This is a genomic window from Bradyrhizobium sp. B039 (genome assembly GCF_038965675.1).
Lineage (GTDB): Bacteria > Pseudomonadota > Alphaproteobacteria > Rhizobiales > Xanthobacteraceae > Bradyrhizobium > Bradyrhizobium diazoefficiens.
This window is the reverse complement of the sequence record NZ_CP152416.1, coordinates 3177428-3235098: the sequence shown is the minus strand read 5'-3', so window position 1 is coordinate 3235098 and position 57671 is coordinate 3177428. Positions and strand designations below refer to the sequence as shown.

Here is a 57671-nt window from a genome sequence, read left to right as displayed (position 1 = left end):
GTGATGACTGCGCCGGATCCGATCTCGGCGAGCACGCCCGAGTTTTCGTGGGCCTCTGCATCCGCGCCGGCGCCGGCGACGATACCGCCCGAGAGCGCCGTTGCCGTCGTCGTCAAGGTGCCAGCGCCCGAGGCCCCGACACCCAATGTCGAAGTGTTGACGGTAGCGTCGTCCAGGACCCGCGCTGTGACGGAGCTGTTTCGGCTTGCCGTTGCGACCGAAGCGCCGGCGGCCACGGCGCCGGCACTTGCGCCGCCGGTGAAGACGACCTGGCTCGTTGAATCCTGCGCCAGGACGGCGACGCCGTTGCCCCCCGTGCCGGTGATCTGGCCGCCAAGCAAGGCCACCACGGTGTTGCTGACATTGCCGACCGCCACCGAGGCCTGAGCGCCGAAGTAAAGCGCCGCACCGCCGGCGATCGCCTCGGTATCGATGGTCTTGCCGGCATAAGGTCCGTCGGTCGCATCCTTGACGACCGCCAGGACGTTGACGGCGGGCGCCGCGACGGCCAAAGGCGTATCCGCGGCCACCAGCACGCCGGCGCCGTTGCGTCCGTAGTCGCTGAGGTTGGCGACCACGGTGCTGTTGACGCTGGTGTAGCCGATGCCGGCGCCAATGCCGAGATTCTTGGCAAAGCCCGCGCCGAGCAGATACATCTTGGCCGCGTTGGCGCTGGTGGCCGAGACGTTGACTTGCGTGCCCGTGACGTTGCCGCCCGCGATCTGGGCGATGACCGCGTCATTGCCGCCGCTCAGGATATTGCTGACGTCGTAGGTCGAGCTGACATTGGCACTGTTCGGATTGCCGGCCGTGCCGCTCGCGACGGCACCACTGCCATGCGTGTTGCTGGTGCCGCTGTTGACGGACGCGATGGTGCCGTTGCCACCTTGGTTGAGCTGGCCGGTCTGCTGGCCCTGCGTGTCGGCGTCCGCGGTGTTGGTGCCGATGATGATGACGCCGACGGTCGCGCCGATGCCGGCGCTGCCGCCGATGCCGGCGGTGACCGCGTAGGACAGCACCTCCTTGGTGCTGAGCGCGTTGACGTTGATCGCGCCTGACGAGTTCAGATTGCTGTTCCAGCTCTCGGCAACGGTCCGGCTCTTGAACACGATGACGTTGGCCGCAGCGCCGACGCCGACCCCTCCTCCGCTGGCGCCGACCGCGAGCGCGCCCGCGATCTCCTTGATCGCGACGTCCTCGTTGGCGTTAACCGTGACCGCGCCGGCCGCACCGCCCGTCACCCCCTGCAGCGTGGTGTCGTAGACGCCGGCGATGGTGGTGTTGTTGGCGACCTCGATGTTCGCCATGCCGGCGATCGCGGCGGTGCCCGTCGAGAGCGCGCCACCGATTGCATAGGCCTCGAAGCGGTTCTTGGTCTTGGCTTCGACGTCGAGCGCACCGCTCAAATTGAGCGCGGTGGTGTGCGCGGCGCCATTGCCCTGATAGCGGAACTCATCGCCGACATAGGCCAGCGTCCGGTTCGAGGAGACCTGGACCAGGAACGCCGCGCCGATCGCGGCCTGGCTGCCATAGGCACCAGAGCCGTTCGCGGAGAAGATGCCGGTGTTGTTGTTGGCGTTGACCGTCAGCGACGAAGCGGTCAGCGCGCCGCCGTCGACATAGGCTTCCGTGGTCGCCTGGAAGACGTTCAGGCCGACCGAGCCGCTGTTGAAGCCGATCGCAATCGAGGACGCATCCTGCTCCGCATTGGCCTTCACGGTCACGGCGCCCAACGTCGCGCTCGACGACTGGACGCCGCCGACCGTGGCATTGGTGATATAGGCGAAGGTCTCGCGCGACATCGTCGTCGAGACAATCGTCGCGCCACCGCCGCCGCTGCTGCCGTAGGCGATGCCTGCGCCGAATGCGCCGGAATAGGAGAAGCTCGATGCGGCCACCTCGATCTGCGGCTTGAGCGTCGACGAGGTCAGGCGCGTGTCGATGGACGCGCTGTCGATATAGGCTCGTGTCGCCCCGCTCATCACGTTAGTGATCGGGTTGATCATGATCGAGATGCCGCCACTCGCGGCGACCGACGCGACGTTGGTCACGACAGCCTGGTGCGAGCTCGCGACCACGGCGAGGCCGCGCAGGACGTCCTGGTTCTCGGTGAGGTCGGGCGTGGTGTCGGTCGGCGCGTGGGCCGTGCCGAGATCGAAGGCATGGACGAGGGTGCCGTTGTTGACCGACAGCGTATCGGTGGTGCTGGTTCCCAGCGCGTCGACCTTGGTGTTCACCCCGCGGATATAGGCGGCCGTGGTTCCGGTGATCTGGTTGGTCACCAGCGAACCAGCGCCGCCAGCCGCGCCCTTGCTGATCGACAGGGCGCCGGCGAACACGGCCGCCTTGTCGTTGTTGCCCGCGACCACGCCGACATTGTTGGTGGCCGTGACATCGGCCCCGTTGATGCCGTTGGTGCCGGCGGCAGTGATGTTGGCGGTGACGTTGGTCCCCATCAGATTGGTGGCGACCGAACCGGCGAGGCCAACCTGCGAGGACATCGCAACGCCAACGGCAACGGTCGAAATGGCGGCATTCGAATTCGCACCGACGGCGACACTGCCGGATGCGGTCAGCTTGGAGCCGGTGACGCCGACGCTGACGTTGTTGGCGATGCTGCTGTAGACGAGCGCCAGACCCGCGGCGCTTCCTTGCGTCGACGCCCCCGCGATGGCGGCGGTTCCGGTGATGCTGGAATTGTCGGTCGCGTTGACGGAAATGTTCTTGGCCGTGACGCTCGATTGCGTCGTGCTGGACAAATTGTTGCCGATGGCCGCCGAGACGGTGTTGCCGATCGAGCTGATCGTCGTGCCGCCGACGCCCGCGAACTGTCCGGTCGCAAGGCCGAAGCCGATCGTGACAGCCTGGATCTTGGAGGAATCGATCGCGCTCACGCTGACATTGCCGTTGCTGCCGGCCGTCATCAGGACGTTGGCGATATAGGCCGAGTGCGTCGTCGCAACGGTGTTGTAGACGATCGAGGCGCCGACATTGTTCTTGCCGGCCTGGACGAGGCCGGCAACGGAGACGATGCTGGCGCCCGGACCGTTACCCGTGCCCCCGTTGAGCGCTGCCGCGCCGAAGTCGATGCAGTTCTGCCCGCCCGTGCCGCCGGCGACCGTGCAGGTGTCCTCGGCGAGATGATTATTGTTCGACTTCTTGACGAGGTTTCCGAGAGCCGTATCCAGCGCCGACACTGCGCCGCTGTCCGCCAGCACCGTTACGCGGCCAACGTCGATGTTCACCGTGGCGCCGCTGCTGATATAGGCCGTCGTGGTCGGCGAGATCTCGCTGACGACGATCGCGCCGGCAAGCCCGTTGGACCCTGCCCCGCCCGAGGCCGCACCGGCCGCGATCACGCTGGCGCTGTCGGCCATCACCAGCAGGGTGTCGTAGTTCGAGATCGAGGTGCTGCGGATATGCGCGTCGGTCGCGTTCCCACCCGTGGGATCGGCGATCGACGCGTAGGTCAGCCCGATGCCGACGCCGGCCTGGCCACCGGCTATATAGAGCGACCCGCCGCCGATCGCGATGTTCGTGGTCTGGTAGGCGTCGACCTCGAGCGCGCGATTGACGCCGGTCGCTTGCCCCGTGATCGTCGAGCTCTCGATATAGGCGTTGGCGCTGTCCGTGATGATGCCGACGGAGGCCGACAGCGACGCCGCATTGGATTTCGATCCCGCCACGCCGATGGCGACGACGGTCTCCGAGCCGCCGTTGAGCGCCTGCACCGTCACCGAACTCTGGTTGTTCACGGTGGTGCCGTAGATATAGGCGAGTGTCGCGTTGTTCGACATCGCCGCCGCGATCGCACCGCCGATCGCAGCCCCCGTGGCGGACCCGCCGGCCAGATTGAGCGCCGCCGAGCCCGAACCGTTGTTGAGCATGGTGTCGTTGAGCGCCTGAACGATCGTGTTGGTCAGCACGGCGCCGCTCGTGGTGTACTTGTTGACCGTCGTATTCCTGATGTAGGCGCTGGTGCCGAGCGAGACGTCGCTCACCGACGAGCTGCCGGCGAGATCGAGACTGAAGCCGCTGGTGCTCGATCCCGAGGTCGAACCGATCTTGCTTGCGGCCGTCGCGACGCCACCGGCCCCGCCGGTCGAGGCCGCGCCCGCGGCGTCCGCCTTGTCGGAGAAGCTGGACGACGCCGGATCGGAGACCGATGCCGCGACGGCGGCCGCGGTGATGCGCCCCGAGGTTGTCGCGCTGAGTGTCAGATTGTCGACATTGACCGCCCCGCTTCCGCCGCTGGTGCCAGCGAACGGATCGTTGGCGCTGAACACGCCGGGCCGGATGTCGGAATGGTTGTCGCCGATATAGGCGGAGGTGTCGGTATTTGCGCCGAGATAGGCGACCGACAAGCCGACCGCCGAACCGCCGCTCCCGTTATAGCTCATCGCGCCGGACAGCGTCACGACCGACAGATCCTGCTGCGCCAGGATGCCGACCGTCGGTGCATAGACGGTGGCCTGGCTCGATATCGACGCGTGCGTCGTGTTGTTCAGGAAACCGAGCGAAGTGATGCCATTCAGCGCCAGCGTGCCGGCAGCCTTGCCGGACGACGGTGCGACAGCGACGAACCGGTCTGAAGTGATCGCGTTGACGGCGATGTCGTCCGCCGCACGCAGCGTCGCGCGATCCGAAACGCCGGCGATGGTATTGGTGTTGAACTGGACGAGATTGAGCGCGCCGCCGACGGAGGAGCCGCCCGAGGTGTTGCCGAACAGGAAGCCGAGCGTGCCGACATTGCCGGCGGCGTCGATCGACGCCGTGGTCGTGGTGGCCGCGATTTGGATGCTGGCGTTGTAGGTATGGACGTCGCCATTGTCCATCCCGACCGACCAGCCGGTGCCACTGCCGCAGGCCGCGGTCGCGCAGGTCGCCGTCAGGCTCGCGCTTCCGGCCACCCACGCCGTCGTGTTGTTGTTCACAACGAAATGATTCAGCGAACCGGCGATGCCGATCGTGTCGCCGGCGTCCGCGGTGGCATTGGCGTAGCTGGTCAGGATGTTGCCGCCGACGCCGAGATTGCCGTTGAGGTGGCTCAGCACCGCGCCCAAACCATCCCACTTCAGCCAGGAATTGGTGATCGGCAGTTCGGTGGTGGCATCGACGGCGATGTTCGCTGCGTTGATCAGTGTGCCATTGCCGACATAGGCGTTCGAATTATGCGTGAAATTGCCCCAGGCGACGGCCGCGCTGATCGCGGTGCTCTCGCCGGACACCGGATCCTTCGTGATCGCGCTGGACGTCGCATTGCTGCGAACGCCGCGATCGATGACATTGCTGGCAACGGCAACGTTGCCGCTGGCATAGATGCTCGGCGCGCCGCCGCTCGGATTTTGCGCGATCGCAGCGGTCGCGCTCTGGCTGCTGTTGGCCAGCGACAGCGCGCCTGCGACCTTGAAATCGAAGCTCAACGGCATCAGCGAGCCCATATGGTCCCTGATGATCGACGTCGGCGAGGTGACGGCGCGCAGTCCTCGTTCGATCGCCGCGATCAGCGCCGGCAGGCCGGCGATGGACGAGGCCATCGTGGAATTGCTCGTCGTGTCCGACGTCGCTTCAACGAGAACGGAGCCGTTCATCCGGTTGGCGGTATCGGTTCCGAGCGATGCGCCGAGCGTCGCGGTCACGGACGTCGTGATGTCGCTGATGGCGAACGCCCCGCCGACGGCGCCGCTCGCCCCTAGTCCGGGTGCCGCAACCGACGTTGCGCTGGTCGAGAACGAATTGTTGTTGATCGCGCGCACCTTCAGCGTGCTGCCGCTCGTGTTCACCAGGCCCGCCGCAATATGCGCGCCGGTCGCGACGTTGGCGGTCGTCGACACTGATCCCTTGGAATAGGCCACCGTCGGGACGATCTGCGCGCTCGTCGATGCCGCGAGGGCAGAGACGGCGATGGTCGCATCGTTGAGCGCCTTGATCTCGAGGTTGCCGCCGGCGTTGACCGTCGCGCCCGAGGCCACGTTGGTCGTGGCAGTGCCGTCGATCTTGCCGACGACCACGCCCGCCGCGACCGGCGTGAGGCTGCCGAGCAAGGTGGAGGCGACCGCCGGATCCGAGGCGGTCTCCGTGGCATGCGCGGAAATGGTGACATCGCCGCGGCCGTTGATGTCGGCATGGCTGTTGATGTTGATGGTCGCCGTGGCGCTTGCCGCGACATAGCCGCCATTGAGCCCGAGCAGCGAGGCGGCCAGCGTCGAGCCGACAAGCGCGAAATCACCGGCCACAGAACCGTTCAGGAAACTTGACACGGCGGTCGAGGTTGCGGTGATCGAGATGATGCCGCCGGTGATCTTGCCGTCGACCGTGATCGCCGTCGCGGCGGTGGCCTGGCCGGACAGCTTGATGTCGCTCGCCGTCGCCCTCAGCGTCACGTTACCATCGGCGTAGGTGGTCCCGCCGAAATTGACCGACTGGGCCAGGATCTGCGCGCCATTCATGATCTCGATGTTGGGCGCGTCGATGATGACGTTGTTGGCGTTGCCGGTCGAATGGCCGGAGCCATCGAGACGGCGGGTATCGATCATCGCATGCGCGGCGAGCGTGATGGAATGATCCGCCTGGATGAGGTAGTCGGCACCCGCGCTGAGCCCGGCGAGCGCATTAGCGATGGAGCTGTTCGACAGCGTCACGCCGGAGTCGCCCTGGGCGGCATCGCCCACGACCACGTCGGTGGGGTCGATCAGCAGCGTGCCGGCCTTGCCGTTGTCCGCACTGAGATCGACCTTGATGCCTTTCCCGATGTCGATGATCCCGTTCGCGCTGAAGTCGACGAGACCGGCATTGCCCGTCTTCGCGCTGGCATCGAACCTGGCGCCGCCCGCGACGGTCAGGTTCTGCGCCGCCTTCAGGCGGATCTCTCCGGCATTGCCGTTTGCGCTTGCGATGTTGAGATTGGCGTTCTTGCCGACATCGATGTTGTTGCCGGCCTGAACGGTAATGTTGCTCGGCGTTGCGGTCTTGCTCTGCGCGGTCAGACGCCCGTTGACCCTGGCATTGTTGACGGCGCCGATATGGATCGAGCCGTTGCTGACGGTGATCGCGCTGGCGCTGCGCAGGCCCTTGGAGTTGACGGAGGCCGCGAATTTCGCGGCGTGATCGAGATTGGCGATATCGCGCTGGGTGGCGCCGCCGACATAGACGTTCTGCCCGGTCAGCCGCACGCCGTCCTGGGCATTGACCCGGCCGTAGATGCGGATGTTGCCGTCGGGCGAGACCGGGAACGAGCCGGCCATCAGGTTGCCGACCGCCGACTGGTTGATCGCCCCGCCCGCGCCGATCAGGCTGTCGGTGAACTCGCGCGTCGGCGTCGAGACGTTGAGGCTGCCGACATTCACCGTGCCGGAACGGCCGACCACGAACCCCTTGGGATCGGCGAAATAGACGTTACCGCCGATCGCACCGTTCATGTAGGAGTTCAGCGTGCCATTGACGTAGACCGGCGCGTCGCGAACGATGTTGACGAGGTTTTGCGTGCCGGTCGGCAGTTGCAGGTTGACGGTGTTGCCCTGCCCGACGCTGAACTGCGAGAACGAGTTGAAGGCGTTGTTGCCGGAGACCGTCGACGTCGTGATGTTGGTGACGCCGCCGGAGGTCTGCAAGGACGTCCCGGTGCGTCCGTCCGGAACGATGACGTTCGCCGTCTGCGCCTGAACGCGGACGCTGAACACCGGCAGGAAGACCATCTGCATCGCGCAGAGCAGCGACATCGAGCGGAAGCGCGCAAGCCCCCGCAGCGTCGTCAGCTCATCGTTGTTTCGCGTCGCAGATGGTCCGCGCATTTCATATCCTCTTCATCGGCATTGGCGCCGATCCACGACCGGGTGGGAGAATGTCGTCGAAGGCGTCCGGCATCAGAACTGGCCGGGCGGCAGCTTGAAGATGTCGGGGCTCTTGGCGTCGGCCACGTAGAACAGCAGCAGGCTGGTCGGGGTCAGCACACGCTGGTTGTTCTCCTTGTTCTCGAACGTGCCTTGGAGCAGCAGGATCACCGAGCGGTCCTTGGCGTCGCTGCCGCGGAACATCACGATGCCGCCGGCAACCGGCATGTTGACCGCGATGGAATCAGGCTTGAAGCCTTCGCCCATGAAATGGGCGCGCAGGATGTTGGCGTTGGAGAACAGCTTTTCCGGCGTTATCGCCGCGTCGGTCCCCTTCGACCAGACGGCGCCCACCTGGATCAGCGACTTGGACTTGTAGCCGAACACGTAGGAGAGCTCGGCGGTACCGCCGTTCGGCAGCAGCTCGGGAACCGACATGAGGATGCTATGCGTCAGCTCGGACGCGTTGTCCTGCGCCTTGATGGCGTCGGGCTTGGCGTTGAAGTCCTTGATCATCGCCGCGCGCACGTCGGCTTCGCCCATGCCGAACTTGGCGGAGCGGAAGCCGTCGATTGACTTTGCCTTGTCGTCCGCGCCGGCGCTCGGCGCCTCGGTCGTGGCCGCCGCCGGGGCGCCGGCCGCCGGAGCAGCCCCAGCCGCAGCAGCCTTCGGGGCTTGCGCCGCCTTCTGCTTTGGAACGGCGCCCTGAGCCGCCACCGGACCTGTAGCCACAAAGGTGAGAAGGCCGACGAGGGCCGGAACGAGATAGATTTTGCGCATCGAGAACCTTCGAAACAACTTGAAAGAACGCTTCAAAAATCGGCAGTCACGAAATCGGCTTCTCCGAACCGCCGTCGCAACCGAGACGGAAAATGTTGCAATGCCATAAGGCGCTACAAAACATCACGGAGCAGACAAGGCTCGAAACAGCGACTCCTCAGCGGCGTAGGAATACGGTATCGGGTTGCCAAACGCTGCGAATGAACATTCACAAGCGCATTTTTTCATCAATTGTGGATGCCGGCGGTTCGCGCTAAGCATCCGCCTTGGGGCAATCATCATGCAAAGAATTTCATGACCGAACGGCCTTCCGCTTTCGCGGTCGATCGCCGCGGGTTCATTCGCCTTGCGGGGACAAGCGCTGCGGGATGGCTCGCGCTCGGCGCAACATCTGATCGCATGCGGATCGTCGCCTCGCTGACGGGATTACCGCTCGACGACGAATTGACCAGAAGGAGCATGACCGACAGCCCGACCTCCCGCCTCGGCGGCCTCATCGTGGGTTTGAGGCAGCGAGGCTGGGTCGAAGGCGTCAACTTCCGCCTCGAACTCCGTTCGACTTTCGGCAGCTCCGATAGACTGAAGACCGCGGTCCAGGAATTGCTGGAGCTGAAGCCGGACGTGATCCTGACCGGCTCGACGATCGAAACCGCGGCAGTCCTGGCAGCCACCAAAACCATCCCGATCGTCTTCGCGACGGCCAACGATCCCGTCGGCAATGGCTTCGTCGAGAGCCTCGCGCATCCCGGCGGCAACGTCACCGGCTTCACCAACAGCTCCGCCGAGATGGGCGGCAAATGGCTTCAGCTCATCCGGGAGGCCGTGCCTGACGTTGCGCGCGTCGGTGTGCTGTTCAACCCGGCGACCACGCCGCGCGGCGGGCGCTTCTTCCTCGACTCCATCGAGCAAGAGGCCGCAGCATGCGGCGTCTCCGTGGTCCCCGCCCCCGTCAACGCGCCAACGGAAATTGACGAGGTCATCAGGCGCCTCTCCGAGCCGCCCAAAGCGGCGATGGTTGCGCTGGTCGACAGCTTCCTCGTGATCCACCGGCAGGCGGTCGTGGCGACAGCGGCCAAATATCGCGTCCCCACGATCTATCCGTTCCATTATTTCATGGATGCGGGCGGGCTGATGAGCTACGGGCCGACGCTCGAAGTGCGCTCGGCCGACTATGTCGATCTGATCCTGCGCGGCACCAAGGCTGGCGATCTCCCGGTGCAATCGCCACGCAAATACGAGCTGCTGATCAACCGCACGGTCGCCCGTACGCTGGATTTGACCATACCGTTCACGCTGCTGGCACGCGCCGACGAGATCCGCGAGTGAACGAGCAGGTCGACCAGGGACATTTGCGGACGCCTCCCGGCCGGCTGTTCCGCAAATATCTCTACTCGATCGTCGCCCTCGCCTTTGCCGCGCTCGCCATCAACACCGGCTTCGACGTCTGGTTCTCCTATCGCGAGCAGAAGCAGCTCCTCGCGGCAACCCAGCGCGAGCAGGCAGCGTCTGCGGCGATTCAGATCGGCCAGTTCATCGGCCAGATCGAAAACCAGATCAGATGGCTTTCCCGCCTGCCCCCGGAGCTGTCGACGAACGAGGACGAGCGCTTGAACGCGATCCGCCTCCTGCGCCTCTCGCCTGCGATCGCGGAGATTGCTGAGCTCGACGCGCAGGGCCGCGAGCAGGTGCGCGTGTCGCGCCGTGTCGCGGACAGGGTCGGCAGCAAGATCGACCTGTCCGCTTCGCCCGCCTTCCGCGGCGCCAACGAAAGCCGGACCTATTACGGGCCGGTCTACTTCATCGGCGACACCGAGCCGTTCATGACCCTCGCCGCGCGCGGGGTCGGCCGCGGTCCCAATGTGATCGTCGCCGAGGTCAATCTGCGCTTCATCTGGGACCTCGTCGCGGGGATCAGGGTCGGCAACACCGGCAAGGCCTATGTGGTCGACCGCATGGGGCTGTTGATCGCACATCCCGATTTGTGGCCGGCGCTACGCCGCAGCGATCTTTCGGGACATGCCGACGTTCGAGCCGCACTCGATGGCGTCGGGCCGCCGTCAGGCGGCCTGGTCAAGGAAGATCTGTCCGGTCAACGCGTGCTGTCGACCTATGCGACGGTGCCCTCGCTCGGCTGGTTGGTATTCGTCGAGCTTCCGCTCACCGAAGCCTATGCGCCGATCTACGCGTCGATCGGCCGCTCGACGTTTCTCCTGGTCGCTCTGCTCGCCTGCGCGGTGCTGGTCTCGCTCTTTCTCAGCCGGCGCATGACCGTGCCGATCCAGATCCTGACACAGGGTGCGCGCCGGATCGGCAGCGGCGATCTCGGCCTGCGGCTCGCGATCAAGACCGGCGACGAGCTGGAGGCGCTCGGCGACCAGTTCAACCGGATGGCCGCGCACTTGCGCGAATCCTACGCGACGCTCGAGCGCAAGGTCATCGAGCGGACCTCCGAGCTCGAGAAGGCGCGCGACCACGCCCTCGCCGAGCATGACGCGGCCGAACGTGCGCGCAGCATTGCCGTGCAGGCCAACGAGACCAAGTCGCGCTTCCTCGCCGTCGTCAGCCACGAGCTGCGCACGCCGCTGAACGGCGTCATGGGCGTGCTGCAACTGCTGGACGACGGCAGCCTCGGCGAAGCGCAGCGACGCCATCTCGCCACAGCCGCCGCATCGGGCGAGACGCTAATCGCGCTGGTCGATGCCATCCTGGAATATGCGCGTCTGGAGGCCAGCGCCGAAACGCTGGAGAGGCGCGACTTCCGTCTCGATCAGCTCATCGAGGCCGCCGCCGATCTGATGCGCCCACAGGCCTTCGGCAAGGGACTGACCTTCGATCTCGCCAGCGACGTGACGGTCAACACGTCCGTGCACGGCGATCCTGTCAGGCTCAATCGCATCCTGCTCAATTTGATCGGCAATGCCATCAAATTCACTCCGCGCGGCGGGATCGGCCTGAAGGCGTCAGCGGAGCAGCACGAGGATCACATCCTGCTGAGCATTACGGTTCGCGATACCGGCATCGGCATCGCGCCGGACATGCACGAGCGGATCTTCGAGGATTTCGTGCAGGCGGACGATAGCATCGCACGGCGGTTCGGCGGCACCGGCCTTGGCCTTGCGATCGCGCGGCGGCTGACGCGCCTGATGCGCGGCGAGCTGACGGTGGAGAGCACGCCGGGCGCAGGCAGCACGTTCGCGCTTGAAGTACCGCTCGGCCTTGCCGCGAGCGGCATCGCGCAAGGTGCGCTTCCGCCGCCGTCGCGGCGGCTTCGCGTGCTGCTGGTCGACGACGATCCGGTCAATTGCCAGGTCGGCGAAGCCATCCTGAACCGACTCGGCCATCATCCCACCATCGCCAGAAACGGCGCGTCGGCCGTCGCACTCGCCCGCGATCAGGCGTTCGACATCATCCTGATGGATCTGCACATGCCCGACATGGACGGCGTGGAGGCGGCCTCGCAGATCGGCAAGCTCGGTCTGCCGAGCATGCCGCGCATCATCGCCGTGACCGCCGACGTGTCGCGCAGCGCACGCGAGCGGCTCGCCAGTGCAGGGATCTCCAAGGTTGTCGGCAAGCCGATCCTGATCAATGCCCTGCGCGAGGCGATCGAGGACGATCCGCCGGACCAGCCGGCAGAAGTGCGGCTCGCCGCAGGCGCGTTGATCGACCGGCATTTCCTCGACGACCAGAAAGAACTGCTGGGAGCCACGCAGATCGCCAAGCTCCACCAGCTTTTGCGGCAAACGAGCCAACAACTGATCGAGGACATCGCCGAGGCTGCGGCGATCGGCGATCACCTGCAGCTGGCGCGATCCGCACACCAGCTTGGCAGCGCGGCGAGCGCGCTCGGCCTCGTTCGCCTGTTCGAACGCTGCCGCGAGGTTGAGCTGGCGGTAGCCACGATGTCCGCATCCGAATGCCACGGTGCCGCCCGCGAACTTGCCGCCCTTCAGAAAGCTTCGATGAGCGCGCTGGACGAATTGCTTCTGCCCGTCGAACAGCGTTCGGTCAGCTAGCCGCGGCGCGGCTGCGTACGCCCGCCTCATCCTCCCGTCCAAACCGCTCGACCAGAAAATCAATGAACAGCCGTACCTTCACCGACAAATGCCGCGTCGGCGGATAGACCGCATAGAGCGCGAGCGGCGGCGCCGAATAATCATCCAGCACCGTCAGCAACTCGCCCTTCCGCAAAGCGTCGGCGGCGATGAACTCCGGGAGCAGCGCGAGCCCCCTGCCCTTGATCGCGACGTCGCGCAGCACTTCGGCGTTGTTGACGCAGAGCGACCAGGTCGGCTGGATCCAGTGATCGCCATCCGCGCCGGTAAGCTTCCACTGATTGCCGGTGAGCAGGAAGCCGTAGGTCAGCGACGCATGCTCGCGCAGATCCTGCGGATGCTTTGGCGTGCCGTGCCGCGCGAGATAATCGGGCGAGGCGCAGATCATGCGCGCCACCGGCGTGATCTTGCGCGCGATCAGGCTGGAGGATTCCAGTTCGGCGATCCGCAGCGTCACGTCAAAGCCGTCCTGGACCGGATCGAGCAGATCGTCGCTCAGCACGATCTGGAGCTGAAGCTCGCCATAGCGCGCCATGAAATCGGCGAGCACCGGCCCGAGCCGCATGGTGCCGAACGACATCGGCGCGTTGACGCGCAGCAGCCCGCGCGGCGCGGACTGGGCTTGCGCCACCGCCTGGTCCGCGGCCTCGATCTCCGAGAGGATCACGACTGCGCGCTCGAAATAACGCTGGCCGTTCTCGGTCGGGCTCGCGTGGCGGGTGGTCCGGTTCAGGAGCTGGACGCCGAGGCTCTCCTCGAGGTCGGCGATGTATTTGCTGATCGCCGACCGCGACAGCCGTAGCTGACGGCCCGCCTCGGCAAAACTGCCGCTTTCGACCACCTTCACGAAGGCCCGGAGGCTAGCGACCTTATCCAAGCTGCCGCTCCAGCGATTGTTTCCAAATCGTAGACATAGACGTCATATTTGCATGGATTGTCTCCAATCCAAAGCGGAACGATATTTCCGGCCAGAGCAAGACTGCTCCCCGAATTTGGAGGACGACAATGTCTGGACTGCACCACGTCACCGCGATCGCCGGCGATCCCATCAGGAATTTCGGCTTTTACACCAGGGATCTCGGCCTGCGCTTCGTCAAGAAGACGGTCAATTTCGATGATCCCGGCACCTATCACTTCTATTATGGCGACGAGACCGGCCGCCCCGGCACCATCCTGACCTTCTTCCCCTGGGCCGGCGTGCCGGCTGGGCGCCGCGGCGTCGGCGAAACCCATCAGACCGCCTTCCGCGTGCCTCAGCGTTCGCTCGGCTACTGGACGCAGCGCTTCACCGAGAAGGGCATCGCCTATGAAGCCCTGGAGAAGCGCTTCGGCGAGTCCGTGCTGCCGTTCACCGACCCCGATGGCATGGCGCTCGCGCTCGTCGGCGTTCCCGGTGCCGAGAACGAGCCCGGCTGGAGCAATGGCGACGTGCCGGCCGAGCATGCGATCCGCGGCTTCCACGGCGTGACCTTGCTGCTCGACAGCGCGGCGAAGACGGCCGCCGTCCTCACCGACGTATTCGGCTTCAAGGAGACGGGACGCGAGGGCTCGGTGATCCGCTTCAAGGCGCCGGGCGATGCCGAGGGCAGCGTCGTCGACATCTACGAGGCCAAGGGCTTCTTGCGCGGCCATCAGGGCGGCGGCTCGGTGCACCACATCGCCTTCCGTGCGGCCGATGACGCCGAGCAGGGAGCGATGGCGCAAAAGCTCGTCAGCAATCACGGCCTGCACCCGACCGAGCAGAGGGACCGCAACTACTTCCGCTCGATCTACTTCCGCGAGCCCGGCGGCGTGCTGTTCGAGATCGCGACCGATATTCCCGGCTTCGCCGTCGACGAACCCGTTGCGACGCTGGGACGCGACCTGAAGCTGCCGGCCTTCCTCGAAGCGCATCGCAAGCAGATCGAGGGTGTGTTGCCGAGCCTGGAAGAGAGCGTGTCATGACCGAGAGTGCATTCATCCATCGTTTCGAGCCCGCGCGCGACGCGGGCTCGGCCCCGCTCCTGCTGCTGCACGGCACCGGTGGCGACGAGAACGACCTGCTCGGGCTCGGCAAGATGATCTCGCCCGGTGCCGCCCTGCTCTCGCCGCGCGGCCGCGTGCTCGAGCACGGCATGCCGCGCTTCTTCCGCCGCCTTGCCGAGGGCGTGTTCGACGAGGACGATGTGCGCCGGCGTGCGCGCGAGCTCGGCGATTTCGTTGGCGAGGCGCGGCAGCGCTACGGCATCGCCGCGCCGGTTGCTGTCGGCTTCTCCAACGGCGCCAACATCGCAGCCGCGCTGTTGCTGCTGCAGCCGGGCGTGCTGGCAGGCGCGATCCTGCTGCGCGCCATGGTGCCACTGTCAGATCCGCCCAAGGCCGAGCTCGGCGGCAAGCCCGTCCTGCTCCTGTCCGGACAGGCTGATCCGATCGTGCCGGCGAGCAACTCGGCCCGGCTCGCTACGCTGCTGTCGGAAGCGGGTGCGCGTGTCGATCACAGGGTCCTGCCAGCGGGCCATCAATTGTCGCAAGCCGACGTGACGCTCGCCCGCGACTGGATCGGCAACGTCGCCGTGGAGGCGGCCTGATCCCAAAGCGGCGTACCGCCTGACCGCGGTGCGCCGCTTCGTTATATCCGAGCGACCTTCCGCCGCATCTGCGCAATCGGGCACCACCCTGCCGGAAATTTCCGCTTGCTCGTTTACGCGCCAGGCTTAGAATTTGGGACAAGGTTCCGAAATATGGAACTACCTTGGACCGACCTGCATGAGCGCCCTCACCAACGCGATCGAGATCCTGCGCTGCTTTTCCAGCGCGCGGCCGGATCTGTCGTTCGCGGACGTGATGGCGCTGACGGGCAAACCGAAGAGCTCGACCTCGCGGCTGCTGCGCTCCTTGCGCGACTGCGGTCTGCTCGAGCAGGACCCGCACACCCGCCGCTACCGCCCCGGCCTCCTCACCTTCGAGCTCGGCCGGCTGCACCGCGCCCATGACGATCTCATCAGCATGGCCGAGCGCGAGCTGCGCGAGGTCTGCGCGCGCACCGGCCACACCGGCTACATCGCCGTGCTCGACGGCTACGAGCAGGTCGTGCTCCGGATCGTTCCGGGCTCGAATCCCCTGCGTGTCGTCAATCCGCCCGGCCAGCGCACGCCGGCGCTCGCCACCTCGAACGGCCGCGCCATGCTCGCCCGCCTCGCCGACGAGGACGTCCGCGCGCGGGTGCCTGCGACCTATCCAAAGCTGCCGCGCAACTCGCCGCAGAACTTCAAGCAGCTGATGGCCCGCCTCGACGAGATCCGCCGCACCGGCGTGTCCGAGGCAGCCGATGAATCGATCGAGGGCGTCGGCTCCCAAGGCTTTGCGCTGAAAAGCGGCGAGACCGGCGAGATGATCGGGATCGCGGTGTCCTATTCGGTGCAGGCGACCACTGCCGCCGAGCGCGCCAATGTCCGCCGCGAGCTGGCGGCGATGGCCGCAAAATTGCGGCGCATGACCGGCGATCCGCTCGACCAGGATACAGCGCGCGTTCAGACGGGGACGCGATGAGCAGCGCCACCCCCCAGCGCCCCAACGGCCTTGCGCTCTTCATTCTGCCGAGCGCGCTGCTGTTCGCCCTCTTCTTCTTCCTGCCGATCGGGCTGATGGCGCTGATGAGCGTGCTCACCGGCAATCCGGTGGTGGCGCCGAAGGTCGCCTTCACCACGCGCCACTACGCCCGCATGATCGACGATCCCTTTTATCTCGAGGTGATCTGGACCACGATCCGGATCGGGCTCGTGACCACGCTGGTCGCGCTCGCGATCGGCTATCCGCTGGCGCACTGGATGGCGCGCATCAAGAGCCGCACCGGGCACGCGCTGCTGCTGATGGCGGTGCTGGCGCCGATGCTGACCGGCATCGTGGTGCGCACCTTCGCCTGGATGACGCTGCTCTCCGACAAGGGCGTCGTCAACCAGACCCTGATGTCGCTCGGCGTGATCAGCCAGCCGCTCAAGCTGATGTACACCGAGACCGGAATCGTGGTCGGTCTCGTCCACATCTACGTTCCGTTCATGGTGCTGACGCTGACCGGCGTGATCGGCCGCATCGACGAGCGGCTGGAGCAGGCCGCGGAAAACCTCGGCGCGAGCCCCTTGCGTGCGTTCCTCGAGGTGACGCTGCCGCTCAGCCTGCCCGGCATCCTCGCCGGCTCGCTGCTGGTGTTTGCGCTGGCGATCAGCGCCTATGTCACGCCGATCCTGCTCGGCGGCTTCCAGATCATGACGCTGCCGATCCTGATCTACCAGCAGATCTCGGCGAACTTCAACGTCGGCTTCGCCGCCGCGCTCGGCATCATCCTGCTGATGATCTCGCTCGGGCTCGTCGTCGCCTATAACCGCGCGCTCGGCCTCGTCTCCGGCCAGCGCGAATTGCAGTGAGGCCGACGATGCAAACCACCGCCTCGCACAGCCCATCGCTCGCGGCGGCCCGGCAGGCAGCTCCCGCGCGGACGACGGGAAGCGTCAGGCATTACGGCCGCTATCTCTATCTCGCCGTCAACATCGCCATCCTGATCTTCCTGCTGGCGCCGATCGCGATCGTCGTCGTGTTCGCCCTGAACCCGACGCCGTTCATCCAGTTTCCGCCGGTCGGCGTGTCCTTGCGCTGGTTCGAGAAGTTCTTCGCCTCGCGCGACTTCATGCATGCGCTCGGTTTCAGCCTCGAAGTCGCCGTCCTCACCACCATATCGGCAACGATCCTCGGCGCATCCGCGGCGCTCGCGCTCGCGCGCGGCAATCTGCCGGGCACGCGGCTGATCGTGGCGACGATGCTCTCGCCCTTGATGCTGCCGGCGATCCTGACGGGCCTTGCGCTGTTCCAGACCTATGTGCTGCTCGATGTGGGACGTCCGACCTGGGGCCTCGTTGCCGGCCACACGCTGGTGACGCTGCCTTACGTGGTGCGCACGACGCTTGCCGTGCTGCATAATTTCGACCTGCGCCTCGAGGAAGCCGCGCGCAATCTCGGCGCAAGTCCCTTGCGCACCTTCTTCGAGGTGACGCTGCCGCTGATCAAGCCGGGCGTGCTGGCGGGCGCGATCTTCGCCTTCATCGTTTCCTTCGACCAGTTTCCGGTGTCGCTGTTCCTGGTCTCACCGGGCAACGAGACCCTGCCGGTCACGCTGTTCAACTATCTCAAGTTCGATCTGGACGGCACCATCGGCGCCGCCTCGGTGGTCTCCATCGTCCTCGCCTTTGTCGTCGTCATCGGGCTCGATCGCACGGTCGGCCTGCGCTCCTACGTCAAATTGTAACCGCTCATTGCACCGAAGGAATCGAGACATGATGAAAGCTCTGGGATCCTCACGGCTCAGCCGCCGCCGCTTTCTGACCGCGAGCGCCTCGCTCGGCATCGGCACGATCGCCGCACCCTATGTCGCGCGCGCCGACGATCCGACGCTGCGCATCACCGGCTGGGGCGGCAAGTGGGGCGAGATCATGAAGGCCGAGATCGGCCCCGCCTTCGAGAGCGAGTTCAAGTGCAAGCTCCAGACCGACTCCGCCTTCCCCTATCTGCCGAAGCTCCAGGCAAGCTCGCGCTCGGCGCCGATCTACGACGTGCTGCACACCAATTCCAATGAGCAGTGGGCGGCGGCCGAGATGGGCCTGGTCGAGCCGAAGATCGATCCCAAGCTCGTCCCGAACCTTGCCGACGTCTACCCCTACGCGATCAGCGACAAGATCGTCGGCGTCTCGATCTTCACCAGCGCCATCGGCCTTGGACTTCGCACCGACAAGGGCTACGGCAACATCACCTCGTGGAAGGAGCTGTGGGACGCGAAATACAACGGCGTCCGCGGCGGCTACGTCATTCCCGTCAACAGCCTCGGCCAAGCCTTCCTGATGATGTGCGGTACCCTGTTCGGCAAGGGCCAGACCGATCTCGACGCGGCCTATGCCGCGCTGGAGAAACTGAAGCCGATCAAGATCGTCGATTTCACCGGCGCGATGGAGAAGATGCTGCTGTCCGGCGAAGTCGGCCTCTGCGTCATCCACGATTCCGGCATCTACCGCTATGACGGCCAGAACCAGCCGACCGATTTCGTCGCGCCGAGCGAAGGCGTCTTGTCGCTCGAGCAGGTCCTGACCATCACGCCCGGCAGCAAGATGAAGGAGCTTGCCAACGCCTACGTGAACTACATGCTGCGCCCGGAGGTGCAGAAGCGCCTTGCGGAGACCGTGTGGTATTCGCCGGCCAACAGGAAGGTGAAGCTCGACGCCAAGTACGACGCCAAGCTGCTCACCACGCCCGAGAAGGTCTCGAAGCTGATCCAGGTCGACTGGAAGTGGTACAACGAGCGCAAGGACGAGATCGACCAGCGCGTCAACCGGATCTTCCGCGCATGAGCGCGTCGATCGAGATCGCCAGCGTCAGCAAGGTCTATGAAGGCGGCGTGCGCGCGGTGGACGCGGTCGCGATGGACATCAGGCAGGGCGAGTTCTTCTCCCTGCTCGGCCCGTCCGGCTGCGGCAAGACCACGACGCTGCGCATGATTGCCGGCTTCGAGACGCCGAGCGCCGGCGCGATCCGCGTCGACGGCGCCGACATCACCCATGTGCCCGCGCACAAGCGCGACATGGGCATGGTGTTCCAGAACTACGCACTGTTCCCGCATCGGACCGTCGCAGAGAACGTCGCCTTCGGCCTGCGCATGCGCGGGCTCGACAAGGCGACCATCGCAGCCAAGGTGAAGGCGGCGCTGGCCATGGTCGAGCTGTCCGGCCTCGAGGACCGCCGCCCTGCTCAGCTCTCCGGCGGCCAGCAGCAGCGCGTCGCGCTTGCCCGCGCCATCGTGATCGCACCGCGCGTCCTGCTCTGCGACGAGCCGCTCGGCGCGCTCGACAAGAAGCTGCGCCAGCAGATGCAGTTCGAGCTCAAGCAGCTCCAGAAGAAGCTCGGCCTGACCCTGGTCTTCGTCACCCACGACCAGGAGGAAGCGCTGGCGATGTCCGACCGCATCGCCGTGATGAACGGCGGCCGTGTCGAGCAGGTCGGCACGCCGACCGAGATCTACAACCAGCCGACGACGCGCTTCGTCGCCGACTTCATCGGCGACACCAACATCTTTCGCGGCGAGCGCACGATGACGAGCGCGGGCGGCCCGGCGCTCGACGTCGGCAGAGGCTTGATCCTGGCGCTGCCGTCCTCCGAAGCGCAGGGCACCGGCGTTCTCTCGGTCGCTCTGCGCCCCGAAAAGATTCGCCTCATCCCGCGCGCTGACGCCGCTACCGCAGCCGGCAGCTCCGCCCACGGCATCATCGAGAACACCAACTTCCTCGGCGGCGCGGTGCTCTACCGGATCACGCTCGAGGGCGGCCATCGTGTCCTCGTGCAACAGCCCAATGCAGGCACGAGCCGCCTGTTCGTCCCCGGCAACGGTGTCACGCTCGACTGGACGCCGGCCGATCTCGTCGTCTTGAAGGACTAGACATGAACATGCCATTGAAGCACCAGCGCATCGGGGTGGTCGTGATCGGCCAGAGCCCGCGTCCTACCGTCGCCTCCGAGATCGCTGCCGTGCTGTCGCCGGGCATCGAGATCGAGCTGCGCGGCGCGCTCGACGGCATGAGCCGCGCGGAGATCGACGCCATTCCGCCGATGGACGGCTACGACACGCTGTTCACGCTGCTGCCGAACGGCGACGGCGTCACCATCAGCAAGAAGGAAGTCGAGCGCCGCGCGAGCCAGCAGATCACCCGCTTCAAACACGAGGGCGTCGGCGTCACGCTGATGGCCTGCACCGGCAAATTCCCCAACCTTGCCGCCGACGGGCTCGTCATCCTGCCCTCGGCCATCCTGCACAATCTCGTCGAGGCCGTGCTGCCGAAAGGCCGGCTCGGCGTGTTCTCGCCGCTGCCCGAGCAGACCGTACTGATCGACAAGAAATGGCAGCGCGACGGCGTCGAGGTCGTCGGCATCACGCTGCGTCCCGGTTCGAGCGACGCCGTCGTCGACGAAGCCGCACGCACGATGGCGGACCTCGAGCCCGATCTCGTGGTGATGGATTGCATCAGCTACACCAGCGCCAACAAGGCGCGCGTGCGCACGGCCTATCCGGGTCCCGTGATCCTCGGCATTGCCGCCGCGGCCCGCATCGTCGAGGAGCTGGTGTCGTGAGCAAGGTGGAATTGAAGACGATCAGCCTCGAGGAGATCGAGGCGCTCGCGGTCGGCGCCTGGATTCTCGGCACCGGCGGCGGCGGCAGTCCCTATCTCGGCCTGCTCAATCTGCGCCGGCTCTACGCCGAAGGGCACTGCGTGCAATTGATGTCGCCGCTCGACCTCGACGACGCGGACTGGGTCGCGGTGGTCTCCAACATGGGCGCGCCACTGGTCGGACAGGAGCGCCTCGCCGACAGCCGCAACATCGCGCGCGCCGTGCGGATGCAGGAGGAAATCAACGGCATCAAGTTCCGCGCCGTGATGTCGGTCGAGATCGGCGGCGGCAACGGCGTGCAGGCGCTGATGGCGGCCGCGCATCTCGGCATCCCCGTGGTCGACGCCGACTGCATGGGCCGCGCCTTCCCCGAAGCGCAGATGACCTCGGTCGCGATCGGGGACCTGCGTCCCTATCCCTGCACCCTCTACGATCCCCGCGGCATCGAGGCCGTCGTGACGAAGGTACCGAGCTGGAAGTGGATGGAGCGGGCGAGCCGCAAGATCTGCGTCGAGATGGGCTCGATCGCCTCCACCAGCAAGGCGCCGCGCACCGGACGCGAGGTGAAGGACTGGGGCATCCACTTCACGACCACGAAGGCGATTCGCATCGGCCGCGCCGTGCAGGAGGCAAATCGTCGTCACGAGGATCCGATCGCCGCGCTGCTTAAGACCGAAGGCGGCAAGAAGCTGTTCACCGGCAAGATCGTCGACGTCGCCCGACGCACGACGGAAGGATTTTTGCGCGGCACGGCGATGGTCGACGGCAGCGATGCAGATCGCGGCGCGAAGCTCAAGCTCTCGTTCCAGAACGAATGGATCGTGGCCTGGCGTGACGAGCAAGCGATCGCGACCTCGCCCGATCTGATCTGCGTGCTCGACAGCGTCAACGGCCACGGCATCGGCACCGAGACTATCCGCTATGGCCAGCGCGTCACCGTCGTGGCCCTGCCCGCGCCGGCCGTGCTGACGAGTCCCCGGGGTCTCGAATTCGTCGGCCCCCGCGCCTTCGGCTACGACCTCGACTATCGTTCCCTCTTCGCGCCCGCTGAGGCAGGAGCTTAAGATCCCATGAAGCGTATTGGCATCGATGTCGGCGGCACCAACACGGACGCCGTGCTGATCGTCGACGAGAAGGTCGTCCATTCCGTCAAGCGTCCGACCACCGCCGACGTGACCTCGGGCATCCTCGACGCCCTCAAGGCGCTGCGTGCCGAGCCCGCCGCCGCGGTGAGGGTCGATGCGGTCGTGATCGGCACCACGCATTTCATCAACGCCGTGGTGCAGCGCCGCCATGTGCAGAAGATCGGCGCGATCCGCATCGGCATGCCCGCAAGCGCCTCACTGCCGCCGTTCTGCGACTGGCCGGCGGATCTCGCGACACTCGTCAACGGCGAAATCTTCATGCTGGAAGGCGGCCACGATTACGACGGCCGTCCGTTCATGCCGCTCGACACCGCCGGGCTGAAGGAGGCCGCGCGAACAATCAGGGACAAGGGTCTGCGCTCGGTCGCGGTGTGCTCGAGCTTCTCCCCGCTCGATCCCTCCTGCGAGACCACCGCGCGCGAAATCCTCGCGGATATCTGTCCCGATGTTGCGGTGACGCTGTCGCACGATCTCGGCCGCATCGGTCTTCTGGAGCGCGAGAATGCCGCGCTGCTCAATGCCTCCCTGCACGACCTCGCGGTCACCACCGTTGCGGCCTTCCGCAAGGCGATCGCCGACAGCGGGATCGATGCGCCGCTGTTCCTGACCCAGAACGACGGCACGGTGATGCAGGCCGAGATCGCCACCGCCTTCCCGGTGATGAGCTTTGCCTCCGGCGCCACCAATTCGATGCGCGGCGCCGCCCATCTGTCCGGCCTCGACGATGCCATGGTCGTGGATGTCGGCGGCACCACCTCCGACATCGGCCAGCTTCGTCACGGCTTCCCGCGCGAGGCCAATGCCGTGGTCGAGGTCGGCGGCGTGCGCACGCTGTTCCGGATGCCCGACCTGCTCTCGATCGGGCTCGGCGGCGGCAGCCATGTCGACGAGGACCCGGTTCGCGTCGGCCCGCTCAGCGTCGGCTACCGGCTGACGACGGATGCGCTGGTGTTCGGCGGATCGCGTCTGACCGCCACCGACATTGCGGTGGCCGCAGGCCTGATCGACATCGGCGACCGCTCGCGCGTCGCCAGGCTGCCGAAACGCCTGATCGATGCCGCGCTGCGCGACGCCTGGCGCAAGCTCGAGGAGGACATCGACCGCATGAAGACCGAAGCCGGCGACGTGCCGCTGCTCGCGGTCGGCGGCGGCGCCTTCCTGGTGCCGGATCGCCTGCCCGGCATCTCCGAGATCGTGCGCGTGCCGCATGGCGACTGCGCCAACGCGGTCGGTGCCGCGATCGCACAGGTCAGCGGCGAGGCCGACCAGGTGTTCCGCGATCTCACCCGCGAGGACGCGATCGCCGCCGCGCGCGATATCGCGGCCGACCGTGCGGTGCAGGCGGGAGCAGCGCGCGACAGCCTCAAGACCGTCGATGTCGAGGACATGCCGATCGCCTATCTGCCCGGCAACGCGCTGCGCGTGCGTGTCCGTGTCGCCGGCGCGATCGCCGATCCGGATCTGCCGGCGGCGGCGTAGCGGATGCGGGCCGGGAGCCCGGCACGACGACCTCGCGTGTCGGCCTCCACCCCTGTCAAAATAAAACTCGAAAACAACCCCATGCACAGTAGCCGGGGATAGCGAGATCAATGGCTTACGCGGATAGAGCTGCTTAGGACTGAGAGAGGTGCATCCGCGGAGACAGACCCCTCACCCAAGTGTCTACCGGAGTCGCGGCCCTCTCCCGCAAGGGGAAAGAGCACCGCAACGGTCATCGCCGCCGTTTGACCCGTCGGGCAAAACAGGGGTATCTTGCCAACATCGGAAAATCCGTAAATCCATGCTACCCCCGTTAATCCTGACAGGGACAGGCTGCTTCATTTGTCCCTGGGGCGCTGCGGCTTTTCCCTTCTCGCCGCCTGCGAGGTTCGGCTTGCGGGGACCTCAAAGACCGCAATACGGCGATCGAGTTGCCATAGCTCGACGTCGTTGACATCAACCAGTTGCGCAGCACGTTCTCGTGCTTCCTGCTCGTCGGCACACTGCAATTTGGCTACGCTTATCACGTGGCGGTGCTGATCCAAAAGGTAAGCCCTGTAGTGAGCCATCCCCACACCTCCCAACGCCCGCGTTTATCGGATCATCACCTCAATCCATCAATCAGCGTTCTCCAGCCGAACGCATCGTTCGCCGTCAGCAGCAAAGCGCCAAGCGTTGCCAAGTAGGATGGCAGTTCGCGATCAGGACGCGCGTTGATATTGGCGACAAACGAGGCGACCGCGTTCTTGAGATCGCGTCGGTCCAGATGATCGAAGGCCCGTTGCTTGCAACGCTCGACATATTTATCGCGCGCCAGCTCAATGAGCAGGGAACGTACCATTTCGTCTCCCCCAACCGATGACTGTTTTCAATCGTTGGGGAATTGGAACGGACCAGGCTTTTTCCGTCTGTTCGAAAAGCGACAAACGGATCTCTTTTGATCGCAAGTGTGGGAATTGAGATACAGGCCGCTCGTTGATGGCAACGCAGCGGTGCGGCCTGAGCGGCCGGATCGGAGATGAAGCGGATCGTCACCTTCGACAGCTTGATCGCCGAGGCGTTGCGGTAGTCGGCCCATTGTTGAGCGTGATCGAGGAGCCCTTGGCCCAAGCGCCGAGCTGGTACGGCCCTGTCCCGACCGGCTGCGTGACGTTGGTCGCCGCGCCCCTCGCTCGCGACACACCCTCGCGGGACTATTTGCGCAACATTGACCCCGACGACATCGAGACAAACAGCGGGAAGCCGAGAACTTGAAATAAAAAGTGAAAAGAAGAGCGGGGATATTCCTCAAAGCTGACTTGATTTCTCTCTCCGCTCGCTTTCCTGGCGCAACTAATTGATGAGTAAGCAGTGATGACTGATCAGCAATTAGCCCTGGAAGCGATTAGCGACGCGCAACTCATACTGGAAGAATACCTTCAGCCCTGCCCCAAGGATAATGCGCTTATCCTTGAAAAGTTGGTGGAAGTCCTCGAACGGCCTGCCTTGATCGTTGCCGTAAGTCGATTGCAGCAACAGGGCAATTGAGCGCGTCCATGAGCAAACCCCTTCGATCGTTTGCTTTAACCGTTTGCATTGCTGCGCTCTCATTGCTCGAAATGACCAGCGTGCATGCCAAGCAACAATGCAGCACCGCAATGCCGCCAAATCCGCAAGGGCAATGGTGGTCTTATCGTCTCATTGACGGACGAAAATGCTGGTACGCGGGTAAGCCCATGCTGTCGAAAGCATTGCTGGAATGGCCTATGGAGCGGTCCCCCCAACTCGGTGCTCGCGGAGAAGCGACAGGCATTGTCATAGCTAGCAAGCCCGGCAATCCCCTGGATGCACGAGCGTTGGCACTGAAAGAGGGCCCTGACACTTTTGAAGAGCGATGGCGTGCCAGGATCATCTCCAGCTCAAACACAGGGCATGACTGACCGATACTAACGACCTAAGCGATCCTGCATACCGCTTATCGCGGGCGAGGACTTTCGACTGCCTGTTCGCGGCCGTGCGCTTGGTTACATCATGCAATCACGCGCCTGAGTTCGTCCAGAACAACGCCCCTCCGCAACTCGTGCGCAGCAGCCGTCAAATGAGAGCCTACGATCAGACCGAGCCGCCTTAAAGTCAGGAGAGCAACGGGGTCACACAGCTCGATAGAAAGTCCGGCTCCCAAGGTCGCAAGGGCGCGTTGCTCATCCGCGTCGAGATCAGTCCACAAGATGCCTTCCATCAAAGCACCTAAAAATTGTTCCCAAGGGTATCTCAAAACCCAAACGCGTGCCTGATCTGCCGCAGCATGGCCATGGCCGCGTCGGTGTACCGACCGTTGGTTAGGTATCGATCCACTTGCGCTGTGCTAATCAGCGCCACAACTGCCACCGTAAAGCCCTTAAACATTGGGCCTCTCCTGAAAGAGACCGCCAACCGGGCGTGTCGAAATATCCAACCGTTCTTAGAATACGCTGCCGCGCATGGCGACGAGCTATATGCAAATGGTGACAGTGACGGGTAACCAGTTCCTTAACGAGCGCGATGTCTGGATCGGCGCGCCGTGGGCTGAGGCCAGGGCTCTAGAGACCGCCACCGGATGGTCGGCTTAAAATCGCGCTCTCCGCGAATTCATCTCGCGAGATTCGTGTGCGGAGACAGACCCCTCACCTTGCGAGTCAGTGTCTACCGGCGTCGCCGCCCTCTCCCACAAGGGGAGAGGGCACAGCAACGGGCAGGGCGCGCCTCGAACGACGAGGGTGCCCCCTACTCCCAATACCAGGTCGAGAAATCGTTCTCGTATTGCGGGACGTCCTTCCAGACGCCTTTCAGCTTCTTGGCTGTGATGGTGATGAGCTGCGGCTGGTACATGTAGGCGGAGACGGCGTCGGTGGCCAGCATGCGCTGGGCGTCGCCGAGCAGCTTGGCGCGGGCGGCTTCATCCGGCGTGGACACGATCTGCTTGTAGAGCGCGTTGAACGCCTCGTTGTTGTAGCCGAGATAGTAGTCCGGCTCGGTGATCTTCACGAGGTCGAACGGCTCAACATGGCTGACGATGGTGAGGTCGAAATTGTGCGGACCATTGCCGGCGAATACCTGCGACAGCCATTGCGCCCATTCGACGTTCTCGATCTTGGCGATGATGCCGACCTTGGCGAGCTGGGCTGCGACGATCTCGCCGCCCTGCCGCGCATAGGACGGCGGCGGCAGCTTCAGCGACAATTCGAGCGGCGTGGTGACGCCGGCCTCGGCGAGCAGCTTCTTGGCCTTCTCGGGGTCGTAGGGGTTGATGCCTGTCGTGTCGACATAGCCGAGCGATCCCGGCACGTAGAAGCTGCCGATCGGCGTGCCGAAGCCGTCGACGGCACCGTCGATCATGGCCTTGCGGTCGATCGCGGCGAGGATGGCGCGGCGGACGCGGACGTCATCGAGCGGCTTCTTGCGCTCGTTGATCGCGACGATGGTCTTGGCCTTGGAGCCGCCGACCAGAACCGTGAAACGCGGATCGGCCTTGAACTGGGCAATGGTGCGCTGGGCCGCGACGCGCGGGAAGGCATCGACGTCGCCGGAGAGCAGCGCCGCGGTTTGCGCCGCCGGATCGGAGATGAAGCGGATCGTCACCTTCGACAGCTTGATCGCCGCGGCGTTGCGATAGTCGGCCCATTTGGTCAGGGTCATCGAGGAACCCTTGGCCCAGGCGCCGAGCTGATACGGCCCGGTGCCGACCGGCTGCGTGACATTGGTCGGCGCGCTCTTCGGCTCGACGATCGAGCCGCTCGCCTGCCCCAGCAGGAACGGCAGGTTCGGCTCGGAATTCTTCAGGGTGATCACGACCGTGTCGGCGTCGGGCGCGGCAACGGACTCGAAGCTCTGGAACAGGCTCTTGTCCTTGTTGGTGCTGGTCGGCACCGCGTTGCGCTCGAACGAGAACTTCACCGCGGCGGAGTCGAACGGCTCGCCGTTGTGGAACTTGACGCCCTTGCGCAGCTTGAAGGTGTAGGTCTTCAGGTCAGGCGAAGCGGTCCAGCTCTCCGCCAGCAGCGGCGAGGTGGTGCCGTCCTCGTTGATCTTGGTCAGGGTCTCGTAGATGTTGTAGAGCGCGACTTCGGCGATTGCGGCAGCGGCCGCGTTGGTGGGATCGAGACCCGGCGGCTCCAGCGCCATCGCCATGACGACGCTGTCCTTCTTGCTTTGTGCCAGCACCGGCAGCGGCGCCGCGACAAACGCGGCAGTGAGTGCGACGATGGATAGTTTCCTGAACATGCGTAACTCCCCTGCCTTCTCAATTCCCAGTCTACGCCAATCCTGCGCCCGAGACTAACCCTCCGCAGCGGGCGGCGGCAACGCCATCACGGCCTCCGCCTTGTGACAGGCGGCAAGGTGTCCCTCGCCCACCTTGCGTAGCTCAGGCAGGGCCTCGCGGCAATGCTGGTCGGCGAGCGCGCAACGCGCGACATAGGGACACCCCGTGGCGGCCGCCGATTGCGAGGCGATCGCCTGGGCCCCGCGCCGGCGCCGGCCGCCGCCCGCGCGCGCCCGCGGCACGGCATCCAGGAGCGCCCGCGTATAGGGATGGGCGCAGCGCTCGAACAGATCCTCCGGCCGCCCCTGCTCGACGATCCGGCCGAGATACATCACCGCGACCTCATCGCAGAGATAGTCGACGACGGCGAGGTCATGGCTGATCAGGACATAGCTCAGGCCGAACTGGTCCTGAAGGTCCTGCATCAGGTTCAGGACCTGGGCCTGCACGGAAACGTCAAGCGCCGAGACCGGCTCGTCGGCGACGATCAGCTTAGGCTGGGTGATCAGGGCGCGCGCGATCGCGATGCGCTGGCGCTGGCCGCCGGAGAATTCGTGCGGATATTTGTCCATGTCGGCATCGCGCAAGCCGACCTGGCGCAGCACCGCGGCGACGCGTTCCCGGAACGTGGTGCGATCAGCGCCGTCCAGCGCGGTCAATGGCTCGGCAACGATGCGCGCGATGGTCTGGCGCGGATCGAGCGAGCCGTAAGGGTCCTGGAACACCATCTGGAAATCGCGACGCGCACGGCGCAGCTCGTCGGCCGGGAGGCGGTTGAGGTCGCGGCCGAGCAGCGCGACCTGCCCCGACGTCGGCCGCTCCAGCGCCATCACGACGCGCGCGAAGGTCGACTTGCCCGAACCGGACTCGCCGACGATGCCGAGGCTCTTGCCGGGCAGGACCTGCACGCTCACGCCGTTGAGCGCGCGCACCTGCCCGGGCGGACGGAACAGGCTCTCGCGCGGCAGCATGTAGCGCTGCTCCAGATCCCTGACGTCGAGAAGAGGCGCGGTGCTCATGCGGACAGCGCTCCGACATTCTCGGCCATCGAGACATCGGTGCGCACGCAGCGCACGACATGACCGGGTCCGACCTCGACCATCGCCGGCAGCGCGGCGCGGCACCGATCGATCACGAGCGGACATCGCGCGGAGAAGGTGCAGCCGGCCGGAAGATCCGCGAGCTCCGGCACGGTGCCCGAGATCGTCTTCAGCCGCGTCCCCTTGCGCGCGCCGAGCTTCGGACGGGCGCGGAACAGGCCTTGCGTATAGGGATGGCCCATGCGGCGGAACACCTCGTCGGTCGGCCCGCTCTCGACCACGGTGCCGCCATACATCACCATCATGCGCTGCACGTTCTCGGCGATGACGCCAAGATCGTGCGAGATCAGGATCATCGACATGCCGCGCTCCTCGACGAGATCGGCGATGAGGTCGAGGATCTGGCCCTGGATGGTGACGTCGAGCGCCGTGGTCGGCTCGTCCGCGATCAACAGGTCGGGCTCGCAGGCGAGCGCCATCGCAATGGTGATGCGCTGGCGCTGGCCACCGGAGAACTGGTGCGGATAGGCATCGACGCGCCGCGCCGGATCGGGCAGCCCGACGCGGTCGAGCAAGGCGATCGTCTCCTTCCGCGCCTGCGACGCCGAGTAGTTCTTGTGACGCCGCAGCGGCTCGGCGACCTGGTGGCCGATCGTGTGCATCGGATTGAGCGCGGTCATCGGCTCCTGGAAGATCATGCTGATGCGGTTGCCGCGCAGGCGGCAGTAATCCGCGTCCGCAAGCCCGGCGAGCTCGCTGCCATCGAGCTTGATGCTGCCGGTGACGACGGCGCTGTCCGGCAACAGGCCCATCAGGGACATCGCGGTCACCGACTTGCCGCAGCCGGATTCGCCGACGAGCCCGAGCGTCTCGCCGCGCTTGAGCGAGAAGCTGACGCCGCGCACGGCCTGCGCAGGCCCGCGGCTGGTGTTGAGACGAACGCCGAGATTATCAACCTCGATCAGCGGCATGGTGGAGCGCTCAGCCATCCTCATCGCTCCCGCGCCAGTCGTGGATCGAGCAGATCGCGCAAGCCGTCGCCGAGGAGATTGAGGCCGAGCACGGCGACCGCGATGGCGGCCCCCGGATAGACCGCGAGCATCGGCGACTGGAACAGCAGGGTCTGCGCATCGTTTAGCATGCGGCCCCAGGATGGCTGCGGCGGCTGCGTGCCGAGGCCGAGATAGGATAGTGCGGCTTCCGCGAGAATCGCGAGCGCGAACTGGATCGTCGCCTGCACGATCAGGATCGACAGGATGTTGGGCAGCACGTGCTCGATGGTGATGCGGAATTTTCCCTTCCCCGACGCTCGCGCGGCCAGCACGAATTCGCGCGCCCAGATCGCGTTGGCCGAGCCGCGCGTCAGCCGGGTCAATGTCGGGATCTGGAAGATGCCGATCGCGACGATCGAGGTCACCATGCCCGGCCCCACGACCGCGGCGAGCATGATCGCGGAGAGCACGGCCGGAAAGGCGAAGGTGAAGTCGGAGAAGCGCATGATGATCTCTTCGGTCCAGCCGCGCCGCGCCGAGGCGATCAGGCCGAGACAAACGCCGAAGGTGAGACCTATGCTGACCGCGATGATGCCGACCATGATGGTGGAGCGGGCGCCGGCGAGCAGCAGCGAGACGATGTCGCGGCCGAAGGAATCGGTGCCGAGCCAGTGCGCCGCCGATGGCGGCCGGAGCTTCGAGGCGATGTCGATCTCGTAGGGCGACCAGGGCGTCCAGACCAGCGACAGCAGCGCCGAGGCGAGCACCAGCAGGCTCAGCGCGCCGCCGAGGACAAAGCTGCGATGGCGCAGCGCACGGCGCCAGAACGTGCGCGCGGGCAGCGGACGCGTGGCGACTGCTGCGTCAATCGGGGTGGTCAGCGGCGCGCTCACAGGTCGTGAACCTTGATGCGGGGATCGATGAAGGCATAGAGCACGTCGACCACGAAATTGACGATAACGACCATGGTTGCCAGCAGCATCACGCAATTGCGCACCACGATCAGGTCGCGGTTGGCGATCGACTGGAAGATCAGGCGGCCGAGGCCCGGCAGGTAGAACACGTTCTCGATCACGATTGTGCCGGCGAGCAGATTGGCGAATTGCAGGCCCATCACCGTCATCACGGGGATCATGGCGTTGCGCAGCACGTGGCGCCACAGCACCTCGCGTTTGCCGAGCCCCTTCGCCCGCGCCGTCCGCACGAAATCCTCGCGCAGCACTTCGAGCACGGCCGAGCGCGTGACGCGGGCGAGGATCGCGGCCTGCACCACCGCGAGCGAGATCGCCGGAAGCAGCAGCGACTTGACCCCCAGCCAGATGCCGTCCTCCCAGCCGGCGAAGCCGCCCGCCGAGAGCCATTGCAGCCGCACCGAGAACAACAGGACCAGCAGGATCGCGAACCAGAAGTTCGGCAGCGCGATGCCGACCTGAGTCAGCGACATCACGCCGACATCGCCGAGCTTGTTGTGGTTGGCGGCGGTGTAGATGCCGGCCGAGAGCGCCAGCGTCACCGTGATCGACATGGCCATGATCGCGAGCGGAATGGTCAGCACCAGCCGCTCCGCGATCAGGCTGGCGACCGGCGTGCCGTAGACATAGGAGTTGCCGAGATCGCCGACGAGCAGGCCCTTGATCCATTGCAGGTAGCGAACCGCCAGCGGCTGGTCGAGCCCGAGCTTGACGGTGAGCGCGCGGACCGCGTCGGCCGAGGCATCGGCGCCCATCAGCATCTGCGCGGCGTTGCCGGGAAGCGCATCCAGCACCAGGAAGATGATCAGCGACGCGCCGACCAGCGTCGCCAGCAAGGTCAAGACACGTCGGAGGACAAATACGCTCATGCGCGCCCGGTTTCGAAGCTCATCCGCGGCACGATCAACATGTCCGGACGGCGGACGCAAGTCCTTTGCGCGCAAGTGCTTTGCTGCATGCGCATGTCGTTATTCCGGCCAGCGGGACAGAAGGTCGACGGAGGCCTCGAACAGCGTGCTGACGCGGAGCAATTCCGCATCAGCCCGGAAGCGGCCGACGAGCTGAAGCGCGATCGGCAGGCCGTCGCGGCCGAAGCCTGAGGGAAGGCTGACGGCGGGATGCCCGGTCATGTTGAACGGCATGGTCCAGGGGAACCAGTGCGGCCGGACGCTGTCGAAATGCCGACCGTCGATCTCGATGGTGCCGAACAGATCCTGCTTGATCGGCAGCGCGGAGCGCGTGAGCGTCGGCATCGCCAGGAAGTGGCCGCGCGCAAGCAGGGATTGCACGCGGCGGAACAGCGCGGTGCGCGCGAACATCGCCTCCTGGTAGTCAACGCCGCTGACCTCGGTGGCAAGCGCGAGCTGCTTGAGGAAGGCCTCGCTCAGCTCGTCCTTGTGCTCGGCCGCGAGTTTTGCAAAGCGCGTGCGCCAGACGGTGTGGTTGATGGCGCGCCAGATCGGCTCGATGTCGAAACCCTCGCCGGAGAATTCCTCGAGCTCGGCGCCGAGCCCGGCCAGCCGGTCGAGGCTCGCCCTGAAGCTGGCCGCGACCTCGGCGGACACCGGACGGCCCGGCGGCGTCAGGCAGTACAGGATCCTCAGCCCGCGCAGATCGCCGCGCGGGGCGGCGGTGCCGACGAAGTCGGATACGGGAACGCCGATCGACCAGGGATCGCAGGGGTCCTCGCCCGCCATCGCCTGCATCATCAGCGCGGTATCGGCGACGGTGCGCGTCGTCGGCGTGACATAGGTCTGGTTGCCGAACACATCCAGCGCCTGGCTGTGCGGGATGATTCCGTTGCTCTGCTTCAGGCCGACCACGCCGTTGCAGGCGGCGGGGATCCGCGTCGAGCCGCCACCGTCGGTCGCGACCGCGAGCGGCGCGATGCCGCTGGCCACAGCAACCGCCGCGCCGCCGCTGGAGCCGCCGGAGGAGCGGCAGGCATCCCACGCATTGCGGGTGCGGCCGAACAGCGGCGAATCCGTCAGGCACTTGCTCCCGAATTCCGGCGTCGTGGTCTTGCCGATCAGGATCGCACCCTCGCTGCGCAGCCGCGCGACCGCCACCGCGTCCTCAACAGGCACATTGTCCTTGTAGGGAACGGCGCCGAAGGTGGTCTTCACCCCCTTGGTGTTGACGATGTCCTTGACGGTGTAGGGGATGCCGTGCAGCAGGCCGAGCGGCTCGCCGGCCATGACCCTGCGCTCGGCGGCGCGCGCGGCCGCCATCGCCTCGTCGCCGCAGATCGTGATGAAGCAGTTCAACTGGGGCTGGAGCGCCTCGGCGCGCGCGAGCACGGCCCGGGTGATCTCGACGGGCGAGATCCGCTTGTCGGCGATGAGGCCGCGCAGTTCGGTTGCGGACAGCAGGCAGGGATCGCCGTTCATCGTCACATCACGCTCCGAAGCCGGCCACCGTTGGCCAAGGCATTAGACAAGCCATTGACAGCCAGAATGACAGTTTTGTTAACTCGCCGTCCAATACGATTTTGGTCGCCAACCCATACGTTTTCGGTATGCCAATGGATCTTCGTCGGCTCCGCTATTTCGTCGCCGTCGCCGAGGCACGCAGCGTCGGCAAGGCCGCCGAGCGGCTGCGCATGGCGCAGCCGCCGCTCTCGGTCCAGATCCGCAAGCTGGAGGCCGAGGTCGGCGCGCCGCTGTTCCGCCGCGGCACCCGCGGCATGGACCTGACCGAGGCGGGCCAGGCGCTGCTGGTGCGCGCCAGCGAGGCGCTGGCGCTGGCGTCCGACGGCATCGAGGCCGCCCGCGCGGTCGCATCCGGCAAGCGCGGGCGGCTGTCGGTCGGCTACATGTTCGTGCTGGCCAATGCGATCCTGCCGCGGCTGATCCCCGAGCTGCGCCGCTCGGTTCCCGGTGTCGACCTCGACTTCGCCGAGCTCAGCGCATCGACACGCGAGGCGCGGGTGCTCGATCGCAGCGTCACGGTCGCGCTGTGCATGCCGGCCATCAACCATCCCGAGATCCAGGTGGCGCGGATCGGTGCACAGCGCTTCATGCTGGCGATGCCGACCAGCTCGCCGCTCGCCCGCCTGGGCTCCGTGCCGATGGCCCGGTTGCACGGACGTCCGCTGATCGCGCTGCCGCATCCGGACCATGGTCCCGCATCGTCCGCCGTGGTCCCCCTGCTGCGCCGGCACCAGGTGGTGATGCCGATCGCGAGCCGCGTGGAGACGGTGCATTCGGCGATGAGCCTGGTGCTGGCGGGCGAAGGCCTCGCGATCCTGCCGGCCTGCGCGCAGCTCGGCGCCCCGCGCGGCATCGTGTTCAGGCCGCTCCGCGATGCCACCGACTCCCTCGACATCGCGGTGTGCTGGCGGCGGGATTCGCAGAGCCCGCTGATCGGAACCTTCATCAAATGCGCCGAGAAGGCCGTCGCGCGGATGTGACGCGGCGCTACGGGCTCCAGGTGATCTCGTGGCTCCAGGGCGGATCGGCGCCCGGGCGGGTGCAGGTCAGGCCGGCGCAATTGGCGGCAAAGGACAGCGCGCGGCGGAGCTCGTCGGCATTGATGACTTTCAGCTGCTGCCGCGCCAGACGTCCCTGCTTGTGCAGGGCGAACAGCAGCGCCGCCTGAAAACTATCGCCGGCGCCGATGGTGTCGGCGACCGCGACCTTGGGCGCGGTGACCTCGATCTGCCCTGCTCCCGCGTGCCACGCGATCGCGCCGTTGTTGCCACGGGTGATGACGACGAGGCTCGTGCCCTGCCCGAGCAGCGTGCTCGCGCGCTGTTGATAGGGCTCGTCGCCGAAGAGATAGGCGAAGTCGACGTCCGACATCTTGATGAGATCGGCGCTATGCGCGAACTCGGCCATGCGGGCGAGATAGGCCGGCTTGTCCTTGACGAGGTTGGGGCGGCAGTTCGGATCGAACGAGATGGTCGACGACATCCGCGCGTCCGCGATCAGGGCTTTCGTTTCGGCGGCGCCCGGGTCGTTGACCAGCGTGGTCGAGCCGACATGGAGGACTTCGACCGTATCGAAGGGAATGGACCCGCGCCGGTAGGTCCAGTTCCGTGTCGCCGTCTCGGCATCGTAGAAGGCGTAATGCGACTCGCCCGCGACGATGCGCACGAAAGCGAGCGTGGTCTGGTGATCGCTGCGGGTGGCAAGGCCGAGCTCGACATGCGAGGCGGTTGCGTGATCGGCGATCATGCGGCCGAACAGGTCGGTCGAGATGCCGCCGACGAAGCCGGTCGGTGCGCCCAGCCGCGCCATGCCGATCGCGACGTTGAGGCAGGAGCCGCCGACCGCGGGCATCACCGCCTCGCGTCCATCGGCGTTTCGCGTCGGCACGAAATCGATCAGCGCATCGCCGCTAGCAATCAGCATTCGTTTCAACCCCGAATTCAGTCCTTTGCGATGTCGCGCATCGCGGCACGGCTGCCGCGATCGACCTCGCGCAGCAACTTGTACACCTCGCGCTTGCGGGCGTGAAACGCGGCCATATCAGGCGCGGTCGGCTCGCTCTTGCGTCCCAGCGCCGACATCTTTGCCATGGTCTCGCCGATCGAGGCACAGGCGCCGCCGGCCACCGCCCCGAGCATCGCGGCGCCGAGCAGCACCGGCTCCCTGGTCTGCGGCAGCGCGACGGTGAGGCCTGTGGTGTCGGCCATGATCTGGCGCACCAGCGGACTGCGGCTGGCGCCGCCGCCCATGATCATGATGCTGGAGCGGACGCCATGCGCGGCAAAGGCCTCGATCACCTCGGCAAGCCCGTAAGCGAGCCCGCAAAGGCCGGCGACGAACAGCCGCTCCATAGAGGCGACATCGGTGTCGAGATCGAGGCCCGCGATCACCGCGCGCGTATCGGGGTCAGCGTAAGGCGAGCGGTTGCCGATGAATTCGGGCAGGACGTGGACATCGCGGGCGAGCAGCGCGGCGCGGCTGGCATCGCCGGCGCGCGCGATGATGCGGCGCTCGAGGAAGTCGATGAGGTCGAGGCCCTTGTTGCGCGCAGCCGCGCTCGCCTCGGCAAAGCCCGGATGCGATTTGAGGAGGTGGTCGATCGCCGCGCCCGCCGCCGACTGCCCGCCCTCGTTCAGCCAGAAGTCCGGCACCATGCCGGAATAATAAGGCCCCCACACGCCCGGCACGAAGCACGGCTCCTTCGTCGTCGCCATGATGCAGGCCGACGTTCCCATGATGTAGGCGAGGCGGTCGCTGACATCGGTCGTTCCGCCCGAGCCGTCGCGACCGCCGATCGCGCCGATGCCGCCGGCATGCGCGTCGATCAGGGATGCGCCGACCGGCGTTCCTGGCGACAGGCCGAGCTCAGCGGCGGCCGTGCGGGTGAGGCCTGCGCCGAGCCGGGTGCCCGGCGCGACGATCTCGGTGCCGATGCGGGCGTATTTCTCGCTGACGAAGTCGGACAGCCCGATGCGCTTGAAGAATTGCGCGCTCCAGCCGCCACCGTCATGGGCGAGATAGTTCCACTTGCAGGTGACGGTGCAGGTCGAGCGTTGCAGCGAGCCGGTCGCGCGCCAGGTCAGGTAGTCTGCCAGATCGAAGAAGTGGCCTGCGGCATCGAAGCTCGCGCGCAGATGGCGCTTCAGCCACAACAGTTTTGGCATCTCCATCTCGGGCGAGATCGAGCCGCCGACATAGCGCAGCACCGCATCCTCGGTCTCGTTGATCAGCCGCGCCTCGGCGGTGGCGCGATGGTCCATCCAGACGATGACGTTGCGCTGCGCCTCGCCTGAGGCGCTGACGGTGAGCGGCTCGCCCTGGCGGTCGAGCACCACGAGGGAACAGGTGGCGTCGAAGCCGATGCCGCCGACGCTGTCGGGCGCAATGGCAGCTTCCGCCATCGCCGCCCGCACGGATTTTGCGCAGGCCTCCCAGATGTCCCGGGATGACTGCTCGACGATATCGCCGGCCTCATGCCAGATCCTGATCGGGTGCCGCGCCGTCGCCAGCAGCGTGCCGGCCTCGTCGAACACCCCTGCCCGCGTGCTGGTGGTCCCCACGTCGACGCCGATATACGCTCGCGGCATTGTCGCTCCTGGTCGCTCTCGTCAGTTTTGACGGCAAGCCTACCAGCAAGTGTAGCCGCCATCCACCAGCACGATGCTGCCGGTCATCAGGCTCGCGGCTTCCGAGGAGAGGAACAGCACGACGGAGGCGATCTCCTCGACCTGCCCCATCCGCGCCATCGGGGTTCCGCCGATCCAGGCGTCGTACATTTTGGGATTGCTCTTCACGAAGGCGTTGAGCGGCGTCTCGATATAGGTCGGCGCCACCGCGTTGACGCGGATGCCGCGCGCGCCCCATTCGGCGGCGAGCGACTTGGTCAGATGGTGCACACCGGCCTTCGACGCATTGTAGAAGCACTGCTCCTGCGGCTTGTTGACGATGAAGCCTGACATCGAGCCGACATTGACGATGGCGCCGCTTTGCGCCTTCAGCATGTGCTTGCCGAACTCGCGGCAGCACCAGAAGGTGCCGTTGAGGTTGACGTCGATGACGTTGAGCCAATGCTCGTCGGTCACGGTCTCCGCCGGCGTCTCGCTGCGGGCGATGCCGGCATTGTTGACGAGGATGTCGACCCTGCCGTGGCGGGCGACGAGGTCATTAGCGACCTCGGCGACGCGCCTGGTATCGGTCACGTCCATGATCGCGGTCTCGGCGTCAAACCCCTTGGCTTTCAAGCTGGCCTTGGCGCTGTCGGCGACCTTGCTGTCGCGGTCGCCGATGACGACCCTGGCGCCGGCTTCGGCGAGCGCCTCGGCGCAGGCCAGCCCAATGCCCTGCCCGCCGCCGGTGATGAACGCGGTCTTGCCGTTCAGCTTGAATTTTTCCAGGTACATGTTGGTCTTTCCGTTCTTTGCCGTTTCTTGTCAGCCGCGAAGCGCGTTGCCGCTCGCATCGAAGCGGTGGATCCGCGCGGGGTCCGGCACCAGCGACACGTGATCGCCGGCATGCAGGCTCAATTCGCCGATGTAGCGCGCGGTCAGCATGCCGAGCGGACCGGCATCGACGTAGAGAAAGGTGTCGCTGCCGAGATGCTCGGCGACCGCGATCGTCCCCTGCCAGCCGCCGGCGCCGTCGCGCTCGATCCTGAGGTGCTCCGGCCGCACGCCGATCGTGGCCGCGCCCTGCTGCCTGGCGAGTTCGCCGGTGACGAAGTTCATCTTGGGCGAGCCGATGAAGCCGGCGACGAAGAGATTGGCAGGCTTCTCGTAAAGCTCCAGCGGCGAGCCGTATTGCTCGATCTTGCCGCCGTTGAGCACGACGATCTTGTCGGCCATGGTCATGGCCTCGACCTGGTCATGGGTGACGTAGATCGCGGTGGTGCCGAGCTGCTTCTGGAGCCGCGTCACCTCGATGCGCATCTGCACGCGGAGCGCGGCATCCAGGTTCGACAGCGGCTCGTCGAACAGGAACGCCTTGGGCTCGCGCACGATGGCGCGGCCGATCGCGACGCGCTGGCGCTGGCCGCCGGAAAGCTCGCGCGGCTTGCGGTCGAGGTAGGGCGTGAGGTTCAGCGTCGCGGCGGCGGCCTCGACCTTGCGGTTGATCTCGTCCTTGGGGAGCCCCGCCATCTTCAGGCCGAAGCCGATATTGCCGCGCACGCTCATGTGCGGATAGAGCGCGTAGGACTGGAACACCATGGATAACCCGCGCTTGGCGGGCGGCGTGTCGACGACGTTCTTGCCGTCGATCAGGATCTTGCCGCCGGAGACGTCCTCGAGGCCGGCGATCAGCCGCAACAGCGTGGTCTTGCCGCAGCCGGAGGGACCGACGAACACCACGAAGGAGCCGTCGGCAATGTCGAGATCTGCGCCCTTGATGATGTGCACGGGGCCGAAGGATTTCTGCACGTCCTGAAGTGTGATCTGACCCATGATCCGGCAGCCCCTCTACTTCACCGCGCCGAAGGTCAGCCCGCGCACGAGCTGCTTCTGGCTGAACCAACCGAGGACGAGAATGGGCGCGATCGCCAGCGTCGAGGCCGCCGACAGCTTTGCCCAGAACAGCCCTTCCGGGCTCGAATAGGAGGCGATGAACGTGGTGAGCGGCGCGGCGTTCGAGGTCGACAGGTTCAGCGTCCAGAACGCCTCGTTCCAGGCCAGAATCAGATTGAGCAGCAGGGTCGATGCCAGACCCGGGATCGCCATCGGCGTCAGCACGTAGACCAGCTCGCGGCCGATGGTGGCGCCATCCATGCGCGCGGCTTCGAGGATGTCGCGCGGGATCTCCTTGAAATAGGTGAACAGCATCCAGATCACGATCGGCAGATTGCCGAGGCACAGGATGAAGACGAGGCCGATGCGGGAATCGAGCAGGCCGAAGGTCTTGTAGATCAGGTAGATCGGCACCAGCACGCCGACCGGCGGCATCATCTTGGTCGAGAGCATCCAGAGCAGGATGTCCTTGGTGCGCTTGGTCGGCGCGAACGCCATCGACCAGGCCGCCGGGATGGCGATCAAGAGCGCAATGAGCGTCGAGCCGCCGGCGATGATGACCGAGTTCATGGCGTGGTGCAGATAGTCGCTCCGCTCCTGCACGGTCGCGTAATTTTCCGTGGTCCAGTGGAAGAACAGGAAGGACGGCGGAATGGCGAAGGCCTCGAGCTCGGTCTTGAAGCTTGCCAGCACCATCCAGAGGATCGGGAAGAAGATCAGGAAGCCGAAGAACCACGCCCCGATCGTCGAGATCACCACCCGCTGCGTCGTTGCCATCCGCGCCATGCTTCAAGCCTCCAAATTGCGGCCGACGATGCGGACGAGGAAGAAGGCGACGACATTGGCGATCACCACCGCGACGAGGCCGCCGGCGGAGGCGCTGCCGACGTCGAACTGGATCAGTGCCTGCGAGTAGATCAGGAAAGCGATGTTGGTGGTCTGCAGGCCCGGCCCGCCGCCGGTGGTGACGAAGATCTCGGCGAACACCGTGAGCAGGAAAATGGTCTCGATCAGGATCACCACGGTGATGGGACGCGCCAGATGCGGCAGCGTGATGTAGATGAAGGCCGAGACGGCGCTCGCGCCATCCATTTCGGCGGCCTCCTTCTGCTCCTCGTCGAGCGATTGCAGCGCGGTCAGCAGGATGAGCGTCGCGAACGGCAGCCATTGCCAGGCGACGATCAGGATCACCGCGAACAGCGGCACGTCGTTGAACCAGTCGATCGGCGTCAATCCGACCAGCTTGGCGAGCCAGGCGAACAGCCCGGAGACCGGGTGCATCAACAGGTTCTTCCAGACCAGCGCGCTCACCGTCGGCATCACGAAGAACGGCGCGATCACCATCAACCGCACGATGTTGCGGCCGATCACGGGCTGGTCCATCAGCAACGCCAGCGGAATGCCGAGCAGAATGGTCATGGCCAGCACCGAGCCGACCAGCACCAGCGTGTTCTGGAGCGACGCGAGGAAAGCGGGATCGGTGAGGAAGTAGCGGAAGTTTTCCAGCCCGACAAACTCTTCCGAGCCGGGATCGAGCAGGCTGTAGTGCAGCGTCGAGAAATAGATCGTCAGCGCGAGCGGGACGATCATCCAGATGAAGAGCAGCCCGACGGCCGGGGTCAGGAGCGCGCGCGCCAGAAACTGCGTCTGCCGGGTTGCCATCCCTGACTTCTCCGCTTGCCGAAAGAAGGCGGCCATCCATCCGGGGCTGGACTGGAGGATGGCCGCCAGTTTGAGCTCAGGAGGGAGAGCTCGGGTTCACTTGATGTAACCGGCGCGCTTCATCTCGCGCTCGGTCACGGATTGCGCCGCGGTGAGCGCGGCATCGACCGTCATCGAGCCCGAAAGCGCCGCCGAGAACTGCTGGCCCACCTGGGTGCCGATGCCCTGGAACTCGGGGATCGCGGCATATTGCACGCCCACGTAAGGCACCGGCTTCACCGTCGGCTTGTTCGGATCGGCGGCGTCGATCGAGGCCAGCGTCAATTTGGCGAAGGGCGCGACCTTCAGGTATTCAGGGTTCTGGTAGAGCGAGGTGCGGGTGCCCGGCGGCACGTTCGCCCAGCCCTCCTTCGAGGCCACAAGTTTCGTGTAGTCCTTGCTCGTTGCCCAGGCGATGAACTTTTCGGCCGCTTCCGCCTTCTTCGAGCCGGCGGGGATCGCCAGATTCCAGGCCCACAGCCAGTTGGCGTTCTTGCCGAGCCCGGTGTTGGGCGCGAGCGCAAAGCCGACCTTGTCGGCGACCTTGGAGTCCTTGGGATTGGTGACGAAGGACGCCGCCACCGTCGCGTCGATCCACATCGCGCATTTGCCGGCGTTGAACAGTGCCAGGTTCTCGTTGAAGCCGTTGGAGCTCGCGCCGGGAGGGCCGGCGTCCTTCATCAGGTTCACATAGGTCGTGAGCGTCGTCTTCCATTCCGGCGTATTGAACTGCGGCACCCACTTCTCGTCGAACCAGCGCGCACCGTAGGAATTGGCCATCGCGGAGAGGAACGCCATGTTCTCGCCCCAGCCGGCTTTGCCGCGCAGGCAGATGCCATAGACGCCCGCGTTCTTGTCGGTCAGCTTCTTGGCGGCGTCGATCACGAAATCCCAGGTCGGCTTCTCCGGCATCTTCAGGCCGGCCTTGTCGAACAGGTCGGTGCGGTACATCACCATCGAGCTCTCGCCGTAGAACGGCGCGGCATAGAGCTTGCCGTCGGTGGAGACCGCGTCCTTGATCCTGGGCAGCAGGTCGGCGACGTCGTAATCGGCACCGAGATTGGCGAGCGGCACCAGCCAGCCCTTCTTGGCCCAGATCGGCACCTCATAGGTGCCGATGGTGAGCACGTCGAACTGACCGCCCTTGGTGGCGATGTCGGTGGTGACGCGCTGGCGCAGCACGTTCTCCTCCAGCGTCACCCATTTCACAGTGATATCGGGGTTCTTCTTGGTGAATTCACCGGTCAGCCCCTGCATGCGGATCATGTCGCCGTTGTTGACGGTGGCGATCGTCAGGGTGGTTTCGGCCATCGCGGGGATGGCCAGCAGGACGGACGCGCCGCAGACGGCGCCGAGGACGTGTTTCACGGTGACCTCCCTCAAACTCGCGTTTTGAGCATATGCCCACGCGTTGGGCGTATGTTCGGATGAGGGATACCGCTTGTCAAGCAGGCGCGCGGGTGTTTCGGCAACTTATGAGTGCTGCGATGCGGGAGGGCGGGCTGTTGCGCACCCTCCCCTGTCATGCCCCGCGCAGGCGGGGCATCCAGTACGCCGTGCTGTCTGTTGGTTTGCCCCAAGTGAGGCCGCGGCGTACTGGATCATCCGCCTCCGCGGATGATGACAGTGTTGTGCGGGGAAAGACCTTCCGCCTCGCAAGGATGCTGACGTGCTGGCTCGCCTCAGCGCTCCAGGATCGCCCTTGCCGTCGCCTCGTCGGTGATCAGGCCGTTGATCAGCCCTCCGCTCAAGGCCGCCGCGATCGCCGGGACCTTGGCGGCGCCGACCGCGGCGCCAATGGTCGTGGTCTTCGCCGGAACTTCCGGCGGAATGCTGGTGAGGCGCTTGTTGGTGCCGGCCTTGAGCAGGCGGCCCTTGGCGTCATAGGCCCAGCCGGTGATCTCGCCGATCGCCCCCTGCCGCATCATCTCGAACAGTTCGTCGCGGGTGACGAAGCCGTCGATATGGACCTGCGCCTTCTGGTCCATCTGACCGATGCCGACGAGGCGCAGATCCGCCTTGGCCGCGACCGCCTTCACCTTGGCGATCGGCTCGATGCGCACCATCCTGTTGCGCTCGTCCTCCGACGACATGAGGAACGGCAGCGGCATCGGGTAGTGCCGCGCCCCGGTGCGGTCGGCGAGCCGCCCGACGGTGTCGTAGAAGCTCGCCGAACCGTCGGCGGAGATGTTGCCGACCAGCGAAACGATCTGGTGATTGGGCCGGTCGATCGGCGTGACGCGCTCGACCGCGGCGCGCACCGCCCGCCCGGTGCCGAGCGCGACGATGACGGGCGTTTCGGAGCGCAGCGTGGAATCGAGCAGGTTGGCGCAGCGCTCGGCAATGCCGGCGGTCGCCTGCGGCGCGGCGGGATCTTCTGGCACCACCTCGCAATGGACGAGATCGAACCGCTCCTTCAGACGCGCCGCCAATTCCATGCAGGCGGCGATGGGATGTTCGAGCCGGAAGGTGATCAGCCGCTCGGCAAGGCAGAGCGAGACCAGCCGCTGCGCCGAGGCGCGCGAGACCTGGAGCATTTTTGCGATCTCGTCCTGGGTGTGGCCGGCAATGAAATAGAGCCAGCCGGCCCGCGCGGCGTCGTCGAGTCTCGACTTGTCGTTCTCGGCGGCCATGCGGGCTCACATCTCCCAGAAATCGCTCATGCGCGCGAAGACCCGATCGGCCCCGGCGGCGGACAATATAGCCCGGCCGTCGCGGGCGCGATAATGGCTGCCGCCGACAAATCCCCATACGGTCATGCCGGCCGCCCTGCCGGCCTGCACACCGCTGACGCTGTCCTCGATCACCAGCGTGCGCGCGGGCTCCGCGCCCATCTGCGCCGCCGCGTGAAGAAAGAGATCCGGCGCCGGCTTGCCGTGCCTGACCATCTGCGCTGTGTAGAGCCGCGCGCCGAAATGCGCCCGAAGGCCGGTGACATCGAGCGAGAGCGAGACACGGTCGATGTCGCTGGACGAGGCCACGCAGAACGGCGCGGCGAGCCCGGAGATCACCGCCCCTACCCCGGGGATCGGCTCGAGCGAAGCAGAGAACGTCTCCAGCACACGCGACTTCAATCGCGGCAGGAAGCCATCCGGCACGACCTGCCCGAGATCACGGTAGTGCTGCTCGATCGCCCTGGTGCTGCGCCCGAGAAACAGCTCGAGCGCCTGCTCCTCGCTGAGCGCGAGGCCGAATTCGGCCAGCACCTCCGACAAGCACCGGCAGCTCAAGAGCTCGCTATCGACGAGCACGCCGTCACAATCGAAGATGATGAGATCGGGTTTTGGCCGGCCTTGGTCCATTCGGACATTCGATCATATACTCACCGCATGAGCAATAGCTCAGGCAAGAACGCGGTGCCGCGGCGTTCCCGCCTCAATGCGCCACCTGCCGGTAGATCGCCGGCAGCGCCGCAGGCAATCGCTTGATGTTGCCGACGATCGCATAGCCGCCGCGCCCGAACAGCGTTGGAAAATAGGATTGCGCGGTCGCGTCGACCGTCACGCCGAAGACGGCGATGCCGAGCCGGCGCGCTTCCTGCACGGACTTCCTGGTGTCCTCGACCGCAAAGCGCCCCTCGTAGTGATCGACGTCGTTCGGCTTGCCGTCGGTGAGGACGAGCAGCAGCTTCTTGCGCTGCGGCTGGCGCGCCAGCTCGGCCGAGGCGTGGCGCACTGCGGCGCCGATCCGCGTATAATAACCGGGCTTGAGCGCGCCGATCCGGCGCTCGACCAGTCCGCTCATCGGCTCGCCGAACGCCTTGATCGTTTCGAGCCGCACCCAGGACCGCCGGCGCGAGGTGAAGGTCAGGATGCTGTGGTGGTCGCCGCAGGCCGACAGCCCGTGTGCGAGCACGAGCAACGCCTCCTTCTCGACGTCGAGCACGCGGTAGCCGTCAACCCAGGCATCCGTCGAGAGTGAGACGTCCGCGAGCAGCGTGACGGCGAGATCGTGCCCCTGCGGCCGCATTGCCATGTGGACGCGATCAAGACCCGCGCCATTGCCGCCGGCGCGAAGATCGCACCGCGCGCGCACGAGCGCATCAAGATCGAGATCGTGTCCGTCGGCCTGCGCACGCATCAATTCGTGGCGCGGCCGCAGGATCTCGAAGCGGCGGCGCACCTGGCGGATGTGGCGGCGCATGGTCTCGTCCGGCGTCCAGCTCTCACCTCGCTCGGAGGCCGCGCCGGCGAGCACGCGGCAATGATCGGACAGATAGGAGCTGCTGCGATAATCCCATTCGGGATAGGTCAAATCCGCGTTCAGGCGCGAGGCGTCGAGGGCTTCCGGCGGCAGGTCGAGATCGAATTTGAAGCGGCTCGCCGGCTTGCCGCTGCGGCGGCTGAGCGTGATCTCCTCGAGATCGTCGGCCGCCTTCTGTGCGTCTTCGTCATCGCTGTCGTCGGCCGGGCGATCGACATTGACCATTTCGGCCATCGCGAGGATCTTTTCGAAGCGGTTGAGCACGAAGGGATCGCTGCGATTGGCGCCGTCCTCGCGCTCGCGGACGGCGAAACGCTTGCGATTGTCCTGGGCTGCGGGCTCCGCGCCATCAGCGCACTCGTCCTCGCCGGCATGCGCGGGCGACAGCTCGCGCGTCCAGCAATCGCCCCAGAGCGGGCACGGCAGGATCGAATGATAGCCCGGCGGCGCCTTGTCCGGCAGCGGCTCCGTTCCCATCATCGCCGGCCATAATTTGCCCGCGGGCGCAGGTCCCGCTCCGAGCAGGGCGAGAACGATCTGCTCGATCTCCTGCTCGATGCGCGGTAACGGACGCCGCGGCCGGGCCGCGGCGGTTGCCGCGGCAAGCTGCGCGTAATCGGCGACGAGCCCGGGAAACTGCGTGAGCACAAAGACCGCCGTTTCGGCGGCGCGGCGCAGCACCAGCAGATCGCGCCTAAGCGGATCGGCCTCCACAATCGTCTCGATCGGCGCGACCGCGAACCATGCCGCGAGCCAGCGATAGAGGCATGCGTTGAGCTCGCGGTCGGGAAAGATCGCGATGCGATCGGGCAGGAAGATGGTTGCGGCGTCGCGGCCCGGCTGCTCGAGACGCTCGTCGCCGAGGCCGATGCGTTGCCGCCAGCCGAGCCGGTGCCCGGACTTGCGGGCGCCGGCGCTTGCGATCTGCACGCCGGCCTCGCCGCCGAGCGCGCGGAACATCACCGCGATCCGGTCCCTCACCTCGGTGAGCGACACCGCGTGATCGGCGTGAACCGGATAGCTCGCGGTGCCGCCGACCATCCGGTGCCAGGCACGGCCGACCGTTTCCTCCAGTTCGAGGAAGTCGAGCATGGGCCCGTCCTCACCCGATCACGGCGCGCGCGACGTCGAGCAGCGCGGCCTTGACGTCGGAATCGTCGGTCAAGGGCTCGATCATGCCGGCCAGCACGGCGTCGGCGATCGGCGTGCCCGCGGCGATCAGGGTCGCGCAATAGACGACGAGGCGCGTCGAGACGCCCTCCTCCAGATCGTGCCCCCTAAGTGCGCGCAGCCGCCCGGCCAGCGCAACCAGCGGCCGCACGCGATCCGGCGGCAGCCCGCTCTCGGCGGACACCACCGCGACCTCCTGCTCTGGGGCTAAGAAGCCGAACTCGATGGCGACGAAGCGCTGCCGCGTCGAGGGCTTCAGTGCCTTGAGCAGCGTCTGGTAACCGGGATTGTAGGACACGACGAGCATGAAGCTCTTCGGTGCCGCCAGCTCCTCGCCGGTGCGCTCCAGCGGCAGGATGCGGCGATCGTCGGTGAGCGGATGCAGCACCACGGTGACGTCCTTGCGCGCTTCCACCACCTCGTCGAGATAGCAGATGCCGCCCTCGCGCACCGCGCGCGTCAGCGGACCGTCGGTCCATACGGTGTCGCCGCCCTTCAATAGATAGCGGCCGGTGAGATCGGCGGCGGTGAGATCGTCGTGGCAGGCCACGGTGTGGAGCGGCAGTCCGAGCCGTGCCGCCATATGCGCGACGAAGCGCGTCTTGCCGCAACCGGTCGGCCCCTTGAGCAGGACCGGAAGCTGATGACGCCAGGCGTGCTCGAACAGCGCGCATTCATTGCCGGTTGCGACATAGGCCGGCAACGCGGGCGCCGAGGTCACCGTGTGAAGGGCAGGTTTCATGATGTCTCTCCGGACTTTCCAGGAAGCAGGCGGCCGCGGCGAACCGCGGCCGCCATTTGCGTTTACTCAGCCGGCTGCAGCGCGGCGGGCACGGTCGCCTGCTTCTCGCGGCCCGGCACCAGCACCGCCCAGACGAACATCAGCGCGGAGATCGCGACGAACACGCCGGAACCGAGCCGGACCCAGTAGAACATCGCGAGCTGGTCCTGCACGTCCATGTAGCTCTGGCCGAGCACGCGCTGGAGGTGGACCTGGACCACGCCGGCGAAGGTCAGCGCAAAGGTCATGGTCATCATGGCCGTGCACATGATCCAGAAGCTCGTCATGCTGAGCCACTGGTTGTATGGCGCGCGTCCCTTCAGCTGCGGGATCGCATAGGCCATCACCGACAGGTTCAGCATCACATAGGCGCCGAAGAAGGCGAGATGGCCGTGCGCGGCGGTGACCTGGGTGCCGTGGGTGTAGTAGTTCACCGAGGACAGCGTGTGCAGGAAGCCCCAGACGCCGGCACCGAGGAACGCCATCACCGAGCAGCCGACCGACCACAGCAGCGCGGCGCGGTTCGGATGCTTGCGGCCGGCCTTCCAGGTCATCTGCACGGTGAAGATCACCATGGTGAAGAACGGCGCGACCTCGAGCGTCGAGAACAGCGAGCCGATCCACTGCCAGTAGCCGGGCGCGCCGATCCAGTAGAAGTGATGGCCGGTGCCGAGGATGCCCGAGAACAGGGCAAGGCCGATGATGACGTAGAGCCACTTCTCGACCACCTCGCGGTCGATGCCGTTGAGCTTGATCATCAGGTAGGCGAGCACGGAGGCCATGATCAGCTCCCAGACGCCTTCGACCCAGAGATGGACGACGTACCACCAGTACATCTTGTCGACGGCGAGGTTCGCCGGATTGTAGAACGCGAACAGGAAGAAGATCGCAACGCCCCACAGGCCGAACAGCAGGATGTTGGTCACCGTGGTCTTGCGGCCCTTGAGCGCCGTCATGGTCACGTTGAACAGGAACATCAGGCAGACCACGACGATGCCGACCTTGATGATGAAGGGTTGCTCGAGGAATTCGCGGCCCTCGTGGTAGTGGAAGAGATAGCCGACCACGGCGACGCCGGCCGCGCCGAAGAACATCCAGAACTGGATCTTCGCCAGCAGCGGGCTGTACAGCTCGGTCTCGGTCTCCTCCGGGAGCAGGAAGTAGGTCGCACCCATGAAGCCGATCAGCGACCATACGATCAGCGCGTTGGTATGGATCATCCTGACGATGTTGAACGGCAGGAGGGTCGACAGGGTGTTGGGCAGGACGTAGATGGTTCCGGCGAGCAGGCCGAACAGGACCTGGGCCAGGAACAGCGTCAGCGCGCCGTAGAAATACAGCATCGCGACTTTCTGGGTCTGATATTTCATCTCGGTTCTCTCTGTCTTGAAAGAGGATTAGCGGCGCTCAACCGGCCTTGTTCGGCGGCCAGTCCTGGCGCTTGATCGTGCTCACCCATTGCAGGAAGTCGGCAAGATCGTTGAGCTCCTGGTCGGTCAGGTTGAACTGCGGCATCTGCCGCCGGCCCTCGGCGCCCGACGGCTGCGACTGCATCCAGGCCTTCAGCGTCTCGCGCGCAGCGGCCGGATCTTCCTTGCCGCCCCAGCGATCCCAGACGTTGCCGACCTCGGGGGCGAAATAGGCGCCCTCACCGAGCAAGGTGTGGCAGTTGATGCAGGAGTTCTTCTCCCAGACATGCTTGCCGCGGGCGACCGACGACGTCAGCGTCGAAGCGTCGGTCGAGGTCGTGGCCATGTAGTAATGGCTGTGCGCCGTCAGCCCTATGAAGATGGCGAAGAAAAAAGCCGAGCCGCCGTAGAAGACGTTTCGAGCGGCCGACTTGGTCAGGCGTTCAGCCATTGCCAATCCTTTCCGGTTGATTCCTGTCGAGGTCCGATGCTGCGATTTATTGCCGCTTCGCGCGGCCGGTTCTTTGTCAGGGCGCAATGAGCGCGTCAGATCAGGGCGACGACGGCCGACACGGACCAGGCAAACAGCACGACGATGACGACCCAGGCGCTCACGAGGCCGCGCCAGAGCGCCGGCGCGGCGCGGAGATCGAGGAAATCGAGCACGATCCGGCGCCCCTTGAGCGCGGCGAAGGCCAGCAGCAGGGCGTTGCCGAGCAGCGGACGCGTCACAAGGGATGGCACCAGGACGGTCGCGAGCGCGAGGCCGATCAGCACGATCCATGTGAGGTCGAGACGATCCGGCATCATCAGCGCACCAGATACAGGATCGGAAACATGACGATCCAGAGCAGGTCGACCATGTGCCAGAAGGCGGCCCCCGTCTCGACGCCGATCACCTCTGCCCTCCGGGAAACCACGGCCAGGATCACGATGCCGAGGCCGACATGCAGGAGATGAAAGCCGGTGAGAAGGAAGTACAGCGTGAAGAACGGGCTGGTCTCCAGCCCGTTTCCCTGCGCGATCTCGCCGGCATATTCGAGCAGCTTGATCGCGATGAAGACGCCGCCAAGGGCCATGGCACCGAACAGCCAGCCGCGCGCGGCCTGCTTGCGTCGTGCCCGTGCGGCAGCCGTGCCGCGGGCCGCGGCCCAGCCGCTGGTCACCAGGACGATTGTGTTGAGCCCGGCGAGATGCGCATCGAGCGTGGCCTGTCCGGCCGCGAACATCGCGGGATGAATGGCGCGGGCGACGATGAAGGCGCCGAGGAACAGGCCGAACGCGGCCAGCTCGCTGAAGATCAGCACCCAGATCATGGGATCGCCGGGGAGATCCTCGAGGATGCCCCAGCCGGTTCCCTGTTGTTCGCAATCGGTTGCCGACATCTGCCTTCCGGATCAGGACACCGGACAGACTTAGCTGACCCGCCCCGATCCGAGTTTGTCGGCGGACAAACTGGTGGATTGCGCCGGCTTGTTTGCGCCGACGCAACGTCCACCCGCCCGGATCACGGTAGGAACCACCTCAGGATTTCAGGGAGCGGCGAGCAACGATATGAGCGACGCACAAATCGGGCTGATGACCGCGACCCCCATCATCATCGCGTTCGCCATCGCGCTCAGGCGCATGGGGGTACTGTCAACCGTGGCGACCGTCTCGGCGGTCAGCCTCTCCGTCGCCATCGCGGCGGTGCTGTTCACCACGCAGTAGCGGCTGCCGTAGGGTGGACGCGTGCCCACCACTTCTCGCGCGATCGTGGAAGGGTGGTAGGCACGGCGCTTACGCGCCTTTGCCGACCCTACAACAGTCCACTCACCGCCGCTGATTATACACGTCGATGCACACCGCTCCCAGCAGCACCAGGCCCTTGATGACCTGCTGATAGTCGATGCCGATGCCGAGGATGGACATGCCGTTGTTCATCACGCCCATGATCATGGCGCCGACCACGGCGCCGCCGACGCGGCCCACGCCGCCATAGGCCGAGGCGCCGCCGATGAAGCAGGCAGCGATGACGTCGAGCTCGAAGCCCAAGCCCGCCTTCGGCGTTGCGGTGTTGAGGCGCGCGGCGAAGACGAGGCCGGCGAGCGCGGCCAGCACGCCCATGTTGACGAAGGTGAGGAAGGTCAGCCGCTCGGTCTTGATGCCCGACAGGCTTGCCGCCTTGGCATTGCCGCCGACCGCGTAGATCTGCCGCCCGATCACGGTGCGACGGGTGACGAAGCCGTAGAGCGCGATCAGCGCGCCCATGATCACCAGCACGTTGGGCAGGCCACGATGCGAGGCGATCAGATAGGTGAAGTAGAGCACGGCGCAGGCCAGCAAAATGCTCTTGCCGAGAAAGAAGGCATAAGGCTCGACCTCGATGCCGTGCGACTGCTCGCGCGACCGGCCCTTGGCGCTGACATAGACGAGGCCGAGCGCGAGCACGGCGCCGATCAGCATGGAGGTCGGATGCAGCGTGCCGGCCTCGGGCAGTATCTCCGGAATGAAGCCCGAGGACAGTTTCTGGAAGGTCGCCGGGAACGGCCCGAGCGACTGGCCCTGCAACACCGCAAGCGCAAGACCCTTGAACACGAGCATGCCGGCCAGCGTCACGATGAAGGACGGGATCTTGAAATAGGCCACCCAATAGCCCTGCGCCGCGCCGATCGCGGCGCCCAGCAGCAGGCAGGCGATGAAGGCCAGCGTGTAGTCGACCTTGTACGTCACCATCAGCACGGCGGCCACCGCGCCGACGAAGCCCGCGACCGAACCGACCGAGAGGTCGATATGGCCGGTGACGATCACCAGCAGCATGCCGAGCGCCATGATGACGATGTAGCTGTTCTGGAGCACCAGGTTGGTCAAATTGAGCGGCTGGAGCAGCGTGCCGCCGGTCATGACCTGGAAGAACAGCATGATCGCGATCAGCGACATCAGCATGCCGTAATTGCGCAAATTATTCTTGATGAAGCTGCCGTGCCGGCGCTCCTCGGGCAGCGAAACCGTCTTGTCGGTCATGGCTGCAATCCTCCCATCTCCGCGGCCTCAGGCACGCCGTTTCCGTTGCTTCTCTGGTTGCGCATGATGGCGCGCATGATCTTCTCCTGCGTCGCTTCCGTGCCGGAGAACTCGCCGACGAAAGCGCCGTCGTTCATCACGCAGATGCGGTCGCAGATGCCAAGCAGCTCGGGCATCTCCGAGGAGATGACCACGACGCCGCGGCCGGCCTCCGCAAGCTCGTTGATGATACAGTAAATCTCGTATTTGGCACCGACGTCGATGCCCCTTGTCGGCTCGTCCAGGATCAGCACTTTGGGGTCGGTCATCAGCCATTTCGACAGCACCACCTTCTGCTGGTTGCCGCCGGAGAGCTGGCCGGTCTCCTGGTAGACGTCCGAGCAGCGGATGCGCATGCGGTTCCTGTAGTCGCTGGCAACCTTCAGCTCGGCGATGTCGTCGATCACCCTCCCCGGCGCGACCTGGTCGAGGCTGGCGAGCGTGATGTTCTTGCGGACGTCGTCGGCGAGGATCAGCCCGAGCTGCTTGCGGTCCTCGGTGACATAGGCAAGGCCGGCGTCGATCGCGGCGGCGACGCTCGGCAGCACGATCTCCCTGCCCTCGAGCCGGATATGGCCGCTGATATTGGTGCCCCAGGAGCGGCCGAACAGGCTCATGGCGAATTCGGTGCGGCCGGCGCCCATCAGCCCGGCGATGCCGACGACCTCGCCGCGCTTGACGCCGAAATTGACGTTCTTGATCACCTGCCGCTCGGGATGAATGGGGTGATAGACCGACCAGTTCTCGATGGCGAGCACGGGCTCGCCGATCTTCACGCTGCGCTCGGGGAAGCGATGGGCGAGATCGCGGTTGACCATGCTGCGGATGATGCGGTCTTCCTGGATCGGCTCGGCACGGCAGTCGATGCTGTCGACGGTGCGGCCGTCGCGCAGCACGGTGATGTGGTCGGCGACCTTGGCCACCTCGTTGAGCTTGTGCGAGATCAGGATCGAGCCGATGCCCTGCTCGCGGAACGCCATCAGGCGTTCGAGCAATGCGGCGCTATCGGCTTCGTTGAGGCTCGCGGTCGGCTCGTCCAGGATCAGCATGCGCACCCGCTTGGACAGCGCCTTGGCGATCTCGACCAGCTGCTGCTTGCCGACGCCGAGGTCGGTGATCAGCGTATCCGGCGATTCCCTCAGGCCGACCTGCGCCAGCAGCCCGCGCGTGCGCCGGTACACCTCGTCGCGGTCGATCACGCCGAATTTCGACGGCGGATGCGACAGGAAGATGTTTTCGGCGATCGACATCAACGGGATCAACGCCAGCTCCTGGTGGATGATGATGATGCCGAGCGCCTCGGAATCGTTGATGTCACGGAAGCGGCGCTCCTCGCCCTCGAAGATGATGGTGCCCTCGTAGCTGCCGTGCGGATAGACCCCGCTGAGCACCTTCATCAGCGTGGACTTGCCGGCGCCGTTCTCGCCGACAAGCGCGTGGATCTGCCCGGCGTGAACCGAGAAGTTGACGTCGCGCAGCGCCTGGACGCCGGCAAAGCTCTTGCTGACGTTGCGCATCTCCAACATGGCGGTCATCGTCGTTGTCCCTTGGTCGCTGACTTCACCTCTCCCCGCTTGCGGGGAGAGGTCGATCGCGTAGCGATCGGGTGAGGGGGAGTCTCCGCAAGGGTAACCGCCCGTGTGGAGAGAGCCCTCACCCCGCCCTCTCCCCGCAAGAGCGGGGCGAGGGAGACGAAAGAGTCTTACTGGAACTGCGACTTCTTGTAGTAGCCGCTGTCCACCAGAACCTTCTCCCAATTGTCCTTGTAGACCACGACCGGCTTGAGCAGATAGGACGGAACCTTCTTGACGCCGTTCTCATAGGTGTTGGTGTCGTTGACCGTGACCTGCTTGCCGGCGAGCGCGGCGTCGACCATGTCGGCGGTCACCTTGGCGAGATCGCGGGTGTCCTTGAAGATCGTCGAATACTGATCGCCGCGCAGCATCGCCTTGATCGAGGGCACCTCGGCGTCCTGACCCGAGATGACGGGCATCGGTTGGTCGGCGCTGCCATAGCCCACGCCCTTCAGCGAGGAGATGATGCCGATCGAGAGGCCGTCATAGGGCGACAGCACGGCGTTGACCTTCTTGTTGCCGTAGTAGGCGCTGAGCAGGTTGTCCATGCGGGCCTGCGCGGTGGCGCCGTCCCAGCGCAGGGTCGCGACCTTGTCCATGCCCATCTGGCCGGACACGACGACGAGCTTGCCGCTGTCGATGTAGGGCTTCAGCACGCTCATCGCGCCGTTGTAGAAGAAGTAGGCGTTGTTGTCGTCGGGCGAGCCGCCGAACAGCTCGATGTTGAACGGACCCTTGCCGTCCTTCAGGCCGAGACCCTGCACGAGCGACTCCGCCTGGAGCACGCCGACCTGGAAATTGTCGAAGGTCGCGTAGTAGTCGACGTTCGGCGTGCCGCGGATCAGGCGGTCATAGGCAATCACCGTGATGCCTTTTGCTTTCGCCTGCTTGAGCACGTCGGACAGCGTAGTGCCGTCGATCGCGGCGATCACCAGCGCCTTCGCGCCCTTGGTCACCATGTTCTCGACCTGCGAGAGCTGGTTCGGGATGTCGTCCTCGGCATATTGCAGGTCGGTGTTGTAGCCGCGCTCCTTCAGCACCTTGACCATGTTGTTGCCGTCGTCGATCCAGCGCGCCGACGATTTGGTCGGCATGGCGATGCCGACGGTCGCCTTGTCCTGCGCGGAGGCGGTGACGCCCGCGGCCATCGTCGCAGCGCCGGCCAGCGCCAGCGCGAGGAATGTCGTCTTCAGTTTCAGCATGCTTCACTCCCTTGGGTGTCAGACTGTTTTTCGTGTCGTCGAGAACGTTCGTCGTGTGCGGCTCCGGGCCTCCTATGCGAGCTTGACGTCGGGCTCCGCGCGACCGCGCGCGGATGCCTCCAATAAAAACGTGCAGCCGGCTTGCGGATCGGCAGCGCGTGCCGCCGCGTCCATATCCTGCCAGGCCGAGGTGACGAGGAGACGCGACAGGTCAGGGCCGACGAAGGCCGGGCAGCTCGCCTGCCTGACCGGCACACTCAGCGAGCGCAGGCGCTCGCCCTGCGGAGAGTAGACGTCGATCCGGCTCGCGCCCCAGCACGCATTCCAGATCTGCCCGTCGGCGTCGCACACCGAGCCGTCGAGGCCGCCGATGCCGGTGTGGCGGAGCAGCACCTCCGGCTCGCCGCGCGGCAATCCGGTCGCGGGATTGAGCGGGACGGCGTAGAGCATGGCGCGCGGGGTGTCGGTGAAATAGCCGGTCGCGCCATCCGGCGAGAAGCAGATCGAGTTGGGAATGCTGATGCCGGGAAACAGCGTCGAGATCTTGCCGCGATGGAGCGCGTAGATCGCGCCCGCCTTCGGCTCGGCCTTCTTGCCCATGGTGCCGATCCAGAACGTGCCGGACTGGTGCACGCGGCAATCATTGGAGCGCGTCGTGGGATTGTCGGCTTCGAGCGGGCAGAACAGCGTCATCGCGCCGTCGGCGAGACTGCGGATATAGAGGCCGTCTTCCGCGACGATCAACTGCCGATCGGCATCGATGCGTCCGAGCGCGCTCGCCATCCGGCCGAGCGCGTGGACGCGGATGCCCCCGCCGCCGAGATGCGCCTCGAACAGGCGTCCTTCGCGGATATCGAACCACCAGGCGGTATCGGTGGTGACGTCATAGGTCGGCCCTTCGCCGAGATGACATTGCTCGGCGGAGAGCACGGAGGTCGGCACTTCTTCCATCATGGCGCCCTCACTGCAAAGCGATAGACGGTGTGATGCCGGTAGATTCCGCCGGGATCGAGACGCGGGCTCGGAAAATCCGGCCGGTTCGGCGCGTCAGGCCAGATATGCGGCTCCAGGCACATGGCGTCCGATTGCCGGATCAGCTTGCCGCCCTTGCCCGAGATCGTGCCGTCGAGATAGTTGCCGGAATAGACCTGGATGCCGGGCTGATTGGTGAACAGCTCCATGATGCGTCCCGAACGCGGCGCCTCCAGCCGTGCCGCGAGCGCGAGCTTGCCGTCGCGGCCGAGGCAGCAGGTGTGGTCGTAACCCCTGCCGCTCTGCAATTGCCGATCGTTTTCGCGGATGCGCTCGCCTACGGCATGCGGGTTGCGGAAGTCGAACGGCGTGCCGACAACGCTGCGCGGCGGCTCCGGCAACGGAATGGCGGTGGGATCGATCGCGAGGAAATGCTCGGCTGCGACCGTCAGTCTGTGGTCGAGAATGGACGTGCCTGATGTCGCGCCTTCGAGATTGAAGAAGCTGTGGTTGGTCAAATTGACGATGGTCGGCCGGTCCGTCCGCGCCTCCATCATCAGCGACAGCTCGGCGGGGCCGGTGACGCGATAGGTCAGGCGCACATCGAGCCGGCCCGGATAATTCTCCTCGCCGTGCGGGCTCGTATAGGTGAGCGTCACCGCGGGCTCGGCGCCCTCTTCGATCCCGGCGATCGCCCAGAGCTTGCGGTCGAACCCGTCGAGGCCGCCATGCAGCGCATTCGGGCCATTGTTGACGGGAAGCTGCACCGTCTCGCCGTCGAGCGAGAACTGTCCCCTGGCGATACGGTTGGCGTAGCGGCCGACGGTGGCGCCCAGGAATTTTCGTTCGGCGAGATAGCCGGCGAAGGCGTCGTGGCCGAGCACGACATCGTCGTAGCCGCCCTTGGCGTCCGGCGCGATCAGCGCCTGGATCACCGCGCCATGGGTGATGATACGGGCTTCAAAGCCGCCCTCGCCGCGCAGCACGATGCGCTCGACATTGCGGCCGTCCGGCAGCGTTCCGAAGACGTCTTTTGTTATTTTTGAGCCAGCCATGTTCAGTCCACAAACGGTTCGACGATCGTGCGCCTGCCGAGCAGGAAAGAGTCGGCAACGAGACGCAACGGCGCCAGATCGACATCGCTTGCGCCGGTCGCCGCGAGTTCGACAAAGCGCCGGTACAGCTCGCGATATTCCTGATCGGGCGCCTCGGCAATGGCCTTGCCGTCGACAGCCATCCGACGCCCGCCGCCGGACAAATTCATCCGGCCCTGATCGGTTTCCACGAGGATATCCCAGCTCTGCGGCCCGGTCTGGCGGAAGTCGAATTCGGCGGTGACCGGCAGGCCGCCGATATCGGTCAGCGTCAGGTTCGCGGCAATCGGGGCCTGGCAGTTGGCCGGAAAGGCAAGCTCGGCCGCGGTGACGAACACCGGCTTGGGCAGGATGCGGGTCAGGATCGACAGCGCATTTATGCCGGGATCGAACACGCCGAGCCCGCCCGGCTCCCAGATCCAGGCTTGGCCGGGATGCCAGACGCGGACGTCTTCCTTCCAGTTGATGTGCACGGACTTGATCCGGCGTGTCGCCAGCCATTCGCGGGCCGGCTCGACCGCCGACGCATAACGCGAATGCCAGGTCGCAAACAGCGTGCGCCTGGCATCGGCCGCCATCGCGATCAGCGGATCGAGCTCGGCAACGCCGGTGCCGGGCGGCTTCTCCAGCATGACGTGCTTGCCGGCGGCGAGCGCCGTGGCGGCCTGGGCGCGCCGCACCTGCGGCGGCGTGCAGAGCGAGACCGCGTCGATCGCCGGGCCCTTCTCCAGCAGCTCTTCGATGGTGGCAAAATGCGGCAGCTCCGGCAGCGAAGCATTGCGACTGGCAACAGCCGCGAGCGTCGCGCCCGGTACCGCCGCGATCGCACCGACATGCTGGTCGCGCGCGATCTTGCCAAATCCGACGATGGCAATGCGAAGGTCGGTCACGCTTATTCTCCAGTATCGGCTGACGGCAGCACCTCGGCCGGGGCGGTCTCGATCACCGTGTCCTCGTGGCGGCTCATGCCGTTGTGAATGACAAAGACCATGGCCTCCGATGCCGCCTCGGCATCGCCGGCCGCGATCGCGTCGACGATCTTCTGATGCCAGAGCAGCACGGCGTCGCGGTCCTCCGGCTCGACCGGGGCGCTGAGCAGGAACGAGGCGCGCAAGGCGGCTTCGATGACATGCCCGATCGAGCGCATGAACAGATTGCCGGAGGCCCGCGCCACGGCAACGTGAAGCGCGAGGTCGGCATCGGCAAAGCCCACCGAGTCGGAGGCTTCACGCCGCATGCGCTCCATGCTGCGCCGCAGTTCGGCGACGTCCTCCTCGGACCGCTGCTTCGCTGCGAGCTCGGCCGCGCGCGGCTCGACCGCAAGACGAATCTCTGCGAGGTCGTTGAGGAAGCGCTTGTCGATGCCGGCGTCGAGATGCCAGGCCAGCACGTCGGCATCGAACATGTTCCAGGCCGCGCGCTCGCGCACGACGGTGCCGACGCGGGCCTTGGTGGTGAGCAGGCCCTTGGCCACCAGCGTCTTCACGCTCTCCCGCAGCACCGGCCGCGACACGCCGAACATCGCGATCATCTCGGCATCGCCCGGCAGGCGTGTCCCCTCCGCGTAACGGCCGGCGATGATGTCGACGCCGATCGAGCGGGCCACCTCCGCGTGATTGGAGTGGGCCCGGCGCGTCGGGATGACGACAATGCGCGAGGTCATGTGGCAGCTCCCGCACTCTTGGCCGCGGGCCGGCGCGCGAGCGCGACCAGCCCCTGCTGCAAGGCGATGAAGGCGAACAGTAGCACGCCGGTCGCGATCTTGGTCCACCAGCTCGACAGCGTGCCGTCGAAATTGATGTAGGTCTGGATCAGGCCCTGGATCAGCACGCCGAGGAAGGTGCC

50 protein-coding genes and 1 pseudogene (2 of these 51 running past the window's edge) are annotated in these 57671 nt (G+C 65.8%); 16 read left to right on the top strand and 35 right to left on the bottom strand.

The window, feature by feature from the left end:
* Both AAFG50_RS15100 and AAFG50_RS15095 read right to left on the bottom strand, forming a co-directional pair.
* A protein-coding gene (locus tag AAFG50_RS15100) for a leukotoxin LktA family filamentous adhesin (RefSeq protein ID WP_028172136.1) crosses the window boundary here: on the bottom strand, positions 1–7790 show its beginning. It extends 9268 nt beyond the left edge of the window; the window shows 7790 of its 17058 coding nt (coding positions 1–7790); the start codon lies at positions 7788–7790; its stop codon lies beyond the left edge, outside the window.
* Positions 7791–7862: 72 nt separating this feature from the next.
* Positions 7863–8609 (bottom strand): hypothetical protein, encoded by a 747-nt coding sequence (locus tag AAFG50_RS15095; protein WP_028172137.1) that lies wholly within the window; start codon positions 8607–8609, stop codon positions 7863–7865.
* Positions 8610–8903: 294 nt separating this feature from the next.
* Between AAFG50_RS15095 and AAFG50_RS15090 the strand changes: the two genes are divergently transcribed.
* Together AAFG50_RS15090 and AAFG50_RS15085 are read left to right on the top strand one after the other, a co-directional pair.
* Positions 8904–9935, top strand: coding sequence for an ABC transporter substrate-binding protein (locus tag AAFG50_RS15090; protein WP_028172138.1), 1032 nt, complete (start codon positions 8904–8906; stop codon positions 9933–9935).
* Positions 9932–12625 carry a hybrid sensor histidine kinase/response regulator gene (locus AAFG50_RS15085; protein WP_028172139.1) on the top strand — a complete coding sequence of 898 codons (2694 nt, stop codon included), beginning with the start codon at positions 9932–9934 and terminating at the stop codon, positions 12623–12625. Before AAFG50_RS15090 ends, AAFG50_RS15085 begins: the two co-directional genes overlap by 4 nt.
* On the opposite strand, the gene AAFG50_RS15080 is transcribed toward AAFG50_RS15085, so the two are convergent.
* Positions 12618–13541 (bottom strand): LysR family transcriptional regulator, encoded by a 924-nt coding sequence (locus AAFG50_RS15080; protein WP_028172140.1) that lies wholly within the window; start codon positions 13539–13541, stop codon positions 12618–12620. The two genes, AAFG50_RS15085 and AAFG50_RS15080, sit on opposite strands and share 8 nt — an antisense overlap.
* 128 nt (positions 13542–13669) lie before the next feature.
* Here AAFG50_RS15080 and AAFG50_RS15075 point away from each other — a divergent pair, with 128 nt between their 5' ends.
* The 10 genes from AAFG50_RS15075 to AAFG50_RS15030 all read left to right on the top strand — a co-directional run bounded on the left by AAFG50_RS15075 (position 13670) and on the right by AAFG50_RS15030 (position 23466).
* Entirely contained in the window at positions 13670–14608 is a 939-nt protein-coding gene (locus AAFG50_RS15075) for a ring-cleaving dioxygenase (RefSeq protein ID WP_011086031.1), read from the top strand.
* Positions 14605–15231, top strand: a complete 627-nt coding sequence (locus AAFG50_RS15070) for an alpha/beta hydrolase (RefSeq protein WP_011086030.1) — start codon at positions 14605–14607, stop codon at positions 15229–15231. The genes AAFG50_RS15075 and AAFG50_RS15070 overlap by 4 nt, the downstream gene beginning before the upstream one ends.
* A gap of 178 nt (positions 15232–15409) precedes the next feature.
* The gene (locus AAFG50_RS15065) at positions 15410–16192 is read left to right on the top strand and encodes an IclR family transcriptional regulator (RefSeq protein ID WP_011086029.1); all 783 of its coding nucleotides are present in this window, start codon (positions 15410–15412) and stop codon (positions 16190–16192) included.
* Positions 16189–17064 carry an ABC transporter permease gene (locus tag AAFG50_RS15060; RefSeq protein WP_028172141.1) on the top strand — a complete coding sequence of 292 codons (876 nt, stop codon included), beginning with the start codon at positions 16189–16191 and terminating at the stop codon, positions 17062–17064. Before AAFG50_RS15065 ends, AAFG50_RS15060 begins: the two co-directional genes overlap by 4 nt.
* Positions 17065–17072: 8 nt before the next feature.
* Positions 17073–17939: an ABC transporter permease gene (locus AAFG50_RS15055; RefSeq protein WP_028172142.1), complete on the top strand. Its 867-nt coding sequence runs from the start codon at positions 17073–17075 to the stop codon at positions 17937–17939.
* Between the two features lie 28 nt (positions 17940–17967).
* Positions 17968–19032 carry an ABC transporter substrate-binding protein gene (locus AAFG50_RS15050; protein WP_028172143.1) on the top strand — a complete coding sequence of 355 codons (1065 nt, stop codon included), beginning with the start codon at positions 17968–17970 and terminating at the stop codon, positions 19030–19032.
* The gene (locus AAFG50_RS15045) at positions 19029–20114 is read left to right on the top strand and encodes an ABC transporter ATP-binding protein (protein ID WP_028172144.1); all 1086 of its coding nucleotides are present in this window, start codon (positions 19029–19031) and stop codon (positions 20112–20114) included. The genes AAFG50_RS15050 and AAFG50_RS15045 overlap by 4 nt, the downstream gene beginning before the upstream one ends.
* A gap of 2 nt (positions 20115–20116) precedes the next feature.
* Positions 20117–20803, top strand: a complete 687-nt coding sequence (locus AAFG50_RS15040; protein WP_028172145.1) for an AroM family protein — start codon at positions 20117–20119, stop codon at positions 20801–20803.
* Positions 20800–21906: a DUF917 domain-containing protein gene (locus tag AAFG50_RS15035; RefSeq protein WP_028172146.1), complete on the top strand. Its 1107-nt coding sequence runs from the start codon at positions 20800–20802 to the stop codon at positions 21904–21906. The genes AAFG50_RS15040 and AAFG50_RS15035 overlap by 4 nt, the downstream gene beginning before the upstream one ends.
* Positions 21907–21912: 6 nt before the next feature.
* Positions 21913–23466, top strand: coding sequence for a hydantoinase/oxoprolinase family protein (locus tag AAFG50_RS15030; RefSeq protein WP_028172147.1), 1554 nt, complete (start codon positions 21913–21915; stop codon positions 23464–23466).
* A 338-nt stretch (positions 23467–23804) separates the two neighbouring features.
* Here AAFG50_RS15030 and AAFG50_RS15025 read toward each other — a convergent pair whose 3' ends face one another.
* From AAFG50_RS15025 to AAFG50_RS15015, 3 genes and pseudogenes are all read right to left on the bottom strand, one after another.
* Entirely contained in the window at positions 23805–24035 is a 231-nt protein-coding gene (locus tag AAFG50_RS15025) for a hypothetical protein (protein ID WP_039184132.1), read from the bottom strand.
* 35 nt (positions 24036–24070) lie between these two features.
* Positions 24071–24307, bottom strand: coding sequence for a hypothetical protein (locus AAFG50_RS15020; protein ID WP_039184130.1), 237 nt, complete (start codon positions 24305–24307; stop codon positions 24071–24073).
* 158 nt (positions 24308–24465) lie between these two features.
* A pseudogene (locus AAFG50_RS15015) lies at positions 24466–24623 on the bottom strand (ABC transporter substrate-binding protein); the annotation flags it as partial.
* 196 nt (positions 24624–24819) lie between these two features.
* On the opposite strand from AAFG50_RS15015, the gene AAFG50_RS15010 reads away from it, so the two are divergent.
* Positions 24820–24993, top strand: coding sequence for a hypothetical protein (locus tag AAFG50_RS15010; RefSeq protein WP_165448148.1), 174 nt, complete (start codon positions 24820–24822; stop codon positions 24991–24993).
* 8 nt (positions 24994–25001) lie between these two features.
* Positions 25002–25385 (top strand): hypothetical protein, encoded by a 384-nt coding sequence (locus AAFG50_RS15005; RefSeq protein WP_231166669.1) that lies wholly within the window; start codon positions 25002–25004, stop codon positions 25383–25385.
* Between the two features lie 823 nt (positions 25386–26208).
* On the opposite strand, the gene AAFG50_RS15000 is transcribed toward AAFG50_RS15005, so the two are convergent.
* The 6 genes from AAFG50_RS15000 to AAFG50_RS14975 all read right to left on the bottom strand — a co-directional run bounded on the left by AAFG50_RS15000 (position 26209) and on the right by AAFG50_RS14975 (position 33138).
* Positions 26209–27705 carry an ABC transporter substrate-binding protein gene (locus tag AAFG50_RS15000; protein ID WP_028172151.1) on the bottom strand — a complete coding sequence of 499 codons (1497 nt, stop codon included), beginning with the start codon at positions 27703–27705 and terminating at the stop codon, positions 26209–26211.
* Between the two features lie 54 nt (positions 27706–27759).
* The gene (locus tag AAFG50_RS14995) at positions 27760–28764 is read right to left on the bottom strand and encodes an oligopeptide/dipeptide ABC transporter ATP-binding protein (protein WP_028172152.1); all 1005 of its coding nucleotides are present in this window, start codon (positions 28762–28764) and stop codon (positions 27760–27762) included.
* Positions 28761–29774, bottom strand: coding sequence for an ABC transporter ATP-binding protein (locus tag AAFG50_RS14990; RefSeq protein WP_028172153.1), 1014 nt, complete (start codon positions 29772–29774; stop codon positions 28761–28763). Before AAFG50_RS14990 ends, AAFG50_RS14995 begins: the two co-directional genes overlap by 4 nt.
* Before the next feature lie 2 nt (positions 29775–29776).
* On the bottom strand, positions 29777–30670 hold the full coding sequence (locus AAFG50_RS14985) for an ABC transporter permease (RefSeq protein WP_011086015.1): 894 nt from the start codon (positions 30668–30670) through the stop codon (positions 29777–29779).
* Positions 30667–31617, bottom strand: a complete 951-nt coding sequence (locus AAFG50_RS14980; protein WP_028172154.1) for an ABC transporter permease — start codon at positions 31615–31617, stop codon at positions 30667–30669. Before AAFG50_RS14980 ends, AAFG50_RS14985 begins: the two co-directional genes overlap by 4 nt.
* Positions 31618–31716: 99 nt before the next feature.
* Positions 31717–33138, bottom strand: a complete 1422-nt coding sequence (locus tag AAFG50_RS14975; protein WP_028172155.1) for an amidase family protein — start codon at positions 33136–33138, stop codon at positions 31717–31719.
* Positions 33139–33272: 134 nt separating this feature from the next.
* On the opposite strand from AAFG50_RS14975, the gene AAFG50_RS14970 reads away from it, so the two are divergent.
* Positions 33273–34160: a LysR substrate-binding domain-containing protein gene (locus AAFG50_RS14970; protein WP_028172156.1), complete on the top strand. Its 888-nt coding sequence runs from the start codon at positions 33273–33275 to the stop codon at positions 34158–34160.
* A gap of 7 nt (positions 34161–34167) precedes the next feature.
* Here AAFG50_RS14970 and AAFG50_RS14965 read toward each other — a convergent pair whose 3' ends face one another.
* The 15 genes from AAFG50_RS14965 to AAFG50_RS14895 all read right to left on the bottom strand — a co-directional run bounded on the left by AAFG50_RS14965 (position 34168) and on the right by AAFG50_RS14895 (position 49327).
* Positions 34168–35103 carry a carbohydrate kinase gene (locus AAFG50_RS14965; protein WP_161535689.1) on the bottom strand — a complete coding sequence of 312 codons (936 nt, stop codon included), beginning with the start codon at positions 35101–35103 and terminating at the stop codon, positions 34168–34170.
* 17 nt (positions 35104–35120) lie between these two features.
* Positions 35121–36767: an FGGY-family carbohydrate kinase gene (locus AAFG50_RS14960; RefSeq protein WP_028172158.1), complete on the bottom strand. Its 1647-nt coding sequence runs from the start codon at positions 36765–36767 to the stop codon at positions 35121–35123.
* Between the two features lie 39 nt (positions 36768–36806).
* A complete protein-coding gene (locus AAFG50_RS14955) occupies positions 36807–37580 on the bottom strand; it encodes an SDR family oxidoreductase (RefSeq protein ID WP_028172159.1) in 774 nt (257 codons plus the stop codon).
* Positions 37581–37610: 30 nt separating this feature from the next.
* Complete coding sequence (locus tag AAFG50_RS14950) at positions 37611–38618, bottom strand: ABC transporter ATP-binding protein (protein ID WP_011086008.1); 1008 nt, start codon at positions 38616–38618, stop codon at positions 37611–37613.
* 15 nt (positions 38619–38633) lie between these two features.
* Positions 38634–39464 carry a carbohydrate ABC transporter permease gene (locus tag AAFG50_RS14945; RefSeq protein ID WP_038966046.1) on the bottom strand — a complete coding sequence of 277 codons (831 nt, stop codon included), beginning with the start codon at positions 39462–39464 and terminating at the stop codon, positions 38634–38636.
* 3 nt (positions 39465–39467) lie between these two features.
* On the bottom strand, positions 39468–40340 hold the full coding sequence (locus tag AAFG50_RS14940; protein ID WP_039185045.1) for a sugar ABC transporter permease: 873 nt from the start codon (positions 40338–40340) through the stop codon (positions 39468–39470).
* Between the two features lie 96 nt (positions 40341–40436).
* Positions 40437–41747 (bottom strand): sugar ABC transporter substrate-binding protein, encoded by a 1311-nt coding sequence (locus tag AAFG50_RS14935; RefSeq protein ID WP_049832420.1) that lies wholly within the window; start codon positions 41745–41747, stop codon positions 40437–40439.
* Positions 41748–42061: 314 nt separating this feature from the next.
* Positions 42062–43012, bottom strand: a complete 951-nt coding sequence (locus AAFG50_RS14930) for a DNA-binding transcriptional regulator (protein ID WP_011086003.1) — start codon at positions 43010–43012, stop codon at positions 42062–42064.
* 6 nt (positions 43013–43018) lie between these two features.
* Positions 43019–43681: an HAD family hydrolase gene (locus AAFG50_RS14925; protein WP_028172164.1), complete on the bottom strand. Its 663-nt coding sequence runs from the start codon at positions 43679–43681 to the stop codon at positions 43019–43021.
* 73 nt (positions 43682–43754) lie between these two features.
* On the bottom strand, positions 43755–45674 hold the full coding sequence (locus AAFG50_RS14920; protein ID WP_053815116.1) for a VWA domain-containing protein: 1920 nt from the start codon (positions 45672–45674) through the stop codon (positions 43755–43757).
* Positions 45675–45684: 10 nt separating this feature from the next.
* On the bottom strand, positions 45685–46494 hold the full coding sequence (locus AAFG50_RS14915) for a CbbQ/NirQ/NorQ/GpvN family protein (RefSeq protein WP_028172166.1): 810 nt from the start codon (positions 46492–46494) through the stop codon (positions 45685–45687).
* A 62-nt stretch (positions 46495–46556) separates the two neighbouring features.
* Positions 46557–47903 (bottom strand): cbb3-type cytochrome c oxidase subunit I, encoded by a 1347-nt coding sequence (locus tag AAFG50_RS14910; protein WP_028172167.1) that lies wholly within the window; start codon positions 47901–47903, stop codon positions 46557–46559.
* A gap of 37 nt (positions 47904–47940) precedes the next feature.
* A complete protein-coding gene (locus AAFG50_RS14905) occupies positions 47941–48393 on the bottom strand; it encodes a cytochrome c (RefSeq protein ID WP_027546282.1) in 453 nt (150 codons plus the stop codon).
* A gap of 95 nt (positions 48394–48488) precedes the next feature.
* A complete protein-coding gene (locus AAFG50_RS14900) occupies positions 48489–48752 on the bottom strand; it encodes a cytochrome C oxidase subunit IV family protein (protein WP_028172168.1) in 264 nt (87 codons plus the stop codon).
* The gene (locus AAFG50_RS14895) at positions 48752–49327 is read right to left on the bottom strand and encodes a cytochrome c oxidase subunit 3 family protein (RefSeq protein WP_011085996.1); all 576 of its coding nucleotides are present in this window, start codon (positions 49325–49327) and stop codon (positions 48752–48754) included. Before AAFG50_RS14895 ends, AAFG50_RS14900 begins: the two co-directional genes overlap by 1 nt.
* Before the next feature lie 169 nt (positions 49328–49496).
* On the opposite strand from AAFG50_RS14895, the gene AAFG50_RS14890 reads away from it, so the two are divergent.
* Positions 49497–49652: a hypothetical protein gene (locus AAFG50_RS14890; protein ID WP_091892367.1), complete on the top strand. Its 156-nt coding sequence runs from the start codon at positions 49497–49499 to the stop codon at positions 49650–49652.
* A 102-nt stretch (positions 49653–49754) separates the two neighbouring features.
* On the opposite strand, the gene mmsB is transcribed toward AAFG50_RS14890, so the two are convergent.
* From mmsB to yjfF, 8 genes are all read right to left on the bottom strand, one after another.
* Positions 49755–50945: a multiple monosaccharide ABC transporter permease gene (gene mmsB, locus AAFG50_RS14885; RefSeq protein WP_011085994.1), complete on the bottom strand. Its 1191-nt coding sequence runs from the start codon at positions 50943–50945 to the stop codon at positions 49755–49757.
* Positions 50942–52519, bottom strand: coding sequence for a multiple monosaccharide ABC transporter ATP-binding protein (mmsA, locus tag AAFG50_RS14880; protein ID WP_028172169.1), 1578 nt, complete (start codon positions 52517–52519; stop codon positions 50942–50944). The genes mmsB and mmsA overlap by 4 nt, the downstream gene beginning before the upstream one ends.
* Before the next feature lie 167 nt (positions 52520–52686).
* Positions 52687–53760, bottom strand: a complete 1074-nt coding sequence (gene chvE, locus AAFG50_RS14875; protein WP_011085992.1) for a multiple monosaccharide ABC transporter substrate-binding protein — start codon at positions 53758–53760, stop codon at positions 52687–52689.
* 72 nt (positions 53761–53832) lie between these two features.
* Entirely contained in the window at positions 53833–54711 is an 879-nt protein-coding gene (locus tag AAFG50_RS14870; protein ID WP_028172170.1) for an SMP-30/gluconolactonase/LRE family protein, read from the bottom strand.
* A complete protein-coding gene (locus AAFG50_RS14865; protein ID WP_028172171.1) occupies positions 54711–55787 on the bottom strand; it encodes an aldose epimerase family protein in 1077 nt (358 codons plus the stop codon). The genes AAFG50_RS14870 and AAFG50_RS14865 overlap by 1 nt, the downstream gene beginning before the upstream one ends.
* 2 nt (positions 55788–55789) lie before the next feature.
* Positions 55790–56716 (bottom strand): Gfo/Idh/MocA family oxidoreductase, encoded by a 927-nt coding sequence (locus tag AAFG50_RS14860; protein ID WP_028172172.1) that lies wholly within the window; start codon positions 56714–56716, stop codon positions 55790–55792.
* A 2-nt stretch (positions 56717–56718) separates the two neighbouring features.
* Entirely contained in the window at positions 56719–57489 is a 771-nt protein-coding gene (locus AAFG50_RS14855; protein ID WP_011085988.1) for a FadR/GntR family transcriptional regulator, read from the bottom strand.
* Positions 57486–57671 carry the final stretch of a galactofuranose ABC transporter, permease protein YjfF gene (gene yjfF, locus AAFG50_RS14850; RefSeq protein ID WP_028172173.1) on the bottom strand. 795 nt of this gene lie beyond the right edge of the window, so only the last 186 of its 981 coding nucleotides appear in the window; its start codon lies beyond the right edge, outside the window — the gene reads right to left on this strand; it ends in the stop codon at positions 57486–57488. The genes AAFG50_RS14855 and yjfF overlap by 4 nt, the downstream gene beginning before the upstream one ends.

Coding starts and splice junctions, on each gene's coding strand:
- AAFG50_RS15095 (WP_028172137.1), bottom strand. CDS start 8,609: ATGCGCAAAATCTATCTCGTTCCGGCCCTCGTCGGCCTTCTCACCTTT.
- AAFG50_RS15090 (WP_028172138.1), top strand. CDS start 8,904: ATGACCGAACGGCCTTCCGCTTTCGCGGTCGATCGCCGCGGGTTCATT.
- AAFG50_RS15075 (WP_011086031.1), top strand. CDS start 13,670: ATGTCTGGACTGCACCACGTCACCGCGATCGCCGGCGATCCCATCAGG.
- AAFG50_RS15070 (WP_011086030.1), top strand. CDS start 14,605: ATGACCGAGAGTGCATTCATCCATCGTTTCGAGCCCGCGCGCGACGCG.
- AAFG50_RS15065 (WP_011086029.1), top strand. CDS start 15,410: ATGAGCGCCCTCACCAACGCGATCGAGATCCTGCGCTGCTTTTCCAGC.
- AAFG50_RS15060 (WP_028172141.1), top strand. CDS start 16,189: ATGAGCAGCGCCACCCCCCAGCGCCCCAACGGCCTTGCGCTCTTCATT.
- AAFG50_RS15055 (WP_028172142.1), top strand. CDS start 17,073: ATGCAAACCACCGCCTCGCACAGCCCATCGCTCGCGGCGGCCCGGCAG.
- AAFG50_RS15050 (WP_028172143.1), top strand. CDS start 17,968: ATGATGAAAGCTCTGGGATCCTCACGGCTCAGCCGCCGCCGCTTTCTG.
- AAFG50_RS15045 (WP_028172144.1), top strand. CDS start 19,029: ATGAGCGCGTCGATCGAGATCGCCAGCGTCAGCAAGGTCTATGAAGGC.
- AAFG50_RS15040 (WP_028172145.1), top strand. CDS start 20,117: ATGAACATGCCATTGAAGCACCAGCGCATCGGGGTGGTCGTGATCGGC.
- AAFG50_RS15030 (WP_028172147.1), top strand. CDS start 21,913: ATGAAGCGTATTGGCATCGATGTCGGCGGCACCAACACGGACGCCGTG.
- AAFG50_RS15025 (WP_039184132.1), bottom strand. CDS start 24,035: ATGGCTCACTACAGGGCTTACCTTTTGGATCAGCACCGCCACGTGATA.
- AAFG50_RS15020 (WP_039184130.1), bottom strand. CDS start 24,307: ATGGTACGTTCCCTGCTCATTGAGCTGGCGCGCGATAAATATGTCGAG.
- AAFG50_RS15010 (WP_165448148.1), top strand. CDS start 24,820: ATGACTGATCAGCAATTAGCCCTGGAAGCGATTAGCGACGCGCAACTC.
- AAFG50_RS15005 (WP_231166669.1), top strand. CDS start 25,002: ATGAGCAAACCCCTTCGATCGTTTGCTTTAACCGTTTGCATTGCTGCG.
- AAFG50_RS15000 (WP_028172151.1), bottom strand. CDS start 27,705: ATGTTCAGGAAACTATCCATCGTCGCACTCACTGCCGCGTTTGTCGCG.
- AAFG50_RS14995 (WP_028172152.1), bottom strand. CDS start 28,764: ATGAGCACCGCGCCTCTTCTCGACGTCAGGGATCTGGAGCAGCGCTAC.
- AAFG50_RS14990 (WP_028172153.1), bottom strand. CDS start 29,774: ATGGCTGAGCGCTCCACCATGCCGCTGATCGAGGTTGATAATCTCGGC.
- AAFG50_RS14980 (WP_028172154.1), bottom strand. CDS start 31,617: ATGAGCGTATTTGTCCTCCGACGTGTCTTGACCTTGCTGGCGACGCTG.
- AAFG50_RS14975 (WP_028172155.1), bottom strand. CDS start 33,138: ATGAACGGCGATCCCTGCCTGCTGTCCGCAACCGAACTGCGCGGCCTC.
- AAFG50_RS14970 (WP_028172156.1), top strand. CDS start 33,273: ATGGATCTTCGTCGGCTCCGCTATTTCGTCGCCGTCGCCGAGGCACGC.
- AAFG50_RS14965 (WP_161535689.1), bottom strand. CDS start 35,103: ATGCTGATTGCTAGCGGCGATGCGCTGATCGATTTCGTGCCGACGCGA.
- AAFG50_RS14960 (WP_028172158.1), bottom strand. CDS start 36,767: ATGCCGCGAGCGTATATCGGCGTCGACGTGGGGACCACCAGCACGCGG.
- AAFG50_RS14955 (WP_028172159.1), bottom strand. CDS start 37,580: ATGTACCTGGAAAAATTCAAGCTGAACGGCAAGACCGCGTTCATCACC.
- AAFG50_RS14950 (WP_011086008.1), bottom strand. CDS start 38,618: ATGGGTCAGATCACACTTCAGGACGTGCAGAAATCCTTCGGCCCCGTG.
- AAFG50_RS14945 (WP_038966046.1), bottom strand. CDS start 39,464: ATGGCGCGGATGGCAACGACGCAGCGGGTGGTGATCTCGACGATCGGG.
- AAFG50_RS14940 (WP_039185045.1), bottom strand. CDS start 40,340: ATGGCAACCCGGCAGACGCAGTTTCTGGCGCGCGCGCTCCTGACCCCG.
- AAFG50_RS14930 (WP_011086003.1), bottom strand. CDS start 43,012: ATGGCCGCCGAGAACGACAAGTCGAGACTCGACGACGCCGCGCGGGCC.
- AAFG50_RS14925 (WP_028172164.1), bottom strand. CDS start 43,681: ATGGACCAAGGCCGGCCAAAACCCGATCTCATCATCTTCGATTGTGAC.
- AAFG50_RS14920 (WP_053815116.1), bottom strand. CDS start 45,674: ATGCTCGACTTCCTCGAACTGGAGGAAACGGTCGGCCGTGCCTGGCAC.
- AAFG50_RS14915 (WP_028172166.1), bottom strand. CDS start 46,494: ATGAAACCTGCCCTTCACACGGTGACCTCGGCGCCCGCGTTGCCGGCC.
- AAFG50_RS14910 (WP_028172167.1), bottom strand. CDS start 47,903: ATGAAATATCAGACCCAGAAAGTCGCGATGCTGTATTTCTACGGCGCG.
- AAFG50_RS14905 (WP_027546282.1), bottom strand. CDS start 48,393: ATGGCTGAACGCCTGACCAAGTCGGCCGCTCGAAACGTCTTCTACGGC.
- AAFG50_RS14900 (WP_028172168.1), bottom strand. CDS start 48,752: ATGATGCCGGATCGTCTCGACCTCACATGGATCGTGCTGATCGGCCTC.
- AAFG50_RS14895 (WP_011085996.1), bottom strand. CDS start 49,327: ATGTCGGCAACCGATTGCGAACAACAGGGAACCGGCTGGGGCATCCTC.
- AAFG50_RS14890 (WP_091892367.1), top strand. CDS start 49,497: ATGAGCGACGCACAAATCGGGCTGATGACCGCGACCCCCATCATCATC.
- mmsB (WP_011085994.1), bottom strand. CDS start 50,945: ATGACCGACAAGACGGTTTCGCTGCCCGAGGAGCGCCGGCACGGCAGC.
- mmsA (WP_028172169.1), bottom strand. CDS start 52,519: ATGACCGCCATGTTGGAGATGCGCAACGTCAGCAAGAGCTTTGCCGGC.
- chvE (WP_011085992.1), bottom strand. CDS start 53,760: ATGCTGAAACTGAAGACGACATTCCTCGCGCTGGCGCTGGCCGGCGCT.
- AAFG50_RS14870 (WP_028172170.1), bottom strand. CDS start 54,711: ATGGAAGAAGTGCCGACCTCCGTGCTCTCCGCCGAGCAATGTCATCTC.
- AAFG50_RS14865 (WP_028172171.1), bottom strand. CDS start 55,787: ATGGCTGGCTCAAAAATAACAAAAGACGTCTTCGGAACGCTGCCGGAC.
- AAFG50_RS14855 (WP_011085988.1), bottom strand. CDS start 57,489: ATGACCTCGCGCATTGTCGTCATCCCGACGCGCCGGGCCCACTCCAAT.